Annotated in this window: 56 protein-coding genes, 1 pseudogene and 1 riboswitch (2 of these 58 running past the window's edge); of the genes and pseudogenes, 27 read left to right on the forward strand and 30 right to left on the reverse strand. The window is 70.7% G+C overall.

From position 1 onward, the window contains the following. A protein-coding gene (locus AB0I94_RS30240; RefSeq protein ID WP_363312924.1) for a sensor histidine kinase crosses the window boundary here: on the reverse strand, positions 1–390 show its start. 753 nt of this gene lie to the left of the window's left edge; 390 of the gene's 1143 nt are visible here — the first part of the coding sequence; it begins with the start codon at positions 388–390; the stop codon falls past the left edge of the window. 458 nt (positions 391–848) lie between these two features. Here AB0I94_RS30240 and AB0I94_RS30245 point away from each other — a divergent pair, with 458 nt between their 5' ends. The 4 genes from AB0I94_RS30245 to AB0I94_RS30260 all read left to right on the forward strand — a co-directional run bounded on the left by AB0I94_RS30245 (position 849) and on the right by AB0I94_RS30260 (position 4787). Continuing rightward, positions 849–1406, forward strand: coding sequence for a heme-binding protein (locus tag AB0I94_RS30245; protein ID WP_363312868.1), 558 nt, complete (start codon positions 849–851; stop codon positions 1404–1406). Positions 1407–1522: 116 nt separating this feature from the next. Continuing rightward, entirely contained in the window at positions 1523–2125 is a 603-nt protein-coding gene (locus AB0I94_RS30250) for an ankyrin repeat domain-containing protein (protein ID WP_363312869.1), read from the forward strand. Then, complete coding sequence (locus tag AB0I94_RS30255; protein WP_363312870.1) at positions 2122–3297, forward strand: hypothetical protein; 1176 nt, start codon at positions 2122–2124, stop codon at positions 3295–3297. The genes AB0I94_RS30250 and AB0I94_RS30255 overlap by 4 nt, the downstream gene beginning before the upstream one ends. Before the next feature lie 62 nt (positions 3298–3359). Next, on the forward strand, positions 3360–4787 hold the full coding sequence (locus AB0I94_RS30260) for a M1 family metallopeptidase (RefSeq protein WP_363312871.1): 1428 nt from the start codon (positions 3360–3362) through the stop codon (positions 4785–4787). A gap of 4 nt (positions 4788–4791) precedes the next feature. On the opposite strand, the gene AB0I94_RS30265 is transcribed toward AB0I94_RS30260, so the two are convergent. Both AB0I94_RS30265 and AB0I94_RS30270 read right to left on the reverse strand, forming a co-directional pair. Beyond that, positions 4792–5307: a GNAT family N-acetyltransferase gene (locus tag AB0I94_RS30265; protein ID WP_363312872.1), complete on the reverse strand. Its 516-nt coding sequence runs from the start codon at positions 5305–5307 to the stop codon at positions 4792–4794. A gap of 86 nt (positions 5308–5393) precedes the next feature. Beyond that, positions 5394–5969 (reverse strand): TerD family protein, encoded by a 576-nt coding sequence (locus AB0I94_RS30270; RefSeq protein ID WP_160505777.1) that lies wholly within the window; start codon positions 5967–5969, stop codon positions 5394–5396. A 206-nt stretch (positions 5970–6175) separates the two neighbouring features. Here AB0I94_RS30270 and arfB point away from each other — a divergent pair, with 206 nt between their 5' ends. Further along, positions 6176–6604 (forward strand): alternative ribosome rescue aminoacyl-tRNA hydrolase ArfB, encoded by a 429-nt coding sequence (arfB, locus tag AB0I94_RS30275; protein WP_363312873.1) that lies wholly within the window; start codon positions 6176–6178, stop codon positions 6602–6604. A 66-nt stretch (positions 6605–6670) separates the two neighbouring features. Here arfB and AB0I94_RS30280 read toward each other — a convergent pair whose 3' ends face one another. After that, the gene (locus AB0I94_RS30280) at positions 6671–7195 is read right to left on the reverse strand and encodes a flavin reductase family protein (protein ID WP_363312925.1); all 525 of its coding nucleotides are present in this window, start codon (positions 7193–7195) and stop codon (positions 6671–6673) included. A gap of 420 nt (positions 7196–7615) precedes the next feature. On the opposite strand from AB0I94_RS30280, the gene cdgB reads away from it, so the two are divergent. Together cdgB and AB0I94_RS30290 are read left to right on the forward strand one after the other, a co-directional pair. Further along, positions 7616–9289, forward strand: coding sequence for a diguanylate cyclase CdgB (gene cdgB, locus AB0I94_RS30285; protein ID WP_363312874.1), 1674 nt, complete (start codon positions 7616–7618; stop codon positions 9287–9289). Between the two features lie 75 nt (positions 9290–9364). Beyond that, positions 9365–10354, forward strand: a complete 990-nt coding sequence (locus AB0I94_RS30290) for a carbohydrate-binding protein (protein ID WP_363312875.1) — start codon at positions 9365–9367, stop codon at positions 10352–10354. Positions 10355–10375: 21 nt separating this feature from the next. On the opposite strand, the gene AB0I94_RS30295 is transcribed toward AB0I94_RS30290, so the two are convergent. The 5 genes from AB0I94_RS30295 to AB0I94_RS30315 all read right to left on the reverse strand — a co-directional run bounded on the left by AB0I94_RS30295 (position 10376) and on the right by AB0I94_RS30315 (position 16214). Then, positions 10376–11224 (reverse strand): class II fructose-bisphosphate aldolase, encoded by an 849-nt coding sequence (locus tag AB0I94_RS30295; protein WP_363312876.1) that lies wholly within the window; start codon positions 11222–11224, stop codon positions 10376–10378. A 67-nt stretch (positions 11225–11291) separates the two neighbouring features. Then, positions 11292–12224 (reverse strand): 1-phosphofructokinase family hexose kinase, encoded by a 933-nt coding sequence (locus AB0I94_RS30300; protein WP_363312877.1) that lies wholly within the window; start codon positions 12222–12224, stop codon positions 11292–11294. A gap of 142 nt (positions 12225–12366) precedes the next feature. Then, positions 12367–13533 (reverse strand): N-acetylglucosamine-6-phosphate deacetylase, encoded by a 1167-nt coding sequence (nagA, locus tag AB0I94_RS30305; protein WP_363312878.1) that lies wholly within the window; start codon positions 13531–13533, stop codon positions 12367–12369. Continuing rightward, on the reverse strand, positions 13533–14507 hold the full coding sequence (locus AB0I94_RS30310; protein WP_363312879.1) for an ROK family protein: 975 nt from the start codon (positions 14505–14507) through the stop codon (positions 13533–13535). The genes nagA and AB0I94_RS30310 overlap by 1 nt, the downstream gene beginning before the upstream one ends. 813 nt (positions 14508–15320) lie before the next feature. Continuing rightward, on the reverse strand, positions 15321–16214 hold the full coding sequence (locus AB0I94_RS30315; RefSeq protein WP_363312880.1) for a sugar isomerase: 894 nt from the start codon (positions 16212–16214) through the stop codon (positions 15321–15323). 180 nt (positions 16215–16394) lie between these two features. Here AB0I94_RS30315 and AB0I94_RS30320 point away from each other — a divergent pair, with 180 nt between their 5' ends. From AB0I94_RS30320 to otsB, 3 genes are read left to right on the forward strand one after another with little or no spacing between them, the layout of a single operon-like run. After that, positions 16395–17612, forward strand: coding sequence for an extracellular solute-binding protein (locus AB0I94_RS30320; protein ID WP_363312926.1), 1218 nt, complete (start codon positions 16395–16397; stop codon positions 17610–17612). Between the two features lie 10 nt (positions 17613–17622). Continuing rightward, on the forward strand, positions 17623–17907 hold the full coding sequence (locus tag AB0I94_RS30325) for a DUF3263 domain-containing protein (RefSeq protein WP_363312881.1): 285 nt from the start codon (positions 17623–17625) through the stop codon (positions 17905–17907). A gap of 16 nt (positions 17908–17923) precedes the next feature. Continuing rightward, positions 17924–18775, forward strand: a complete 852-nt coding sequence (otsB, locus tag AB0I94_RS30330) for a trehalose-phosphatase (RefSeq protein WP_363312882.1) — start codon at positions 17924–17926, stop codon at positions 18773–18775. Positions 18776–18823: 48 nt separating this feature from the next. Here the strand turns inward: otsB and AB0I94_RS30335 are convergent, their stop codons facing one another. The 3 genes from AB0I94_RS30335 to AB0I94_RS30345 form a co-directional block, all read right to left on the reverse strand. After that, positions 18824–20224, reverse strand: a complete 1401-nt coding sequence (locus tag AB0I94_RS30335) for a trehalose-6-phosphate synthase (protein ID WP_363312883.1) — start codon at positions 20222–20224, stop codon at positions 18824–18826. A 121-nt stretch (positions 20225–20345) separates the two neighbouring features. Continuing rightward, a complete protein-coding gene (locus AB0I94_RS30340; protein ID WP_363312884.1) occupies positions 20346–20669 on the reverse strand; it encodes a hypothetical protein in 324 nt (107 codons plus the stop codon). A 56-nt stretch (positions 20670–20725) separates the two neighbouring features. Continuing rightward, on the reverse strand, positions 20726–21670 hold the full coding sequence (locus tag AB0I94_RS30345; RefSeq protein ID WP_363312885.1) for a glucosyl-3-phosphoglycerate synthase: 945 nt from the start codon (positions 21668–21670) through the stop codon (positions 20726–20728). 167 nt (positions 21671–21837) lie between these two features. Further along, a riboswitch (SAM riboswitch) is annotated at positions 21838–21972 on the forward strand. Between AB0I94_RS30345 and thrC the strand changes: the two genes are divergently transcribed. The 4 genes from thrC (at position 21966) to groL (ending at position 26313) form a co-directional block, all read left to right on the forward strand. Then, positions 21966–23309: a threonine synthase gene (gene thrC, locus AB0I94_RS30350; RefSeq protein WP_363312886.1), complete on the forward strand. Its 1344-nt coding sequence runs from the start codon at positions 21966–21968 to the stop codon at positions 23307–23309. It overlaps the preceding riboswitch by 7 nt. Before the next feature lie 102 nt (positions 23310–23411). Beyond that, positions 23412–23687 (forward strand): MoaD/ThiS family protein, encoded by a 276-nt coding sequence (locus tag AB0I94_RS30355; RefSeq protein ID WP_363312887.1) that lies wholly within the window; start codon positions 23412–23414, stop codon positions 23685–23687. 424 nt (positions 23688–24111) lie between these two features. After that, positions 24112–24315 carry a cold-shock protein gene (locus tag AB0I94_RS30360; protein ID WP_005315736.1) on the forward strand — a complete coding sequence of 68 codons (204 nt, stop codon included), beginning with the start codon at positions 24112–24114 and terminating at the stop codon, positions 24313–24315. A gap of 372 nt (positions 24316–24687) precedes the next feature. Continuing rightward, entirely contained in the window at positions 24688–26313 is a 1626-nt protein-coding gene (gene groL, locus AB0I94_RS30365; RefSeq protein ID WP_344520848.1) for a chaperonin GroEL, read from the forward strand. A 107-nt stretch (positions 26314–26420) separates the two neighbouring features. Here the strand turns inward: groL and AB0I94_RS30370 are convergent, their stop codons facing one another. The 5 genes from AB0I94_RS30370 to AB0I94_RS30390 form a co-directional block, all read right to left on the reverse strand. Next, a complete protein-coding gene (locus AB0I94_RS30370; RefSeq protein ID WP_363312888.1) occupies positions 26421–27692 on the reverse strand; it encodes a hypothetical protein in 1272 nt (423 codons plus the stop codon). A 354-nt stretch (positions 27693–28046) separates the two neighbouring features. After that, complete coding sequence (locus AB0I94_RS30375) at positions 28047–28724, reverse strand: Uma2 family endonuclease (RefSeq protein ID WP_363312889.1); 678 nt, start codon at positions 28722–28724, stop codon at positions 28047–28049. Further along, positions 28708–29652: a hypothetical protein gene (locus AB0I94_RS30380; RefSeq protein WP_363312890.1), complete on the reverse strand. Its 945-nt coding sequence runs from the start codon at positions 29650–29652 to the stop codon at positions 28708–28710. The genes AB0I94_RS30375 and AB0I94_RS30380 overlap by 17 nt, the downstream gene beginning before the upstream one ends. Positions 29653–29876: 224 nt before the next feature. Further along, complete coding sequence (locus tag AB0I94_RS30385; protein ID WP_363312891.1) at positions 29877–30143, reverse strand: DUF397 domain-containing protein; 267 nt, start codon at positions 30141–30143, stop codon at positions 29877–29879. Continuing rightward, on the reverse strand, positions 30124–30966 hold the full coding sequence (locus tag AB0I94_RS30390) for a helix-turn-helix transcriptional regulator (RefSeq protein WP_363312892.1): 843 nt from the start codon (positions 30964–30966) through the stop codon (positions 30124–30126). The genes AB0I94_RS30385 and AB0I94_RS30390 overlap by 20 nt, the downstream gene beginning before the upstream one ends. Positions 30967–31081: 115 nt before the next feature. On the opposite strand from AB0I94_RS30390, the gene AB0I94_RS30395 reads away from it, so the two are divergent. From AB0I94_RS30395 to AB0I94_RS30410, 4 genes are all read left to right on the forward strand, one after another. Continuing rightward, on the forward strand, positions 31082–31294 hold the full coding sequence (locus tag AB0I94_RS30395) for a hypothetical protein (RefSeq protein ID WP_363312927.1): 213 nt from the start codon (positions 31082–31084) through the stop codon (positions 31292–31294). Further along, a complete protein-coding gene (locus AB0I94_RS30400) occupies positions 31291–31515 on the forward strand; it encodes a hypothetical protein (RefSeq protein ID WP_363312893.1) in 225 nt (74 codons plus the stop codon). The genes AB0I94_RS30395 and AB0I94_RS30400 overlap by 4 nt, the downstream gene beginning before the upstream one ends. 86 nt (positions 31516–31601) lie before the next feature. Beyond that, entirely contained in the window at positions 31602–31826 is a 225-nt protein-coding gene (locus AB0I94_RS30405) for a type II toxin-antitoxin system VapB family antitoxin (RefSeq protein ID WP_160505754.1), read from the forward strand. Next, entirely contained in the window at positions 31823–32254 is a 432-nt protein-coding gene (locus tag AB0I94_RS30410) for a PIN domain-containing protein (RefSeq protein ID WP_363312894.1), read from the forward strand. The genes AB0I94_RS30405 and AB0I94_RS30410 overlap by 4 nt, the downstream gene beginning before the upstream one ends. Here AB0I94_RS30410 and AB0I94_RS30415 read toward each other — a convergent pair. Continuing rightward, positions 32251–33012: a polysaccharide deacetylase family protein gene (locus AB0I94_RS30415; protein ID WP_363312895.1), complete on the reverse strand. Its 762-nt coding sequence runs from the start codon at positions 33010–33012 to the stop codon at positions 32251–32253. The two genes, AB0I94_RS30410 and AB0I94_RS30415, sit on opposite strands and share 4 nt — an antisense overlap. Before the next feature lie 208 nt (positions 33013–33220). On the opposite strand from AB0I94_RS30415, the gene AB0I94_RS30420 reads away from it, so the two are divergent. Beyond that, a complete protein-coding gene (locus AB0I94_RS30420) occupies positions 33221–33799 on the forward strand; it encodes a hypothetical protein (protein ID WP_363312896.1) in 579 nt (192 codons plus the stop codon). A gap of 11 nt (positions 33800–33810) precedes the next feature. On the opposite strand, the gene AB0I94_RS30425 is transcribed toward AB0I94_RS30420, so the two are convergent. The 5 genes from AB0I94_RS30425 to AB0I94_RS30445 form a co-directional block, all read right to left on the reverse strand. After that, complete coding sequence (locus AB0I94_RS30425; RefSeq protein WP_363312897.1) at positions 33811–34146, reverse strand: helix-turn-helix domain-containing protein; 336 nt, start codon at positions 34144–34146, stop codon at positions 33811–33813. Then, positions 34143–34520, reverse strand: a complete 378-nt coding sequence (locus AB0I94_RS30430) for a type II toxin-antitoxin system RelE/ParE family toxin (RefSeq protein WP_363312898.1) — start codon at positions 34518–34520, stop codon at positions 34143–34145. The genes AB0I94_RS30425 and AB0I94_RS30430 overlap by 4 nt, the downstream gene beginning before the upstream one ends. 239 nt (positions 34521–34759) lie before the next feature. Then, positions 34760–36295 carry a PTS transporter subunit EIIC gene (locus AB0I94_RS30435; protein ID WP_363312899.1) on the reverse strand — a complete coding sequence of 512 codons (1536 nt, stop codon included), beginning with the start codon at positions 36293–36295 and terminating at the stop codon, positions 34760–34762. 101 nt (positions 36296–36396) lie between these two features. Next, the gene (gene murQ, locus AB0I94_RS30440; RefSeq protein WP_363312900.1) at positions 36397–37413 is read right to left on the reverse strand and encodes an N-acetylmuramic acid 6-phosphate etherase; all 1017 of its coding nucleotides are present in this window, start codon (positions 37411–37413) and stop codon (positions 36397–36399) included. 436 nt (positions 37414–37849) lie between these two features. Then, complete coding sequence (locus tag AB0I94_RS30445; protein ID WP_363312901.1) at positions 37850–38773, reverse strand: MurR/RpiR family transcriptional regulator; 924 nt, start codon at positions 38771–38773, stop codon at positions 37850–37852. A gap of 134 nt (positions 38774–38907) precedes the next feature. Here AB0I94_RS30445 and AB0I94_RS30450 point away from each other — a divergent pair, with 134 nt between their 5' ends. Beyond that, positions 38908–39264 carry a hypothetical protein gene (locus AB0I94_RS30450; RefSeq protein ID WP_363312902.1) on the forward strand — a complete coding sequence of 119 codons (357 nt, stop codon included), beginning with the start codon at positions 38908–38910 and terminating at the stop codon, positions 39262–39264. Further along, positions 39261–39527 carry a DUF4031 domain-containing protein gene (locus AB0I94_RS30455; protein WP_363312903.1) on the forward strand — a complete coding sequence of 89 codons (267 nt, stop codon included), beginning with the start codon at positions 39261–39263 and terminating at the stop codon, positions 39525–39527. The genes AB0I94_RS30450 and AB0I94_RS30455 overlap by 4 nt, the downstream gene beginning before the upstream one ends. A 70-nt stretch (positions 39528–39597) precedes the next feature. Here AB0I94_RS30455 and AB0I94_RS30460 read toward each other — a convergent pair whose 3' ends face one another. From AB0I94_RS30460 to AB0I94_RS30470, 3 genes are all read right to left on the reverse strand, one after another. Continuing rightward, on the reverse strand, positions 39598–40815 hold the full coding sequence (locus AB0I94_RS30460) for a Cmx/CmrA family chloramphenicol efflux MFS transporter (protein WP_363312904.1): 1218 nt from the start codon (positions 40813–40815) through the stop codon (positions 39598–39600). Positions 40816–40988: 173 nt separating this feature from the next. Further along, positions 40989–42062 carry a GNAT family N-acetyltransferase gene (locus tag AB0I94_RS30465; protein ID WP_363312905.1) on the reverse strand — a complete coding sequence of 358 codons (1074 nt, stop codon included), beginning with the start codon at positions 42060–42062 and terminating at the stop codon, positions 40989–40991. Between the two features lie 20 nt (positions 42063–42082). Continuing rightward, a complete protein-coding gene (locus tag AB0I94_RS30470; protein WP_363312906.1) occupies positions 42083–42739 on the reverse strand; it encodes a hypothetical protein in 657 nt (218 codons plus the stop codon). A 92-nt stretch (positions 42740–42831) separates the two neighbouring features. Here AB0I94_RS30470 and AB0I94_RS30475 point away from each other — a divergent pair, with 92 nt between their 5' ends. Further along, positions 42832–43506, forward strand: coding sequence for a maleylpyruvate isomerase family mycothiol-dependent enzyme (locus AB0I94_RS30475; RefSeq protein WP_363312907.1), 675 nt, complete (start codon positions 42832–42834; stop codon positions 43504–43506). Positions 43507–43723: 217 nt separating this feature from the next. On the opposite strand, the gene AB0I94_RS30480 is transcribed toward AB0I94_RS30475, so the two are convergent. Beyond that, complete coding sequence (locus AB0I94_RS30480; protein WP_363312908.1) at positions 43724–44743, reverse strand: hypothetical protein; 1020 nt, start codon at positions 44741–44743, stop codon at positions 43724–43726. Positions 44744–44938: 195 nt separating this feature from the next. Between AB0I94_RS30480 and AB0I94_RS30485 the strand changes: the two genes are divergently transcribed. The 4 genes from AB0I94_RS30485 to AB0I94_RS30500 all read left to right on the forward strand — a co-directional run bounded on the left by AB0I94_RS30485 (position 44939) and on the right by AB0I94_RS30500 (position 48965). After that, complete coding sequence (locus AB0I94_RS30485; protein ID WP_363312909.1) at positions 44939–45160, forward strand: heavy-metal-associated domain-containing protein; 222 nt, start codon at positions 44939–44941, stop codon at positions 45158–45160. A gap of 71 nt (positions 45161–45231) precedes the next feature. Then, on the forward strand, positions 45232–47502 hold the full coding sequence (locus AB0I94_RS30490; RefSeq protein WP_363312910.1) for a heavy metal translocating P-type ATPase: 2271 nt from the start codon (positions 45232–45234) through the stop codon (positions 47500–47502). A gap of 139 nt (positions 47503–47641) precedes the next feature. Beyond that, positions 47642–48331 carry a copper homeostasis protein CutC gene (locus tag AB0I94_RS30495; RefSeq protein WP_363312911.1) on the forward strand — a complete coding sequence of 230 codons (690 nt, stop codon included), beginning with the start codon at positions 47642–47644 and terminating at the stop codon, positions 48329–48331. A gap of 103 nt (positions 48332–48434) precedes the next feature. Beyond that, on the forward strand, positions 48435–48965 hold the full coding sequence (locus AB0I94_RS30500; RefSeq protein ID WP_363312928.1) for a DUF2165 domain-containing protein: 531 nt from the start codon (positions 48435–48437) through the stop codon (positions 48963–48965). Positions 48966–49005: 40 nt separating this feature from the next. Here AB0I94_RS30500 and AB0I94_RS30505 read toward each other — a convergent pair whose 3' ends face one another. Next, positions 49006–51048, reverse strand: a complete 2043-nt coding sequence (locus tag AB0I94_RS30505; RefSeq protein ID WP_363312912.1) for an ATP-binding domain-containing protein — start codon at positions 51046–51048, stop codon at positions 49006–49008. A gap of 634 nt (positions 51049–51682) precedes the next feature. On the opposite strand from AB0I94_RS30505, the pseudogene AB0I94_RS30510 reads away from it, so the two are divergent. Then, a pseudogene (locus AB0I94_RS30510) lies at positions 51683–52699 on the forward strand (glycosyltransferase 87 family protein); the annotation flags it as partial. On the opposite strand, the gene AB0I94_RS30515 reads toward AB0I94_RS30510, so the two are convergent. Both AB0I94_RS30515 and AB0I94_RS30520 read right to left on the reverse strand, forming a co-directional pair. Beyond that, positions 52683–54362 (reverse strand): DNA repair helicase XPB, encoded by a 1680-nt coding sequence (locus tag AB0I94_RS30515; protein WP_363312913.1) that lies wholly within the window; start codon positions 54360–54362, stop codon positions 52683–52685. The pseudogene AB0I94_RS30510 and the gene AB0I94_RS30515 sit on opposite strands and share 17 nt — an antisense overlap. Positions 54363–54490: 128 nt before the next feature. Next, positions 54491–54880, reverse strand: partial view of a helicase-associated domain-containing protein gene (locus tag AB0I94_RS30520; RefSeq protein WP_363312914.1) — the 3' end only. The gene runs 2133 nt beyond the window's last position; the window shows 390 of its 2523 coding nt (coding positions 2134–2523); its start codon lies off the right edge, out of view; the stop codon is at positions 54491–54493.

A 54880-nucleotide genomic window follows, 5' to 3' on the forward strand; every position in this document is an offset into this window, starting at 1 on the left:
GGCCCAGGCCGGTGGCGCGAGCAGCAGGTTCGGGTCGAAGTGGCCCGCGAGCTGCAACTGCGCGACGACGACGAAGGCGGTCAGGACGGCCACCAGGAACAGCGCGGCGCGCGGCGGCAGCGTCCGCAGCCCCGTGTAGAAGAGCGGCACCGCGCACCAGGCGAAGCTCGGCGCGAGGAGGACGAGCACGACCCAGACCGCCACGACGAGGAACAGCCAGGTGAGGCGGCGGGGCGCGGTGGGGCGGGCGCCGATGACGGGGCCGAGCACGTAGAGGAGGGCGAGGGAGACCGAGAGCGCGATGATCCACGGCGTACGCGGTTCGCCGGGGTGCCGCATCAGGAAGCGGGTCAGCGACGAGCCGAGGAGCAGGAAGAACGCCGTGTGCATGACGGCCCCGAGCCAGCGGCCGTCTGGATCCGGCGTGCGGGGGTCGAGGCCCGGTGTGCGGGGCGTGCGCTGTCGCTGTCCCACTGGGGCCGCCTCCCTCTCTTGTCCGTCTCGCCGTGCTGTCGTGGCGTTGTGCTGCCGTGCTGCCGTGCTGCCGTGCTGCTGTCTCGCCGTACGGGTGCCTCGCCGTGCGGCCGTCTCGTGTCGCCCTCGCGCGGTCGCTGAACTGGGCAAACACCCTCATTGTGACCCGGTGGGGCCACCGGAGGGTCAACCGATCGGTTGACCCTTGTGTCGGCCGAGTCGCGCGCCGCTCCCAGCCGGTACGTCGACGGGTGCGGGCCGGTACCGGCCGGACGATTGGTGACAGGGAAAACAACCTCCCCGAGGACCTCCCCGAGGACCTCCCAAGAACCTCCCAAGAACCTCCCCCAACCCCTTCACCTGAGGAGCACCCCATGCAGAAGCTCTCCCGCCGCACCCGTGTCCTGACCATCGCCGCGACCGCCGCCGTTCTCGGCGCGGGCACCTTCGGCGCCGTCTCCGCCAGTGCCGAGTCCCCGGCCGCGGCCCCGAAGGCCGCCGTCGCCGCCGACGCGGCCGACAAGAACCTCACGCAGTCGACGCACCTGAACGTCGCCGCCGCGACCAAGGCCGCCCAGGCCACCCTCGACGCCGCGAAGAAGGAGAACCAGCGCGTCTCCGTCGCCGTCGTCGACCGCAACGGCAACACCATCGTCGAGCTGCGCGGCGACGGAGCGGGCCCGCAGTCCCCCGAGTCCGCGGTGAAGAAGGCGTACACCGCCGTCTCCTGGAACGCGCCCACCTCCGAGTTGACCAAGCGCCTGGAGCAGGCCCCGAACCTGAAGGACATCCCCGGCACCCTGTTCCTCGCGGGCGGTGCGCCGGTGACCGCCAAGGACGCGCCCATCGCGGGCATCGGTGTCGCGGGCGCCCCGAGCGGCGACCTGGACGAGAAGTTCGCGAAGGCGGGCGTCGCGGCGCTCGGCCGCTGAAGCCCCTGTAGCCCCTGAGGTACTGAAGTCGCTGATCAACCGAGCTGCCCGAGCCGCCGGATCTCATGATGCTGAGGCTGTTCCCGGTCCGTACGACGACGAGGAGGAGGACGAACATGACGAGGACCGCTCAGGACCAGCGGCTGCTCGACGCCGCACGGTCCGGGAAAGCCGACGAAGTGAGAGCCGCCCTCGACGCGGGAGCCCGCGTCGAGGCCCGCGACAGCGAGCTGCGCACCCCCCTGCTGCTCGCCGTCATCGGTGACCGCGTCGAGGCCGCACGGGCCCTGGTGGCCGCCGGCGCCGACGTCGACGCCCAGGACCACCGCGCCGACAGCCCCTGGCTGGCCACCGGCGTCACCGGCAGCGTCGCCATGCTGCACGTCCTGCTTCCCGCGGGCCCCGACCTGAAGCTGCGCAACCGGTTCGGCGGGATCTCCGTGATCCCGGCGGCGGAACGCGGCCACGTCGCGTACGTACGGGAAGTCCTGCGCGTCACCGACATCGACGTCGACCATGTCAACGACCTGGGCTGGACCGCCCTGTTGGAGGCCGTGATCCTCGGCGATGGCGGGCGCGCGCACCAGGAGATCGTGGAGCTGCTGCTCGCCGCGGGCGCGACGCCCGGCCTCGCCGACCGGGACGGCGTCACCCCCCTCGCGCACGCCGAGCGCCGTGGTTTCGCCGAGATCGCCGCGCTGTTGCGGGGTGCCGCGTGAAGGCGCGGGCCTTCGCCACCGGCGGGCCGGCCGTCGTGGCGGCCGTGGTGGCGGCCGTGGTCCTCGCGGGCTGCGGCACCGGCGGGGGCGACGCCGCGACGTCCGGCGCCGAGCCCACCCGCGCGAAGGCCACGGCCACCCTCCCCGCCGAGCAGCGCACCCCGGAAGGCACCCTCCTGGTGGCCGACTTCGGCTCGGACACCGTCACGTTCGTCGACCCCGAGCGCGGGCCCATCGAATCCGTGCGGGTCGGCACGGCCCCCTACGGCCTCGTGGTGGGGAAGGACGGCCGCGCCTGGGTCGCCACCGCCGACGCCGTGGCCGTCGTGGACACCTTCCCGAGCTCCCAAGCGCAAGGGGAGTCCCGCCGACGCGTCGATCGCATCCCCTACGAGACCATCCCCCACGAAACCGACAGCGGTCCCACGACGACCGGCGAGTACCGCGGCGGCGGCATGGGCATCGCACTCTCCCCGGACGGCGAGCGCGCCTATGTGGGCGTCAACGTCCCGGGCGGCGAGGGGACGCTGGAGGTCATCGACACCGCGAAGCGCGAGGTCACGGACACCGTTCCGGTGGGCCGGCGCCCCTTCGACGTGGACGTGTCGAAGGACGGCCGCGAGGTCTACGCGACCAATCACGATTCCTTCGACGTGACGGTCGTACGCGCCGACTCGCTCGAGCCCCGCCGCATCGAAGTCGCCCCCTACGGCACGGAAGGCGGCCTCGGCTCCTGGCTGAAGCCGCACTACACCGCCGTACGCCCCTCGGACGGCAAGCTCCTGCTGCCCTTCGAGGGCGAGAAGCTCGTCGTGCTCGACCCGCGCACCGGCGAGTCCGACATCGAGAAGATGACGGCCGACACCCACCAGCACGGCGCGCACATGACGCGGGACGGCACGCTGTTCGTGGTCGGCACGGGGCCCATCGACCCCTCGTCGGACGAAGGGGCCTCGCTGACCGTGCGCGCGAAGGACGGCGAGGAGAAGGTCTTCCCGCTGGAGGGCCCGCACGAGGACGTCGCGGTCTCCGAGGACGGCGGCACCGCCTACGTCACCGGCGGCTTCACCCGCGACGGATTCTGGAACGGGATCACCGTCATCGACCTGAGGAGCGGGGACGCCCACCGACTCCCGGCGGGCGAACGCCCGTTGGGCATCGCAGTTCTCTAGGGCGGCGCCACGGCGGGCGCGCGCGATGCCGGACCGAACATATGCCGCATATGATCACAGGCGTGCACCCACGATCCACGGCGCTGCGCGGCACGTCGGCCGCCGCCCTCACCGCCCTTGTCCTCACCGCCTGCAGCGGCTCCGGAGTGCACGGCACGCCCGGGGCCGACGGCGTGCGTGACCCGTACTTCCCGCGGCTGGGCAACGGCGGCTACGACACCGCGCACTACGACCTGACCATCGGCTACGACCCCGACGCGCGGCACCTCACCGGCACCGCCGAGATCACGGCACGCGCGACCCAGGACCTCAGCGCCTTCAACCTGGACCTCAAGGGTCTGGAGGTGAAGGGCGTGACCGTCGAGGGGAAGGGCGCCTCCTTCCACCGCGACGGGCAGGAGCTGACGATCCGGCCCGCGGACGACCTCGACAAGGGCGAGACGTTCCGCACGGTCGTCCGCTACTCCGGCAACCCGGAGACCATCACCGACCCGGACGGTTCCGAGGAGGGGTGGCTGCGGACGGAGGAGGGGGCCATCGCGCTGGGCCAGCCCACCGGCTCGATGGCCTGGTTCCCGTCCGACAACCACCCCTCGGACAAGGCCTCGTACGACATACGCGTCACCGTCCCCAAGGGGCTCAAGGCCATCTCCAACGGCGAGTTGACCCGCGAGTCGACCAAGAACGGCCGCACCACCTTCGCCTGGCACAGCGCCGAGCCGATGGCGAGCTATCTCGCGACGGTGGCGATCGGGCCGTACGAGGTGAAGAAGTCCACGACGAAGTCCGGCATCCCGGTGCTCACGGCGGTCGAACCCTCGGAGGCCAGGGCGAGCGCGAAGGCGCTCGCCCGCATCCCCGAGATCATGGAGTGGCAGGAGCTGAACTTCGGCCCCTACCCCTTCTCGTCGACCGGCGCGATCGTCGGACGCGAGGAGGACGCGGGCTACGCCCTGGAGACGCAGACCCGCCCCACCTACCCCGGCGCCCCCGGCACCGACCTCATCGTCCACGAGCTGGCCCACCAGTGGTTCGGGAACTCCGTGACGCCCAAGTCCTGGCGGGACATGTGGCTCAACGAGGGTTTCGCGACGTACGCCGAGTGGCTCTGGCAGGAGGACAACGAGGGCGAAAGCGCGCAGGAGGTCTTCGACCAGATCTACGCGGGCGACTACTTCGAGGCCAAGGAGGACAACGACGCCGTCTGGGCCTTCCCGCCCGCGAAGCCGCCGTCCGCCGCGACCATCTCGGACAGTCCGGTGTACGAGCGGGGCGGCATGGTCATCCACAAGATCCGCCGGGCGGTGGGCGACGACACCTTCTACGACATCGTGCAGGGCTGGGCGAAGGCCCACCGCCACGGCAACGCGGACACCGAGGACTTCACGCGGTACGTGGAGGAGCACGCGGGCAGCGATGCGGCGCGCGAGAAGGTCCGGACGATCTGGGGGCCGTGGCTGTACGGGGACGGGAAGCCGGAGCGGCCGTAAGGCGTCACGCCAGCGGCTTGCGGAGTACGGCGCAGGGGCGGCCCGCTTCCAGGTCGTGCCGGTGGTCGATGACCTCGTAACCGAGCGAGCCCCAGAAGGCGAGCCCCGCTTCGTTCCCCTCCAGGACGGCGAGCCGCACCCCTTCGCGCCCGTCCCCCCGGAACCGCTCCTCGATCTTCCCCACGAACTCCCGCCCGTGCCCCTTGCGCTGCTGCCCGGCGTCCACCATGAGCAGGCCGATCCACGGATCGGTGTCGGCGGGGTCGGGATGGCGGTCCAGTGTGATGCCGATCCCGACGACCCGCCCCTCGGACCGCGCGACGAGCACCTCGGCACCCGGCACGGCCAGTTCGTCCGCGAGCGCCGCGGCGACCTGCTCGGGGCGGATGTCGTGGGGGTCGGGGAAGTCCCCGGAGAGGGCGTGGAAGACGTGGTTCGACGCGTACAGGGCGGTGAGCTCGGTGAGCAGCTCGCCGGGGAGCGCGCCGTCCGGCGCGGGGATGAGCGGTTCGAGGATCATGCGGCGCAGATTAGTCGCGGCCCGGCGACGACGAGGGCCCCCGGCGGAGATTCCGCCGGGGGCCCTCGTGAACGCGCTTATGAACCTCAGACGTTGACGCCGAAGTCCTGCGCGATGCCGACGAGGCCGGACGCGTAGCCCTGGCCGACCGCGCGGAACTTCCACTCCGCGCCGCTGCGGTACAGCTCGCCGAAGACCATGGCGGTCTCGGTGGCGGCGTCCTCGCTCAGGTCATAGCGGGCGATCTCGGTGCCGCCGGCCTGGTTGAGGATGCGGATGAAGGCGTTCCGCACCTGGCCGAAGTTCTGCGAGCGGTTCTCCGCGTCGTAGATCGAGACCGGGAAGACGATCTTGTCGACGTCGGCCGGGAGGCCGGCCAGGTTGACGTTGATCTGCTCGTCGTCGCCCTCGCCCTCGCCCGTGACGTTGTCACCGGTGTGCACGATGGTCTGGTCCGGCGTCGCCTTGTTGTTGAAGAAGACGAAGTGGCCGTCCGAGTAGACCTTGCCCTGCGGGTTCACCGCGATGGCCGAGGCGTCCAGGTCGAAGTCGGTGCCAGTGGTGGTGCGGACGTCCCAGCCGAGGCCCACGGTGACGGCGGTCAGGCCCGGAGCCTCCTTGGTGAGCGAGACGTTGCCACCCTTGGACAGGCTTACTGCCATTGTTGGGAGTCCCTTCCCTCGTTGCGTACGAACGGGCTTCGTACTGGGGACGAAGCTACCGTCACCTCTATGAACGTCGACCGGGGTCCCAGAGGTTCCTGGTCCTTTTACTTTCTTTACTCGTCTCTTGCGTCACTCCCGACGCAAGCGCGGCTCGCCGTAAATGCGGGTGACGTGGACCGGACAGACGCGGGACGATAGGACCCATGTCCGGTCCCTATGTCATCCGCGGCTCCGTCTCCCTGCCCGAGGCCGAGCTCATGTGGCGCTTCTCCAGGTCGTCCGGGCCGGGCGGTCAGCACGTCAACACCAGCGATTCGCAGGTGGAGCTGAGATTCGACCTGGCCAACACGCAGGCGCTGCCTCCGGTGTGGAAGGAGCGCGCCCTGGAGCGGCTCGCCGCCCGGCTCGTCGGCGGCGTCGTCAGCGTGCGGGCCTCCGAGCACCGTTCCCAGTGGCGCAACCGCGAGATGGCGGCCACCCGCCTCGCCTCGCTGCTCGCGGAGGCCACCGCCCCGCCGCCGAGGCCCCGCCGCGCCACGAAGATTCCCCGGGGGATCAACGAACGGCGACTTCGCGAGAAGAAGCAGCGCGGTCAGACCAAGCGCGGCCGTTCGGGGGAGGGCTGGGGCTGATCCCCCGCCCGGTCGGCGCCCCGGAGGGCAAAGACGCACCAGCAAAGACCGTTCAACCGAAAACCATCAGCCGAGCTGTCGGTACTTCCCCTTGAAGTACGTCAGCGGGCCCCCGTCGGCGCTCGGCAGGGCAGCCGAAAGTACGCGCCCGATGACGAGGGTGTGATCACCCGCAGTCACCGTCTGTTCGGTCCGGCACTCCAGCGTCGAGAGCGCGCCCCCGACCAACGGTGCCCCTGACGTCTCTCCCCGGGTGTAAGGGATGTCCTCGAAGAGCAGCCGGTCGCTGATCCTGCCCTTCATGGCGAACCGGCCGGCGATGTGGCGCTGGCTCTCGGAGAGCACCGAGACACCCCACAGCGGCTGCTCGGCCAGCAGGTCGTCCATCCGGGAGCCCTCACGCAGGCTGACCAGCACGAGCGGCGGGTCGAGGGACACGGAAAGGAAAGCCGTCGCGGTCATGCCGACGTCCTCGCCGACCGGTGCCTGGGGGTCGTCCGCGTCCAGTGACGGCTCTCGGGCGGTCACCAGGACCACACCCGCGGCCAGCCGGGACATGGCGGCGCGGAACTCTTCGTTGCTCACCCCCACAGGATGCCCGTCGGCGGACGGGGCGCGGGGGGAGGGCGGGGCGGAGGGAGCGGCGGAAGCGCTCTCCAAAGATGTCTTCAGTACGGGAACCACGGGATCGACGCTAGCCCGGCCGCCCCTGCCGCCACATCGGGCGGTGGGCCGAGACCGGGCCTAGGACCGATGGCCGAGGCGCGCAGCCGAGGCGCCGGCAAGGCGTGAGGAACCGTGTATCGGGCAAGTGGACTGGACCAACGAAGGCTTCCCATCTGTGACTTGAGTCACAGGACCCATATTTTGTTGACCCTGTGTACCGAGTGAGCTGCTCGCTGTGATTCAGTGACGGTGGCAATCAGACACTGAGAGAACTCAGGTACTGAGGAAACACTAAGGGCGCTGCGAATCCTGGAGTTGCTGTCGAGGTCTCGGGGAGAGCGAGCAATGGAGACCGAGTCGGAGCCGTACGTCCGTCTTGCGACCCTGCGGCAGCTGCATCAGGTGGTGGCGGATCTCAACACGGCCCGGAGCCTGGCAGACACGCTGCAGACCGTCGCCGACGGCGTGGTCAACGGCCTTGGCTACGAACTGGCGTGCGTCAATCTCGTACGCCCTGACGGCGACCTCGTGGTCGCCGCCTTCGCGGGCAACACCGCCGCCGAGGCCCTCATCACCGGCCGCGTCGGCTCCCGCGAGGCCTGGGAGAAGCGGCTGGCCATGGGTGAGGCCTGGGGCGCCCTGAGGTTCATCTCGTACACCGAGGGCTGGGTCCTCGACGAGGACGACGTCCCGCAGTGGTACACCGACGGACCCGACCCCCGCTTCGAGGACGAGTGGCACCCGGCCGACCGCCTCTTCGCCCCGATGTACGCGACGGGCGCCGCCGGCGGCGAACTGCTCGGCGTGATCTCCGTGGACCGGCCCCGCAACGGCCGCAGGCCCGGCGCCTGGGGCCGCGAAGCTCTCCAGATGTACGCCTTCCAGGCCGCCATCGCGATCAGCAACGCCCGGCTTCGCGCCAACATGCAGCGCGCCCTGGTCCGCCTGGAGCGTGAGCAGCAGGCGCTGCGAGCCAGCGAGGAGTCCTTCCGCCAGGCCTTCGAGTACGCGCCGTCCGGCATGGCCATCGCCGAGATGGGCGGTGACCAGCACGGCCGCATCCTGCGCACGAACGACGCGCTGTGCCGCCTGCTCGGCCGCCCCGCCTCCGCGATGCGCCGCTACTCCTTCTCCGACCTGGTCCACCCCGAGGACATCGGCACGCTCCTGCGGACCTCCGCCGAGGGCGGCAGGGCCGAGCTGCGCCTGGCACGGCGCGACGGGACCTACGTGTGGGTCTCCCTGCGCAACTCCGTGGTCGCCGACGCCGCCGACGGGCCGCGCTTCCTGCTGACCCACGTCGAGGACATAGAGGAGCGCAAGCGCCGCGAGCTCCAGCTCGCGCACCGCGCGTCCCACGACTCCCTCACCGGCCTGCCCAACTCCGCCGAGCTGCGTTCCCGCCTCAGTGCCCGCCTCTGCCGACGCCCGCACGCGGGCCAGCCGAGCGCGGTGGACTCGCTGGACGCGGCGTACGACGGTGTGTACGACGCGGAAGGCCGGCACAGCTTCGACTACGGCTCGAACAACGCGCACGCCCTTCAGCAGAGCGGCGACGGCTTCGACCACCACGTGCACACCGTCGCGCCCCCCGAGGGGCACGGGGACACGGACGACGGCACCAAGGGCCTCGCCGTGCTCTTCTGCGACCTCGACGGCTTCAAGTCGATCAACGACCGCTTCGGGCACCACACGGGTGACGCGGTTCTCATCGAGGTGGCCAGGCGTTTGACCAGCGGCGTTCGCGACGGGGACACGGTCGCGCGGCTCGGGGGCGACGAATTCGTCGTCCTCGCCGACGGTCTTGGCCGCGCCGACGCGCAGGACCTCGCGGTGCGGCTGCGGAACGCGATCATCCCGCCGATCCGGGTGGACGGCCGGGCGGTGCGGGTCGGTGCCAGTTTCGGCATCGGGTGGGCGCACTGCGGTATGTCGGCAGACGAGGTGTTGCACTCCGCTGACCAGCGGATGTACGTGGAGAAACGGTCCCGTGCCAAGCAGCACAGGCGGGCCGGATGAGGTCTACGCCACCCCTTGGGACCACCGGGAGCGGGTAGGCTCCCCCGGTCAGCGATGTAAGGGAGTGACCTGGGAATGACGCCCGGCAATAACGGCGAGCACACGCCGAACGCGCCAGAGGGCGACGAGGATGTGTTCGGCTATCTGTACGAAGACGGACAGGCAGCCGGCGCCACCCCGCCCAGCGGAGGGGGCGGTTACGGATACCCGGGTACCCGGTCCTCGTACAACCAGGTGCGCGCGGTCGGCGACCGCCGACCCAATTCGTACGGCCCGCAGGCCGCGACCACGTACGGCCAGGTGCCGCAGCAGCAGGCCTACGGCCAGCCGAACACGCACTACGCCGCCCCGGAGACGCAGCCCGGCAAAGCCCCCACGACGCCGCAGTACACCCCGGCGTCCCGCGGCTCGGGCGGTCGCGGCAGCGGCCCCAACACCAAGGGCCTCCTGATCGCCGCGATCGCGGTCGTGGCGGTCGTCGCCATCGGGATCGCCGCCGCGATGACGTTCGGCGGTGGCGGCGACGGCGACGACGAGGGCGGCGAGAAAAAGGCGGGCGGCCAGGCGACGCAGGCCGAATCGGTCAAGCCCAGCGAGAAGCCGACGAAGGAGCCCGCGGACCCGGCGGAACTCCCGAAGACCGACGCGAAGGCGCTGAAGCTGGAGGGCGGCACGACCACGGCCTCCGACATCGAGGGCGCGGAGTCCGAGGGCGGTGTCTACGTAACCGGGTTCGACAAGGTCGGCGCCCAGGTGACGTGGACCGTCAACGGCATCCCCAAGGCCGGCTCGTACAGCCTGCGCGTGAACTACGGCGTCCCCGGCAAGGACTCCAACGCCACCATCCTCGTCAACGGCAAGAAGCAGACCCGTCCCCTGAACATGGGGAACTTCTCGAAAGCGGATGAAGGGGACTGGGAGAAGGGCTGGACCAACACCTGGGCGGTGGTCCAGCTCACCAAGGGCACCAACGCGGTCACGCTCTCCTGCGCCCAGAGCGACCTGTGCGGGACGACCGGGGCCAACATCGACCAGATGTGGCTCGTGGAGGGCGACAAGGGCTAGCCACCGCTCCTGCTCCTGGGGCTACTTCAGCAGCCCCAGGAACCCCGCCACCGTCCCGGCCATCGCCTCGCGAGCCGGGGCGAGGTATTTCCGGGGGTCGACGCCCTTTTCGTGGGCGCCGAGGTACGCGCGCACCTCACGTGTGAACGCCGTGTTGAGGGCCGTGCCGACATTGATCTTCACCATGCCGGATGCGATGGCCTGGCGAATCTCGTGGTCCGGTACGCCACTTGAGCCGTGCAGCACGAGAGGCACGGGCACGGCCGCCGCGAGGGAACCGATCAACTCGTGGTCCAGGGTCGCCGTGCGGGACGTCATCGCGTGGGAGGAGCCGACCGCCACCGCGAGGGCGTCCACCCCTGTGTCCGACACGTAGGACGCCGCCTCCGCGGGGTCGGTCCGTACCCCCGGCGCGTGCGCGTCCAGTGGGGCCTCGCCCTCCTTGCCGCCCACCTTTCCCAGCTCCGCCTCGATCCAGATGCCCCGCTCGTGGCCCCAGCGCACCGCCTCCGCCGTCGCCTTGACGTTCTCGCCGTACGGCATCTTCGACGCGTCGAACATCACCGAGCTGAAGCCCTCGGGGTGCGCGGCCCGCAGGAGCTCCGGGTCCGTGACGTGGTCCAGGTGCAAGGAGAGCGGGGCCGACGAGGTGCGGGCCACCGCCGCTGCCGCTGCCGCGATGGCGGACAGGCTGCCGCCGTGGAACTTCACGGCGTTCTCGGAGATCTGGAGGATCGCGGGGGTGCCCGCCTGCTCGGCGCCCGCGGCGATCGCCTCCGCGTGCTCCAGCGTGATCACGTTGAACGCGGCGACCCCGCGGCCCGCGGCACGCGCGTCGGAGACCAGGTCGCCGGTGGTTACGAGTGGCACGATGAATGTCCCCAATTCCTGGGCCGGCACGGCCCGTTGTGCGTCGCCCACGCGGTGACGCGTGTTCTCACGCCGCGGTGGCCTCCCCGGTCACCACGACCCGCGCGAGCAGGTCTTCGTACGTCGAGGGCACGAACTCGCCCGCCACGGGGGCCGCCACGGTCGCCGCCGACAGGGCCACGGCGCGCGCGAGGCGCTGGGGCCACGGCAGTTCCTCCACCAAGCCGGAGAGCAGACCCGCCACCGCCGAGTCACCGGCGCCGGTCGGGTTGCCGCGTACGCGGGTGGGTGGGGCGGCCTGCCAGGAGCCCTCGGGAGTGACGGCGCGCAGGCCCTCCGCGCCCAGGGACGCCACCACGGCGTGCGCGCCCCTGCGGCGGGCGTCACGGGTCGCCTGGGCGGGCTCGTGGGAGCCGGTCAGCTCGGCCAGTTCGTCGGCGTTCGGCTTGACGATGTCAGGGCGGGCGGCGACGCCACGGCGCAGCGCCTCCCCGCTGGTGTCGAGGAGAACGGGGATCTTCGCGGCGCGTGCGGCCCGTACGAGCGTCGCGTACGCGCCGACCGGGACCCCCGGTGGCAGGCTTCCGCAGAGCGCGACCGCCGCGACGCCCCGGCGCAGCAACTCCTCGTACGACTCCTGGAACGCGGTCCATTCGGCGGGCGACACCGCCGGGCCGGGTTCGTTCAGCTGCGTGGTGTCGCCGGTCGCGGTGTCGACGACGGCCAGCGTGCGGCGGGTGGCGCCGTCCAGCGGAACGAGGGCGTCCGTGATGCGGGGCTCGCGCGTGAGGCGCTCGTGCAGGACGCGGCCCGTGTCGCCGCCCGCGAAGCCGGTCACCGTCACGTCGTGGCCGAGGGCTCCGAGGACGCGGGCGACGTTCAGGCCCTTGCCGCCCGGTCGTTCGATGACCTCGGTGACGCGGTGCGAGGTGTGCGGGACGAGGGCGGGGACGCGGTAGGTGATGTCCAGGGCGGCGTTCAGCGTCACCGTGAGGATCACTTGTCACTCACCCCCGAGTTCGCTGGAGAACGCGCTTGCCGCCCGTCTCTTTCCGGGGCTGATCATGCCAAAGAGAAGGCGGTTGGCCCAGGGGTCAGGGCCAACCGCCTCCTCTTCGTTGTCTCTTCAACGTATGGCGAAATCACCCGAGTTGGGGCTGATTGGGCGCAACCACCCACTCGCCCTTGCGCATGACGCCCTTCAGGTCGAACCGCTCGTCCAGGACCACCAGGTCGGCGTCCTTGCCGGGCTCCAGCGAACCGATCTCGTCGTACATGCCGAGGAGCTTGGCCGGATTGGCGGAGATGGCGCGCACGACGTCCTCGACCGGCAGCCCGTCGACGGTCACCGAGCGCTTGAACGCCCGGTCCAGGGTGAGGGTCGAGCCCGCGATCGAACCGCCCTCGACGAGCCGCGCGACGCTGTCCTTCACCTCGACCTCCAGCGGGCCGAGCATGTACCGGCCGTCGCCGAAGCCCGCCGCGTCCATCGCGTCCGTGATGAGCGCGGTGCGGGCGGCGCCCGCGTGGTGGAAGGCCAGCTCGAACGCGGCGGGGTGCAGGTGCGTCCCGTCGTTGATCAGCTCGACCGTGATCCGCTCGTCCTCCAGGAGCGCGGCGATCGGGCCCGGCGCGCGGTGACCGATGCCCGGCATCGCGTTGTAGAGGTGCGTCGCGACGGTGGCACCCGCGTCGATGGCCCGCACCGTCTGCTCGTACGTCGCGTCCGTGTGCCCGATGGCCGCGATCACGCCGTGTTCGGCGAGGAGGCGTACGGAGTCGAGGCCGCCCGGCAGCTCGGTGGCCAGGGTCAGCATCTTCGCCCGGCCGCGTGCCGCGTCGATCAGCTTGCGGACCTCGGCCGGGTCCGGGTCACGCAGGAGCGCCTCACTGTGCGCGCCCTTGCGGCACGGCGAGATGAACGGCCCCTCGAAGTGGATGCCCGCGATGTCGCCCTGCTCGGCCAGCTCGCTGAGCAGGCCCGCCCGCTGGGCGAGGAAGTCCATCTCGCCGGTGACGGTGGAGGCGACGAGCGTGGTCGTGCCGTGCAGCCGGTGCGTGTGGACGCCCTTGAGTACGTCGTCGACCGTGCCGGAGGTGAAGGAGGCGCCGCCGCCGCCGTGGTTGTGGATGTCCACGAAGCCGGGGACCACCCAGTGGCCCGTGAGGTCGACCGTCTCGGCGCCCGTCTCGGCGCCCGCGGGAATGCTCCCCGCGATACGCGTGCCGTCGACGATCACACGGCCGTGGGGAACGGTCCCGGTGGGCAGGACCACCTGAGCACCGGCGAGGATTTTGCTAGTGGCCATCAGGCGGTTTCCTCCGTGGGATCGGGCGTGGGGTCGGGCCCGGGGTCGGGCTTCGGGCTGACGAGGTCCCATGCGAGCAGGCCCGCCCCCAGGCATCCGGCGGTGTCGCCGAGGGCCGCGGGGACGATGTCGGGCAGCGTCTGGAACTGGACGACGCGCGCCGCGACGGCCGCCCGCAGGGGTGTGAACAAGGTTTCCCCGGCCTCGGCCAGACCGCCACCGATGATCAGGGTGTGCGGGTCCAGGAGGGTGAGGGCCGTGATGAGGCCGTCGGCGAGCGCGTCGACGGCGTTCTGCCAGACGTCGAGCGCCCGCGGGTCGCCCGACTCCACGGCCTTCGCGCAGTCGGCGGCGTCCGCCTCCGGGTCGCCGCTCGCCGCCGCCCACGCCTCGCTGACCGCGGACGCGGAGGCGAGCCGCTCCAGACAGCCACGCTGGCCGCAGCCGCAGAGCGGGCCGCCGGGGCGCACGATGATGTGCCCTATCTCGCCCGCGGAGCCGTGGGCGCCGGGCTCGATGCCGCCGCCGATGCCGATGGCACCGGCGATGCCCGTGCCGAGCGGCACGAACAGGAACCGGTCGGCTCCCTTTCCGGCGCCGATCCGTCCCTCGGCGAGGCCGCCGGTGCGGACGTCGTGGCCGAGGGCCACGGGTACGCCTTCCAGCCTGCGGCTGAGCAGCTCCCGCATGGGTACGTCGCGCCAGCCGAGGTTCGAGGCGTAGACCGCGATGCCGCGCTCGGTGTCGACGATCCCGGGGATCGCGACGCCTGCCGCGGCGGCGGGCTCCCCGAACTCCTCGATCCCGTGGGCGCGCAGGTCGGCGGCGAAGTCGAGGATGGACTCGACGACGGCGTCGGGGCCGCGCTCGCGGCCGGTGGCCCGGCGCGCCTCGTGGAGCAGCGCGCCGTCCGCCCCGACCAGGGCGGCCTTCATTCCGGTGCCGCCCACATCGAGGGCGATGACATGTCTCACGGGGGACAGTCTCGCGCGTCGGCCGCGAGAGGTCTAGTCCACTTCGGGTGTTGCCCCCGGGTAAAGATCCCCTTACGCGGTGGGGTGTCCGTTGTGCCGCGCTGCCGCGGGGGGTGCGCCCTGACTCTCGGCTGTGCCTTACGCCCCCTTCGGGCGGGACGTCACAGGCCCACCGCTTCGCGGCGGATTCTCCCCTCCCGCCCACCCGTTACTCGGCGGACGATCGGGTGGGGGGGGGTGTCCTTTGTGCCGCGCTGCTGCCAGGGGTGCGGCCTCGCTCTTGGTTGTGTCTTGCGCTCGGGTGGAACGTCACAGGCCCGCCGCTTCGCGGCGGATCTTCCCCTCCCGCCCACCCGTTACCCGGCGGGCGATCGTGTGGGTGGGGGCGTCTGTTCGGGCGGGGGCCGCCGCGGGGCAATCGGCTGGGTTGGGCTGTCTGTTCGGAGGGGGCCGCCGCGGGGCAATCGGCTGGGTTGGGCTGTCTGTTCGGAGGGGTACGCCGCGGGGCAATCGGCTCGGTGGGGACGTCTGTTCGGTCCGGGGCCGCCGCGGGGTAATCGGGTGGGTGGGCGGGAGACATCCGCCGCGAAGCGGCGGTTCAGGACCAGCCCCCTCCCACCGGCACCGGCGGTAGAGCCACCGTCCCACCGGGCCCGGCGGTTCAGCACCAGCCCCCCACCGACCCCGGAGGTAGACCCAGCCCCCCACCGGCCCCGGCGGTTCAGGACCAGCCCCCCACCGGCCCGGCGGTAGACCCTCCCCACCGGCCACGGTGATCCAGAAGCTGCCCCGGCCGCCGGGGAAAGCGCCGGCCTAGCTCAAGATGACGCTTCGCGTCAGGTTGCGAGGGTGGTCCGGGTCGAAGCCTCGGGACTCCGCCAGGGCCACGGCGAGGCGCTGGGCCCGGATCAGGTCGGCCAAGGGGTCCGCCTCCTCCCGGGCCACCAACTCGCCGCCCACCCGGGCCACATCACCCGCGAGCCCCTCCGGCAGCACCCCGAACATCCACGCCACCCTGCCGGGCCCCGTGATGGAGATGGGCCCGTGGCGGTACTCCATCGCCGGGTACGACTCCGTCCACGCGCCCGCCGCCTCCCGCATCTTCAGCGCCGCCTCAAGAGCCAGGCCGTACGTCCAGCCCCGCCCGAGGAACGTCCACTGCTCAGCCGCCACAACCGCCGCAGGCAACGGCTCCGTCACCGCGAGCTCCGCGTCGACCGCCGCCTCGGCGACCGACTTCACGCCGGGGACGTCACCGAGCCCGGCCCGCAGGAAGGCGAGCGCGGTCGTGGCGAAGCGGGTCTGCACGACCGACTCCTCGTCCGCCCAGTCAAGGACCGCCACCGAGTCCGCCGCGTCCATCACCGGAGTCTTCGGGTCGGCGGTGAGCGCCGTGGTCGGGATCACGCCCTTCAGCTCGCCGAGGAGTTCGAGGACCTCCGTCGTCGTGCCCGACCGGGTGATCGCGACCACCCGGTCGTACGTCCGCCCGGCGGGGAACTCCGACGAAGCGAACGCGTCCGTCTCGCCCTGCCCGGCGGCCTCGCGCAGCGCCGCGTACGCGATGGCCATGAACCACGACGTCCCGCACCCGGTGACGGCCACCCGCTCGCCCGGCTTCGGCAGTCCGTCGAAGGTGAGGGCGGCCTCGGCCGCCCGGTGCCAGCAGGCGGGCTGAGTTGCGATCTCTGCTGCGGTACGCGACATGCGTCAAGGCTCCTTGCCGGTGGGACGTCATTGGTACGCCGTTGCACAAGCGATACTGAGGTGGTGTAGACCTCGTGTCCATACGCGAGGGAAAATCGCAGTTCACGTAGATCATCGAGGGTGGGAACAGCTGTGCAGCGGCGCGCGACAGGACTGACCGCGGCGATAGCCGTACTGGGCATGGCGGCGGTACTCGCCGGCTGCGGCGGTCCGGGCGACTCCGGCGACGTCACCCTCAAGCTGGTGGCCGCCGACTACGGCGACTCCAAGGACAACAGCTCCCAGAAGTACTGGGACAGGCTCGCCGAGAAGTTCGAGGCCCAGAACCCCGGCATCAAGGTCGACGTCAGCGTCTACTCCTGGACCGACGTGGACCGCAAGGTGAAGGAAATGGTCAAGGCGGGCGACGCCCCCGACATGGCCCAGATCGGCGCGTACGCCGACTACGCCGCGGCGGACAAGCTGTACCGCACGGAGGACCTGGTCTCCATCTCCACCCAGGCCGACTTCATGGCCCCCCTCTCCGAGGCGGGCGAGGTCAAGCGCGTCCAGTACGGCATGCCGTTCGCCTCCTCCACGCGCCTGCTCTTCTACAACGAGAAGATCTTCAAGGACGCCGGTCTCACCCCGCCGCAGAGCTGGACCGAGCTGGCCGCCGCCGCCAAGACGCTCAAGGCGCGCGGCGTGAAGATCCCCTACGCCCTGCCGCTGGGCAAGGAAGAGGCGCAGGCCGAGACGATGCAGTGGCTGCTCAGCGGTGGCGGCGGCTACACCGACAACGTCGGCACGTACGACATCGACTCCGCGCAGAACGTGAGGACCTTCACCTGGCTGAAGGACGAGCTCGTCGGCAAGGGCCTGACCGGCCCCACGCCGCCCGCCAAGCTCGACCGCGCCGAGGCCTTCGCCGCCTTCACGCGCGGCGACGTCGGCATGCTCAACGGCCACCCCACGCTGATGCAGATGGCCGCGAAGAAGGGCGTGAAGTACGGCATGGTGCCGATGCCCGGGGTCAACGGCCACACGCAGGCCACGATGGGCGTCGCCGACTGGATGATGGCCTTCAAGGAGCGCGGCAACCGCGAGGAGGTCGGCAAGTTCCTCGACTTCACCTACAGCACGAAGAACGTCCTGGACTTCTCGCGCGAGTACGACCTGCTGCCGGTCACCAACTCCGCCGCCGAGGAGATGACGGGCAACAAGAACGACAAGGCGCTCGCCGAGTTCCTCGACGAGCTGCCCACCTCGCAGCTGTACCCCGTGGGCAAGACGTCCTGGGCGCAGGTCTCCGTCCAGGTCAAGAAGTACATCGGCAAGACGGTCGACCCGAACGGCAATCCGGCGTCGATCCTCAGCCAGATCCAGTCCAAGGCGGCCACCGAGGAGAACTCGGAATAGCGTGACGGGCATGACCGATGCCACGGACGACGCCCCGGACGACGCCACGGACGACCCGTTCCCCGACACCGGCCTCTCCGAGCGCGACCGCGCGATCCTCGCCCTGGAGCGCCGCGACTGGGTGACCGGTCCCGGCGCCAAGGAGCGGGCCGTGCGCGAGCAGCTCGGCCTGGTGCCGGTCCGCTACTACCAGCTCCTGAACGCCCTGCTCGACGACCCCCGCGCCCTCGCGCACGATCCGGTCACCGTCAACCGGCTTCGGCGGGTCAGGGAGTCACGGCGCAAGGAGCGTTGAGCGTAGGGTCGGGTCCATGGGTGACCTTGAGTACTCTCCCGAGCTGCCCGAGCCCGTGACCCCCGCGGGGCGCGAGGGTCTCGCCGCGCTCCTCGCGCGCCCCGGGAAAGCAGTGATCGCGCTCGACTTCGACGGCACGCTCGCCCCGATCGTGCCCGACCCCGAGCAGGCCCGCGCCCACCCCGGCGCCGTCGCCGCGCTCGCCGCGCTCGCGCCGAAGGTGCGCTCCGTCGCGGTCGTGACCGGGCGCCCGGCGGGCGTGGCGGTGCGGTACGGCGGCCTCGCGGGCGTCCCCGGCCTTGAGCACCTGGTCGTGCTCGGGCATTACGGCGCCGAGCGCTGGGATGCCGTCTCCTCCACCGTGCACGCGGCCGAGCCGCACCCCGGTGTGGCGTCCGTGCGCGCCGAACTGCCCGGCTTCCTGGACACGATCGGGGCCTGGCGCGGCACGTGGATAGAGGAGAAAGGCCGCGCGGTCGCCGTCCACACCCGCCGCGCACGCGACCCGCAGGCCGCCTTCGAAGCTCTGCGCGAGCCGCTCGCCGAGCTGGCGTCCCGCCACGGCCTGATCGTCGAGCCGGGCCGCCTGGTCCTGGAGTTGCGGCCCCCGGGGATGGACAAGGGCGTGGCGCTCGCCGACTACGTACGCGAAGTGGGCGCCGAGACCGTTCTGTACGCCGGCGACGACTTGGGCGACCTGCCCGCGTTCGCGGCCGTGGAGAAGCTCCGCTCGGACCAGGTGCGCGGCCTGCTGGTGTGCAGCGGCAGCGCGGAGGTCGCGGACCTGGCCGAACGGGCCGATCTGGTGGTGGACGGGCCGGGGGGCGTGGTGGAGCTGCTCGGCGCGCTCGCCGCTCAGCTGGGGTGAGTCCGAGGGCGAGCGCGAGGTGAGGGTGAGGCGGACGGAGTTTCGGGTCTAGGCCCTCAGCGCCCGCAGCTGGTCCAGGAACCACTGGGACGGGGGGAGCGCCGTCGCAGCCGCGGCGAGGCGTTTCGTGCGCTCCGCCCGCTCCTCCTGCGGCATCGTCAGCGCCGTGTGCAAGGCGGTGGCTGTGCCCATCACGTCGTACGGGTTCACGACGACCGCGTCCTCGCCCAACTCCTCGTACGCCCCGGCCTCCCGCGACAGGACGAGAACGCACCCCTCGTCCGAGACGACCGGCACCTCCTTCGCGACGAGGTTCATGCCGTCCCGGATGGGGTTCACCAGAGCCACGTCCGCCAAGCGGTACGCCGCGAGCGACCGCGCGAAGTCGTCCTTCACGTGCAGCACGACCGGGGTCCACCCCTCCACGCCGTACGCGGAGTTGATCTCGTCGGCGAGACGCTGCACCTCGGCCGTGTAGTCGCGGTACACCGCCAGGTCCTGCCGTGAGGGGTACGCGAACGCGACATGCACGACCCGCTCCCGCCACTCGGGGTGGGACTCCAGCAGCTCCCGGTAAGCCAGCAGTCCCCGCACGATGTTCTTCGACAGCTCCGTCCGGTCCACCCGGACGATCACCTTCCGGTCGCCGGAGCCCCCGATCTGCTCCCGCAGCGCGACGAGCCGCTCCTCCACGTCCGCCCGCCGCGACCGCTCCCGCAGGAAATCGGCGTCCGCCCCGAGCCCGTGCACCCCGATCCGCGTACCGGACGTACCGCCGAGGACGCGGACGCAGCACTCCGTGAACGCGTCCGCCCAGCGGCCCGTCAGGAAGGCCGCCCGGTCGGCGCCCAGGATGCCGCGCAGCAACTGCTCCGCGACGTCGTCCGGCAGCATCCGGAAGTAGTCCACCGGCGCCCACGGCGTGTGCGAGAAGTGGCCGATGCGCAGGTCGGGGCGGAGCTCACGCAACATCCCCGGCACCAGCGCCAGGTGGTAGTCCTGGACGAGGACCGCGGCGTCCGCGCCCGCACTCTGCGCCAGCGCCTCGGCGAAGGCCCGGTTGTAGGCCTCGTACGACGCCCACTGCGCCCGGAACTCCGGGCCGAAGGCCGGTTCGAGCGGCGTCTGGTAGAGCATGTGGTGGACGAACCACAGCACCGAGTTCGCGATCCCGTTGTACGCGTCGGCGTGCACCCGCGGGTCGATGTCGAGCATCCGCACGCCCGGTTCGCCCACCCCGCGCCGCACGGCCTCCCGGTCGCCGTCGCCCAGCGCGGCGCAGACCCACAGGGCGGTGTCCCCGTCGGAGTCGCCGATCGCGCTGAGCCCGGAGACGAGACCGCCTCCGCCCCGCTTGGCCGACAGCTCCCCGTTCTCCTCCAGGGCGTATGTGACGGGGCCGCGGTTGGACGCGACGAGAATCTGGGCGGCGGCGTGCTCGGAGACCATGTGGCGAACCTAGCCCCTGGCGCGAGGACTCAAACGTACGGCCGGACTCCGGCGTGGCCGGCCGTACACATTCGGCGTCCGTTCAGCCTCGACGGCCAGGGCCCTGGTGACGGCCGGGGCCCTAGTCGCGCCTGCTCCTCACGGCCGCCACCGCCAGCGCGCCCAGTACGCACAGGGAGATCGCCAGGCCCGCGTACAGCATCGTGTCCGACTCGCTGCCCGCCTCGGCCAGTTCCCCCTCACTGCCCTGCCGGTCCACGGCTTCGCCCCGCTGTTGCCGCGGGGCGGGGCGTTCCTGCGCCCACTGGGCGGTGTCGCCGGTGTGGCTGATCCCCGGCCTGGTGTCGGCATTCGCGGCGGCGGGCGCCGCGGACGCACCGAGGGCTCCTGCCGCGAGGGCGGCCGTCACCATGGCCACGGCACCGACGCGTCGCGCGCTTCGCATTACCTCTCTGACCCACATAAGTGGGGAATGTAGACAAAATGCCCGGCTTGGGGCGGTTACGCCACGCGGCGGGCCGTGTACTCCGCGATGCCGCGCATCGGTGGGCGCTCCTCCGTGTCCACCGAATGGGTCCGCGGCTCGAACCCCTGCTCGCCCCGTTCGAACTGCGTGAGCTCGGGCCGTACGAGATGGCCGCGCGCGAGCCGCAACTGGGCCGTCCGGTAGATCGCCGCCGCCATCCGGCCGAGCGCCTGCCCGTCCTGGTGCCGGTGCTTGCGCACACCGACATCGACCTGCGCCAGCGCGTCGAGGCCCACGGTGTGCAGCGCGTCGACGAGCAGCCCCAGCTCCACCCCGTAGCCGACGGGGAACGGCAGCCGCTCCAGGAGGGACCTGCGCGCCGCGTACTCGCCGCCCAACGGCTGGACGAAGCCCGCCAGTTGGGGCCAGTGCATGTTGAGCAGCGGACGCGCCATCAACTCGGTGACCCGGCCGCCCTGCCCCGCGCTCTCTCCCAGGGGGCGGTCGTACATCGCCTTCACGAGGTCCACGTCGGGCTCGGTCAGCAGCGGGCCCACGATCCCGGTGACGAAGTCCGCCGAGAACTCCTTCAGGTCCGCGTCCACGAACGCGACGATGTCACCGCCGGTCACCAGGAGCGAGCGCCACATGACCTCGCCCTTGCCGGGCAGGGCCGGGATGCGCGGCAGGATCACGTCCCGGTGCACGACCCGCGCGCCCGCCTTCCGGGCGACCTCGGCCGTACGGTCGCGCGAACCGGAGTCGATCACCACGAGCTCGTCGACGAGCGAGGTCTTCTCCACCAGCTCGCGGCGTATCTCGGCGACGATCTCGCCGACCGTCCCCTCCTCGTCCAGCGCGGGCAGGACCACACTCACCGAGGCCCCCGACGCCCGCTTCGCGGCGACGAGTGCGCTGAGGGGACGGTCGGCAACGGACCAGGAACGCCTGGTCAGCCAGCGCTCGGCCTCTTCCAGCACGGGTGGCTCCTCCTGTGTGTGGCCTACATGTGATCCATCTCGCGGTTCGGACGACTATCTCAAGGGTCCAGGCCGTCGGTTACAGTCTTGAACAACGCCGATGACCATCGCATGCCGGGGTCGTCGCGCGACAAATGCCCCGGGCCCCTGAAGCCCGGGCGCCATACCGCTCATCCAGAGGGGCAGAGGGATACGGCCCGTTGAAGCCCCGGCAACCATCCCGCCGACCGCGCACGCGAGGTCTCGGTGGGGAAGGTGCCAATTCCGTCTCGCGGCGAGATGCGTCGCGGGGAAGATGAGGAGAAAGGGCCTCGCCTCCATGGCTGCGCAGACTGTCGAAACGATCGACACCACCCCCTCCACCTCGGCTGCTGACCGGGGATCCGTGGATCTCGGCCCCGCATCGGGCCTCTCCTGCCGCGAGTGCGGCGAGCTGTACGCCCTCGGCCCGATCTTCGCCTGCGAGGCCTGTTTCGGCCCGCTCGAAGTCGCGTACGACCTGCCGACCGGTGACCCCGAGGCGCTGAGGAAGCAGATCGAGTCCGGCCCCGACAACATCTGGCGCTACGCCCCGCTGCTGCCCGTCCCGGCGAACGTCGCAGAGAAGCCGAACATCAACCCCGGCTGGACCAAGCTCGTCAAGGCCGACAACCTCGCGCGTGAACTCGGCGTCGAGCAGGGCAAGCTGTTCGTCAAGGACGACTCCGGTAACCCGACGCACTCCTTCAAGGACCGCGTCGTCGCGCAGGCCATCGAGGCGGCGCGCGCGTTCGGCTTCACCACGCTCTCCTGCTCCTCCACCGGCAACCTCGCGGGCGCCGTCGGCGCCGCCGCGGCCCGCGCCGGCTTCCGCTCCTGCGTGTTCATCCCGCACGACCTGGAGCAGGGCAAGGTCGTCATGGCCGCGGTCTACGGCGGCGAACTCGTCGGCATCGAGGGCAACTACGACGACGTGAACCGCTTCTGCTCCGAGCTCATCGGTGACCCGCTGGGCGAGGGCTGGGGCTTCGTCAACGTGAACCTGCGGCCGTACTACGGCGAGGGCTCCAAGACCCTCGCGTACGAGATCTGCGAGCAGCTGGGGTGGGTCCTCCCCGACCAGCTGGTCATTCCGATCGCCTCGGGTTCGCAGCTCACGAAGATCGACAAGGGGCTGAAGGAGCTCATCGCGCTCGGCCTCGTGGAGGACAAGCCCTACAAGATCTTCGGCGCGCAGGCGGAAGGGTGCTCGCCGGTGTCCACCGCCTTCAAGGCCGGCCACGACGTCGTACGCCCCCAGAAGCCGAACACCATCGCCAAGTCGCTGGCCATCGGCAACCCCGCCGACGGGCCGTACGTCCTGGACATCGCGCGCCGCACGGGCGGCGCGGTGGAGGACGTGAACGACGAGCAGGTCGTGGACGCGATCAAGCTGCTCGCCCGGACCGAGGGGATCTTCGCGGAGACCGCCGGTGGTGTGACGGTGGGCGTCACGAAGAAGTTGCTTGAGGCGGGGCTCATCGACCCCGCCTTGACCACGGTGGTCCTGAACACGGGTGACGGTCTCAAGACGCTTGACGCTGTCGCTGAGACTTCGCAGGCCACCGCCACCATTCGCCCCAGCCTTGAGGCGTTCCGCGCCGCGGGGCTCGCCGGTTAACCGCCGTAGGGCCTGAGCCTTCTCTCCGCCTGCGGACCGTCGTGGCTGGTCGCGCAGTTCCCCGCGCCCCTGAAGGGGCCCCACGCACCCCGAGGTGAATCCATGAGCGTAAACGTCCGCATCCCCACCATTCTCCGCACCTACACCGGCGGTGAGTCCGAGGTCGCCGCCGAGGGGGCGACCCTCTCCGAGGTCATCGCCGACCTGGAGGCCAAGCACGCCGGTATCGCGGCGCGTGTCCTGGACGACCAGGGCAAGCTGCGGCGCTTCGTGAACGTCTACGTGAACGACGACGACGTCCGCTTCGAGCAGGGTCTTGAGACGGCCACGCCGGACGGTGCCGGGGTCTCGATCATCCCCGCCGTCGCGGGTGGCTGATCCTTTACAGAAACACCCTGCGTAATGGCGATTGCCCCCTCCGCGAGAGAAACGGAGGGGGCAATTCCATGTGGTTGAGCGCGGTACAGTTGGGAAGCGAGCTTCCCCGTTTGTGCCCAGCGCATATACGAAGTCGCCCTGAGGGCGACAAGAAGTAGCCAATGTGCACTGCCCATTTGCCCTTCCCGTGGCATTTGTCTGGCCCGACTTGCCCTGAACTCCGGCGAATTCTCCGCATATCACCGTTCAGGCGTGCCCAGAATTCTCGTCCGATTGACCTGTTGCAGAGGGCAGTTGGACAGATACATTCAGCCGCGGTCGACGCGTTCCGGCGCACGCCTCCACAACCCATTGGGGGGGTGAGGTCTGACCCGGGTCCGCGAAGTGCGGGTCCGTGCAAGGGCCAGTAATAGGGGAGTTAGGCATGGCTCAGGGCACCGTCAAGTGGTTCAACGCGGAGAAGGGGTACGGCTTCATCGCGGTCGACGGTGGTGCGGATGTTTTCGTCCACTACAGCGCGATTCAGATGGACGGCTACCGCACCCTTGAAGAAGGTCAGCGAGTGGAGTTCGAGATCTCGCAGGGCCAGAAGGGTCCGCAGGCGGACATGGTCAAGCTCGCCGTCTGATCTCGGCGCGATCGGCCAGCGAACTTAGCGAGTGACGAGGGGCCCGCATCCCGACAGGGGTGCGGGTCCCTCGTGTGTCGCCGCACGTCCGCCGCACGTACCGCCCCACGTCCCGCCGTGCGCCCCCGCCGCACACCGCTGGCCGCGCGCCCCCTCGTACGTCGGGTATCCGTGAGAGGCGCTTGCACTCGCAGGGGTCGAGTGCTAATCATTGGGCTTAGCACTCTCCCAGTGAGAGTGACAGAACTTGGATCGGGTCGGTGAGGCCCGCAGGCCGGGTGGGGCAAGGAACCACAAGGTTTGCAGGCCGTCCGTCGCGGGCGCTGGCGCGATCCGGAAGCATGCCACCCCTGTCCGGGAGGACCACTTCACATGGCCAAGATCATCGCGTTCGACGAGGAGGCACGGCGCGGCCTCGAGCGCGGCATGAACCAGCTCGCCGACGCCGTCAAGGTGACCCTGGGCCCCAAGGGTCGCAACGTCGTCCTCGAGAAGAAGTGGGGCGCCCCCACGATCACCAACGATGGTGTTTCCATCGCCAAGGAGATCGAGCTCGAGGACCCGTACGAGAAGATCGGCGCCGAGCTGGTCAAGGAGGTCGCGAAGAAGACGGACGACGTCGCCGGTGACGGCACGACGACCGCGACCGTCCTGGCCCAGGCGCTGGTCCGCGAGGGCCTGCGTAACGTAGCCGCCGGCGCCAACCCGATGGCCCTCAAGCGTGGCATCGAGAAGGCCGTCGAGGCCGTCTCGGGCGCTCTGCTCGAGCAGGCCGTCGACGTGGAGACCAAGGAGCAGATCGCTTCCACGGCCTCCATCTCCGCCGCCGACACCCAGATCGGCGAGCTCATCGCCGAGGCGATGGACAAGGTCGGCAAGGAAGGCGTCATCACCGTCGAGGAGTCGCAGACCTTCGGGCTCGAGCTTGAGCTCACCGAGGGCATGCGCTTCGACAAGGGCTACATCTCGGCGTACTTCGCCACCGACATGGAGCGTATGGAGGCGTCGCTCGACGACCCGTACATCCTGATCGTCAACTCGAAGATCTCGAACGTGAAGGACCTCCTTCCGCTCCTCGAGAAGGTCATGCAGTCCGGCAAGCCGCTGCTGATCATCGCCGAGGACGTCGAGGGCGAGGCCCTGTCGACCCTGGTCGTCAACAAGATCCGTGGCACGTTCAAGTCCGTCGCCGTCAAGGCCCCGGGCTTCGGTGACCGCCGCAAGGCCATGCTCGGCGACATCGCCATCCTCACCGGTGGCACCGTCATCTCCGAGGAGGTCGGCCTCAAGCTGGAGAACGCCGGTCTCGACCTGCTCGGCCGTGCCCGCAAGGTCGTCATCACCAAGGACGAGACCACGATCGTCGACGGCTCCGGTGAGAGCGACCAGGTCCAGGGTCGCGTCAACCAGATCCGCGCCGAGATCGAGAACTCGGACAGCGACTACGACCGCGAGAAGCTGCAGGAGCGCCTGGCGAAGCTCGCCGGCGGTGTTGCGGTCATCAAGGCCGGTGCCGCGACCGAGGTCGAGCTCAAGGAGCGCAAGCACCGCATCGAGGACGCCGTTCGCAACGCGAAGGCGGCCGTCGAAGAGGGCATCGTCGCCGGTGGTGGCGTGGCCCTCATCCAGGCCGCCTCTGTCTTCGAGAAGCTTGAGCTCGAGGGCGACGAGGCCACCGGTGCCGCCGCTGTGAAGCTGGCCCTGGAGGCCCCGCTGAAGCAGATCGCGGTCAACGCCGGCCTCGAGGGTGGCGTCATCGTCGAGAAGGTGCGCAACCTGCCCATCGGCCACGGCCTGAACGCCGCGACCGGTGAGTACGTCGACATGATCGCCGAGGGCATCCTCGACCCGGCGAAGGTCACGCGCTCTGCCCTGCAGAACGCCGCGTCCATCGCCGCGCTGTTCCTCACCACCGAGGCCGTCATCGCCGACAAGCCGGAGAAGGCGGGCGCTGCCCCGGCCGGCGGCGGCATGCCGGGCGGTGACATGGACTTCTGATCGACCTCTGGTTGATCAGCAGTTCATCGCTAACGCGAACCGAGGGCGGCACTCCTTCTCACGAAGGGGTGCCGCCCTCGGGCGTTTTCGCGTCTGCGGGGCGGGCGTTACGGCAGCCGGTCCATGATCCAGACGCAGAGTTCCTCTGTGACCCGGGTGTGGCCCTCGTTGTGGGTGGCGCAGAGGTACTCGTCCAGTTCGCTGTCCTCGGAACTCTCCGGGAACGGGTCGCCCAGTTTCTCCTGGGTGTCGATGTCGCGCAGGGCGACCGCGCTGACGGCGGGTACGAAGCAGTGCTCGCGGATCTCGGCCTCGGAGCCGAGGCCGATGATGGCGGGGATCTTGTTGAGCTCGTCGGCGAGGATGCCGAAGCCCTCCAGGGTGCCGCCGGGCGCGCCGTCGATCTCGGGCATGCCCGAGGTGTGGATCTGCGGCTTGCGCAGGGTCACCACCCGTAGCTGCGCGACGAGCTTCTCCTCGCCCGCGGGCTGCGTGTAGAGGTGGGTGCCGGTGATGGCCAGGCCCTTGCCGCGGAACGCCTGCTCGCCGGGGGCGATGCCGTTGCGCACGCCTGTGCGTACACCGTTGGCGACGCCGATCTTCTTCGGGCGGTTCGGCCAGCCGCCGACCCGCTCAAGCTCGGCGAGGAACTCGATGCGCTCCTTGTCGGTCTCGGGGGTGTCGTCCCACTCGGAGATGTGCTGCCACAGGAGCTGGCGCGCGGCCGGGCTGTTCATCTGGTTCGAGAACGCCGCGTTGAGCCGCCGGATGTAGTGCGCGAACGACTGGAGCGCGATGGGGATCCAGGCGCCGCGGTGCGGGCTGTCGAAGGAGAAGTAGAGCGCGGTCTGGTGGTCGGTCTTCTCGTACTCCATCTTGGCCAGCGCGTACCGCGCGACCAGACCGCCCATGCTGAAGCCGCCGACGGTCAGCGGGTGGTCACCGAGGCGCCGCGCGATCGCTTCCAGGACGGCGGACCTGACGACCTTGGCGTTGTCCAGGATCGAGGCGCTGCGCTCGTCGAAGCCGAGCAGGATGACGTCGTATCCGCGCTGCCGCAGCTCGCTGATGAACGGGTACGGGCCCCGCTCCATGATCTCCCACGAGAAGTCGAGCTCGCTGGGCCCGGAGTTGAAGCCGTCGCCGATGATCACCGGCTTGGCGAGCCCGTGCTTGGAGTTGGCGAGGTACACCCAGGCCATGCCACCGGGCAGGGTCCACTCCTGGTCGGGCGTGGGCGCGGCTGCGGGGGCTTCCCTGGCTTCCCGGGGGCCGGGGGCCAGGGTGATGTGGGCGGCGGCGCCGAAGGCTTCGGCGATCTGCTGTTCGCTGGTCCCGCTGGTCCCGCCGGGCTCGTTGGGGTCGTTGGGCTTGGTCATGAAGGGTCCCCTCCGGTTGTGCGGCTTCGATGACGTACGCGTGGGTGCCGATGACGTTCAGTGTCATCTTCGATACGTCGGGTAGCCGCCGGTAGGGGATCGCGGCTTTCCGCAGGGGGAGCGGGGGCCTTTCGGACACGGGTGAGATGGCCGGTTTGTCCGGTGCTTAAAGGGCTGCGGGCTCTTGCCGGTTCGGGGGCCGGGGCCCCGACCGGGGGTGGCTCGTGCGGGTGCCGCCGGGGGGTCCTTGACCACCGGTGGCGTGTCGGCCATGTCGACGTGCGGCTCGGTCGGCATCGGGGGGCTGAGGCGGCGGAAGTATGTCGCGAAGAGGACCCGGGGGAGGAGGCCGGATCAGTCGGCGTAGTCCTTCAGCTTTTCGGTTTCGAGGGTGATGGCTACGGGGGCGGGGATCCGGATGGTGGAGCCGTAGTGGTAGCGGCGGCGGTTTTGGTAGACGCCGTTCTCGGGGGAGCTGTACACGACGATGGTGTCGTTGTCGCGGTCGATGAGCAGGTAGACGGGGATGCCGACGTACGCGTAGGCGCGGGGCTTCTCCTGGCGGTCTCGGCGGTCGGTGTCGCGGTCGTGGGATGTGACCTCGACGGTCATCAGGACACCGTCGGGAGACGCCCATTCGCCTTCCTGGCCGATGAAGTGGTCCACCGGTGCCAGAGCGCCATCTGCCTTGACCCGCCCCTGGCGGTAGGTCGGAACCCTGAGCCCCTGCTCCGGGTACAGGGCCAGCTCGGGCCGCTGCTGCATGCACTGCCGCAGCAGCCACATGACGATGGCCCCGTGGAGCTGGTCCGGCACGGGCTTGACCTCTAGCTTTCCGTTGATGAGTTCGAGCGTGACCGTCTCGGGGGCCATACGGGCGAGCTCCTCGAAATCCTCGACATCGATCGGGCCGTGCTTGACGGACACCCTGCCGTCGAGAAATTCGAGGGTCACGGTCTCCGGGGCCCGGCGGTCCAGCTCCTCGAATTCCTCGACGGACATCTGCGGGCGTTCATCAGTGCCAGGGGTCATGGTGGTGCCTCCTCCCCTCCATCGTGCCCCGGCTGTGTGTTGTCGGACCGTTGGAGCGCTCATGCGGTGTCCATTCGTGTGGGCCGGTGGCTGCGGCGCGTGCTGCCGCCGCGTGGGTGTGGACGGCTTCGGGTGGCAACGGGGCCGGGCGAGGCGCGGGACCGGATTCGCCCTGGCACGGGCCGCAGACGCCGCCGGGCAGGGCCTCGGGGCGGCCGGGGGTGCCGCATCTTCCACACTCCAGTACGCGGAGTACGGGGCGGGGCGCCGGCTCCGGGGGGAGCTTGGTGGTGAGGCGGCTGCGGACGAGGGCTGCCGGGCTGTGGACCGGGGTGGGGAGCCCTGCGGTCAGGGCGCGGAGGATGTCCGGCTCCGTGGCGCCTCGTGTGAACCACTCGGTGAGTTGGGGTTCGAGGGCGATGCAGTCGGTGTACGAGAGGGAGAGAGCGGGGGCCGTTCGGCCAAGGGCTGCGAGGAGGATGAACGCGCGGCTGCGGGTGGGGCGTCGCGGGCCGCTCGTGTGCGGTTCCGGTACGTCGCCGCGCGTGAAGGCCGCCCACCAGGTGTCGTCCCGCGCGGTGCGCGAAAACCACGTTCGAGTGACCCAGCGGGCGCTGCCGCTTCCGTGCGCGTGTTCCCTGCCGCGCCTCAAGTGGCCTGCCTCCTGGAGCCTGTTGAGGGCGGTGCGGAGGGCGCACTGGCCGTACGGGAGGTGCTTGGCCAGGGTCTTTACGGAGATGTCCGCGCCGTCGGGGAGGCGGTCGAGGCTGGCTGCGATGGCCCCTTCGCGGGGCGGGAGGTGGGTGAAGTCGTCGTTTGTGCGGGGGAGTTGTTCGGGCGCCGAACGTTTTCCGTAGCCCGGATTGGCCATGGGGTGCGGGTCTGCGTGCGCAGGGCGGAAGGCGCCACTAAGCTTGGCGTCAGCCATGGATCGAACTCTTCTCGATCGTGATGGTTAAACCCCCGCAGGTGTTCTCAGCACCGGGCGGGGGTTGTTCGTTATTCGGGCACGCTAGAGCGTCGTCACGTTGCGTGGCAAGTCGAAGCCCGAAAGTGATCGGCTGTGCCAACTCGCGGGGAGGGAGGGTGGGTTGAGGCCCACCCCCCGTTCCTCGGAAAGAGGGCTCGGCGCTTGTGGCTTGAGCCTCGGGGTCAGTTGTCCTTGAGGTTCGCGATGAACTCGGACCAGCTTTGGGCCCGGAACACGAGCTTCGGGCCGGTGGGGTTCTTGGAGTCGCGGACGGGGACGATGTGCGGGTGCCCGTCGGCTACTTCGAGGCAGTTCCCGCCCTCGCCGCCGCTGTACGTGGACTTGCGCCAGCGGGCCATCTCCAGGCAGTTGCCGCCGCTTGCGTCGCTATAACTGGACCTGTGCCACGAGGCGTCGCTCAGGTCGTACTCAGGGCCGTTGCTCTTCATGCGAGTAATCCTCTGCCACGGACTCAATCAGGGCCAGGGAATCTCGCGGTGAGAGGGCGCTGGCCGCGATTAGATCGTGAGCCAGTTCGTACTGGGCGACGGTGGCCGGGTCGTCCTCAAGCCGCCCTGTCCCGAAGCTTTCCAGGTAGGCGAGCGGGGGTGCGTTCTCGCAGCTCATCAGCTTGAGAGAGCCTCCCATTGCCATGTGCCCACCTGCCGCGAACGTCAGTACCTGCACGATGACCCGACGCTTGCGCCCCAGTCCCGCGACGCGGCGCAGGACTTCGGCCATCACGGCAGGTCCCCCCACCTCCCGGCGCAGCACAGCCTCGTCAAGGACAGTCCACAACAGGGGCGTTGTTGGATTGTCGAGCAGATGCGCCCGCTCCAGTCGAGCAGCCACCAACTCGTCGATCTCGGCATCCGTCGCGGTGGGGCGGCCGTCGCAGAACACGGCCCGCGCGTACGCCTCGGTCTGTAGTAGCCCCGGAATCAGCTGCGGCGCGTACTCCTTGATCGCCGTAGCAACCGCCTCCGCCTCAGCCGCCTCCGCGAAGTGATCCGGGTACTTCGACTTGGCCACGGCCTTGCAATTCCGGGCGAAGAAGCCCCCCGTATCCAGCACCTCGTCGAAGTGCGCCGCGTACTCCAGATGCATCCGCCGCGTACCCGCCTCCAGCTGCCCGATGAACGAACCGCTGACGAACAGCGGCGCGCCGAGGGCCTCCTGGCTGATCCCCTTCCGCTCCCGTGCGTGGCGGAGTTCGCAGCCGAGGAGGGCGCGGGGGTTCGATGAGGGGTCGAGGTCCTTGCGGCGGGTCATGGGCGACTCCTCATCCAACAGGCGGGTTTGTTGGGACGTGATTGCTTCTCAGGCTACGCAGCGGCGGACACGCTTAGTGAGGAAAAAGCAACACTCGGTGGCTGAGGCGGAGGTCATGGTGCTGACGGCGGAGGAACGGGTGCGGGCGGTGGAGGAGGCCGTACGGCAGTTGAGAGCCGGGCTCGAAGAAGTCGGCGTCACGCTGCCGTCCCTGCGGATGGACCCGTTGACGGCGGCGGCAGAAGGCGCGTTGCCGCTGGTGGAGTTGGGGCGCTGCAATCTCGACACGGCGTTGCGTCTTGCCGCCGTACTGGAGGGCGCGCGGTGAACGGCGACCCGACCGTCCCGGAGGCCGGGACGTACGCCGTCGACTTCAGGGACGGCAGCGTCGGGCAGGTCATGGGGTGCGAGGGCGGGCTCGTCCATCTCAGGCCGCTCGGCGGAGGACGGGAGTGGCACTGCCCGCCCGAGTCCCTCGGCGAGGCACCGCCGGGTGAGGTGCTGCGGGAGAGGGTGCGGCGGCTCAACCGGGAGAGGCGGTTGCCATGAGCGGATCGCGGAGGCAGGCGACGGCCATGATTTGTACACTCGAAGAGCCAGATTCGGGCCCTCCATGTACAGAACGGGTGATCGGGATGTCGCTGACACACATCGAGATCGACGACGAGGCAGTGGAGACGGCCAAGCGACTTGGCGGCCACAAGACGAAGACGGCTGCGGTGGCGCACGCGCTGGAGGAGTACAACAAGCGGCTGGAGCGGGCGGCGGCTCTGGACAAGTACTTCGAGCTCGCCCAGGACTGGGATCTTGAGGCTGCTGAGGCGGCGCATCGCGCTGAGAAGGAGGCATTCCGTAGGTGAACGGCTACCTCCTGGACTCTTCGGCACTGTGGCGACTGCTGCGCGACAAGGACCTTTACGCGGCGTGGCACCCGGCGCTCATGGATGGCCTGGTGCGTTCCTGCTATCCGCAACGTACGGAATTCAGGTGCTCGGCGCGGAACCTCAGGGAGTACGAGGAGTACAGCTCTATGTTCACGGACATCTACGAGGACGTGTCCGTGCCCAAGGGAGCAGCCCGACGGGTGGAGGGAGTGCAGCTACGCGCCGCTGAGAAGGGTGCGCACCACGCCCTTTCCGCTGTCGACCTGCAGATCTGCGCCACCGCCGCCCACCACGGCCTCATCCTCCTGCACGACGACAACGACTTCGTGACGGCTGAGCGGTTCGCCGTGGAGTTGCGTCAGCGCAATGTGCGAGAGGGCCCCCTGGGGGACCGGAGGGGTTAGCGCACCGGGAAGCCGAAGGTGTAACCCTGCTCCTTGAGTTGGGGGAGGAGCGTGCGCAGGGCTTCGACGGTCTGGGTGCGGTCGCCGCCGGCGTCGTGGAAGAGGAGTGTCGGCCCGTTGGGGAGCTCCCGCTCGACGGTGGCGACGATGGCGTCCGTGCCCGGGCGCTCGAAGTCCTTGGTGTCGACGTTCCAGCCGAGGGGGCGCATGCCCCGGTCGGCGGCGAGCTTGCGGCTGTAGGGGGTGAAGGCGCCGCCGGGGGCGCGGTAGTACATCGGCCGGACGCCGCCGGACGCCTTCGTGATCATGCGTTCGGCGTCGAGGATCTGCTGGGACTGGTAGGCCTGGGTGTCCTTGTCCATGGCGGTGTTGTGGGACACCGTGTGGTCACAGAGGCGGTGCCCGTCCGCGACGACCTTCTTCACGATGTCGGGGTGCGCCTGCGCCTGCGTACCGACCATGCAGAACGTGGCCTTCACGTCGTACTGCCGCAGCAGGTCGAGCATTTGAGGGGTCCACTTGGGGTCGGGGCCGTCGTCGATGGTGATGTTGACGCCGCGCTTCCCCTTCTCCGAGGCGTGCGCGATGGTCTTGGAGACCGGCTTGACGGCGCTGGGCTTCTTCGCTGCCGGTGAGGAGCCCTCCGAGGTACCGGCCTGGGCGCTCCACACCCCTGCGCCGGTGGCGAGCATCGTCACCCCGAGTGCGGCCCCGATCAACTTGCTGTACCAACCCCGCCCGCCGCTGTGCCGCGCCATGTCCGCCCCTTTGCCATCCGGTCCCTCGCCGCGCCCGGTGACTCGCGGCCACCTGGCAGGACGAGGTCCGGCGGCCGGAGGATGCACCGGGGGCGCGTCCGTTACCGATCAAGGACAATTCCGGGGGAGTCCGCGGACAACTCCTCCCGGGAAAGGGACGGCAGTGTCGGGCACGGGAGTTGTCAGTGGCAGGTGAGACCGTCGGGTCATGGCGCTATCGATCCGCTTCGCGCGAGATGCGAGTACGGGGCAGTGGACAGCTGTGGCGGACGACGGAGACAGGACCGTCACGGTGAGAGCGGAGACGTATGACGAGGCCGGTGCTCTCGCGCACGAGGCGTTCGGGCTGACCGCTTACCGGCCCCCTCCTCCATTGCCATCGGGGTGGCAGCGGTTCAAACTCATCCACTGTCCTGTGGGGCGGGGTGATTCCGACGATCCGCGCTATGCGGCAATCGCGGCCGACCCGCCCGAGGGGTGCACCGCCGAGCGCTTCGGCGGATACTTCGGGCTGCGTTGTGAGCGTCCGGGGGCGACCTTGCTGGACGCGGTGGGTGAGCTGTGTGCCGAGATCCGTGCCGAGCATGGGCTTCTCATGACGGACCTGGGCATCGAGAAGCTGTGGGAATGGTCTTCGGACGGTACGGACGGCTGGGGTGCGGAGATCGTGGGCCAGTTGCTCCTGATGGCCGCCGAGCGGGGTCCGGAGCTTGGGTACGACGTGGATGACCTGGTGCGGTTTCTGCGGAAGGCGGCCGGGGGAGCGGTGGACCCGGAAGGCTTGTGATCCGCTGGGGGTCAAGCCGCGGGGAGAGCAGTGAACCTGACCTCTTCGTGGTCGGCGTCCAGGGCGATGTTCAGCGAGGCGTTCATGGCGGTGGCCACGCGGCGCAGGAGGGGGAGGGTGGGAACCGCGTCCGCGCCTTCGATGCGGGAGATCTTGGCCTGGGTGAGGCCCGCGCGCTCGGCTAGCTGGGTCTGGGAGAGGCCCAGCTCCTTGCGGCGGTCGTACACGGCTTTCGCGAAGGCCATCGCGAGGCGGATCTCGGCGCGGTCGGCTTCGGCCTCGGGTGACTCGGCGTATCCCTCGCGGAACTTCCTCTCACGGGCCAGCTTCCAGCGTGTGTGGCTCATTTCGCGTCTCCGTCCTTGGCTCGGTCATACGTCACATGGGCCGGGCCGTGCTCGCTCTCGCACACCTTACGGATCCGTACTGCACGGTCGACCTGATCCTTCTCGTGTATCCGGGTCTTGTGGAAGACCGTGAGAAGCACGATGCGGCGGTCTGGAGCGAACCAGTAGGTGATGCGCGTGTCTTGTCCGTCCAGGGTTGGGCGGAGCTCGTACAGCCCGTCGCGCAGCGGGCGCGCGAACGGCATGGGTGTGGATGCGCCCATGTCGGCGAGCAACTCCGCGTACTCCTCGACCTTGCGGTGATGTCGATCCGTGAGGAGTTCGAGCCAGGCGCGGACGTCCGGCTCCATCTCGATCGTGTACAAGGCTGCCATGCGGGAACCGTATTATGTCGTGGACGACATACTAGCCGCTGTGGCTCAGCTTCGCCGGATCGAGTGACTGGGCCGTTGTCGAAGAGGCCGGCGAGGAGTTCGGCTGTGCTGATGGTGGGGTCGTGCCGGTGGCGCTCGGCCTTGAGCGCGGCGAGTTCGTCGGCCGCTGGACGGGTGGCGACTGAGGGGCGGCGCCTGTCGGGTGCCGCCCCTCACTCATCAACGTACGACCGAGAGCCCTAGACCCTCGCCGGTTCCGTCTCCGGAGCCGTCGGCTCGGCGGTCGTGGCGGAGGAGCCCGCGACGACCTGCTCCGGAGTCGTTGTGTCGACGTTCAGTTCCAGCAGCATCTGCCTGCTGAAGCCGAAGAAGTACGTCGCGAAGAAGCCCACCGCGTAGCCGACCAGGAGGCCGCCGCCGTAGATGGCGATGGTCAGGCCCAGGCCCTTGTTGCCGTCCAGGAGGGGGAACAGGGCCCAGCCCGAAGGGCCGATCGCCGTGGAGCCCACCTTTTCGCCGATCATCGAGAAGAAGCCGACGAACGCGCCGCCCGCCGCGCCGCCCACGCACGCGGTGATGAAGGGACGGCCCAGGGGGAGCGAGACGCCGTAGATGAGGGGTTCGCCGACTCCCAGGAAACCGGCCGGGAGCGCGGACTTGATCGTCGTACGGATCGACGTGTTGTGGCGCAGGCGCTTGTAGACGGCGATCGCGCAGCCGACCTGGCCCGCGCCCGCCATCGCCAGGATGGGGAGCAGGACCGTGAAGCCCTGCTGCTCGATGAGGGTGGTGTGGATGGGGATGAGGGCCTGGTGCAGGCCCAGCATGACGAGGGGGAGGAACAGGCCGCCCAGGACCAGGCCCGCGAACGCGCCCGTGTTGTCCAGGAGCCAGTTCGCCGCCGTGCCGATGCCCGTCGAGACCTCGCCCGCCAGGAACATCAGGCCGAAGATCGTGACCAGGCCGGAGAGCAGGACCGTGACGGTGGGAGTCACGAGGACGTCCAGGGCCTCCGGGACCCAGCGCCTGCACCACTTCTCGACGTAGGTGGCGAGGACGGCCGCGCCCAGGGCGCCGAGTACGCCGCCCTGACCCGGCGACAGCTTCTGGCCGAACGCCTCGATGTTCGCCACGCCCGCGTACACGATGATCGCCGCTACCGCGCCGCCCAGGATCGGCGTACCGCCGAACTCCTTCGCCGTGTTGAAGCCCACGAACACCGCGATCAGCGCCATGAAGCCGGAGGCGATGGCCGCGAGCGCGGGGGTGACGGCCGGCAGCCACTCCAGGTTGATCAGGAGGCCGTTGATGCCCGCGATGATGCCGCAGCCGATAAGAGCCGGGATCAGCGGCACGAAGATGTTCGCGATGCGGCGCAGGAAGAGCTTGAACGGGGTGGCGTTCTTCGCCTTCCTCGCTTCCTTGATCGCCGCTCCCTGCGTCGCCAACTCATCTGCTGTCAGGGTGGGTTCGCATGTGGATTCGGATTCGGATTCCGTCGTCGGGGCCGCGGACCCGGCCTCCGCCACCAAGGCCTCGAACTCCGGCGTGACGCGGGCGACCGTGCCCGGACCGAGCACGATCTGGTACGTGTCGTCCTCGACCACGCCCAGCACGGCGGGCAGCGCCTTCAGGGCCTCGTCGTCGACCAGCGAGCGGTCGGCGAGGCCCAGGCGCAGGCGCGTCATGCAGTGGGCGATGGACGTGACGTTCTGGGCGCCGCCGACGAGGGGGAGGATCGCGGCGGCTGTGGCGCGGTTCTTGTCAGTTGCCATGTGCGGGGTGCCTTGCTGTGCGTGCGGGTGGCGCTGTTCTTCCAGCGGCTGGGGGCGGTCAGGCGGTGCTCAGGGCTCAGGGCTCAGGGCTCAGGTGGTTCTCAGGTGGTGCGGGAGGTCGTACGCGAAGTCGCACGCGAGGTGTCCAGTGCGGCCCTGAGGTGGCCGCCCGATGTCGTGAGCAGGTCGGCGGCCGTGGGGCCGTCCACCCCGCCGAGGATGGTGAGGATGGCGTTCTTCACCTCCCCGTCGGTGGCGGCGAGCGCGGCCTCGATCTCCTCGTCGGAGGCGCCGGTGGCGAGGGAGACGATCCGGCGCGAGCGGGCGCGCAGCTTCTCGTTCGAGGCGCGTACGTCCACCATCAGGTTTCCGTAGGTCTTGCCGAGGCGGATCATCGTGATCGTCGACAGCATGTTGAGGACGAGCTTCTGGGCCGTGCCCGCCTTCAGGCGCGTCGAGCCGGTGAGAAGTTCGGGGCCGACGACGACCTCGATGCCGTGGTCGGCGGCTGCGGCGAGACCGCTGTCCGCGTTGCAGGAGAGCCCGATGGTGAGGGCGCCCTTTCGCTTGGCGTGCTCGACCGCGCCGATCGCGTACGGGGTGCGGCCTGACGCCGAGACGCCGACCACCACGTCGTCCGCGGTGAGCCCGAGCCCGTCCAGGTCCTCGGCCGCGAGTTCCTTGCTGTCCTCCGCGCCCTCGACCGCCGTGACCATGGCGCTCGGGCCGCCCGCGATGAGGCCGACGACCTCGGCCGGGTCGGTGTTGAAGGTGGGCGGGCACTCGGAGGCGTCGAGCACCCCGAGGCGCCCCGCCGTCCCCGCCCCCGCGTAGACGAGCCGCCCGCCGCGGGCCATGCGCTCGGCGGTGCCGTCGATGGCGGCGGCGATCGCCGGGAGCTGCTCGGCGACGGCCGCGGGGACGGTGGCGTCCTCGGCGTTCATGATCTTCGCGATCTCCGAGGTGGGCAGCCGGTCGATCTCGGAGAGCTCGGGCCGGAACGCCTCGGTGGTGAGCGTGTCCAGCTGGGCGCGGAGTTCGCCGTACGTGTCCCCGTCGCCGGAGGAGGGGGACGGAGAGGGGGAGGGGGTGGCGTCGGCCGTGGAGGAGGAGGTCATGGGGTGCGGCTCTTTCATGTGCGGCGGGGGGTGGCGGGTGGTCGCCGGGTGCCTCGGGGGGCGGGGCGGTCTCGGCGGTTGGTCGGTCGGAAGGTCGGCGGTGGGTGTTTCGTGCGGGGTGGGGGATACGGGCCCGCGGTCCTGTACTGGCCGTCGGGCTGTCGGCGGTGGGTGTTTCGTGCGGGGTGGGGGATGTATGCGGGACCGGTCCTGTACTGGCCGGGCGGAAGGTCGGCGGTGGGTGTTTCGTGCGGGGCGGGGGGATACGGGCCCGCGGTCCTGTACTGGCCGGGCGGAAGGTCGGCGGTGGGCGTTTCGTGCGGGGTGGGGGATACGGACCCGCGGTCCTGTACTGGCCGTGCGGGCTGCGGGCTGCGGGCTGCGGGACGCGGGCTGGGGCTGCTGGCCCCTACGTTCGGGTGGGCAGGCGGTGGGGTCAGCGGTTGCTGCCGCGCGGGCTGTGCCGGTGCGCGAGCGCTTCGTACGAGGCGGCGAGTGCGGGGGCGGCCGTCTCGTACGTCCGCTGGGCGACGCCCACGAACAGGCAGTCCACGACGAGCAACTGGCTCGTGCGGGACGACATCGCGGCGGGCCTGAGCTCGCTCTCGCGGGCGGTGGAGGTGGTCAGTATGTGATCCGCGTACTGCGACACCGGGCTGCCGGGCCGCCCGGTGATCGCGATGGTCGTCGCCCCGCGTTCGAAGGCGACCCGCAGCGGCTCGATGACGTCACCGGTCGATCCGGAGTGCGTGATCGCGATCGCCACGTCCTTGGACTTGAGCGTCACGGCGTTCGTGACCGCCAGGTGCGGGTCGGAGTGCGCGAAGGCGATGTGGCCGATGCGCAGCAGCTTCTGGGCCAGGTCCTGGGCGACCAGACCTGAGGCGGCGACGCCGTAGATCTCCGTGCGTGGGGCGACGGCGAGCGCGGCGACCGCGGCGCCGAGCTGGACGGTGTCGAGGCCGCCCGCGGTGTCGGCGAGGGTCTGCTGCTCGTCGTACGCCAGCTTCGCCACGACGTCCGCGATCGGGTCGTCGACGGCGATGTCGGCGGTGACGGCGGGCGCGCGGCCGGACTGTTGCTGGGCGGCGAGTCCGGCGAGAGCGAGCCGCAGGTCGCGGTAGCCGGGGTAGCCGAGGAGGCGGGCGGTGCGGACCACCGTGGCCTCGCTGGTGCCGGTGAGCTCGGCGAGGCCGGTGACCGTGAGGGCCGCGCAGCCCGCGGGGTCGCCGGCGACGGCTTCGGCGACCAGTTGCATGGAGCGGGTCATGGACGGCGCGAGGGTCCGCACCTTGGCCGCGAGGGCCGCCGGGGCGGGGGGCGCAGCGCCCGCGAAAATTTCCTTCACGTCATTGGTCACGCTTGAAAGATATTTTCGGACCCCGGATGGGTCAAGACCCCTTTGGCCCCGGTCCCGGACGGATCTTGGGGCCCTGGCGGTCCTGATTCCGGGGAGAACTTCGGCCGGCCGAGTGTGGGGTGGACAATGGCTGCATGGACACGATCGACCCCTTGGAGCAGGCGCTGCACGCCGCTCGTGCACTCGTCCTCGCCGACCTCGTGGCCCGCGAGGTCGCCCAGGCCGAGGTCGTCTCGCTGGTCGAGGAGTCGGTGGCGCACCGCCGCTGGTGGGTCGAGCAGTGGCCCGAGGGCGTCGAGTACGTCGCGGGGCTCGTGGCCCAGGACGTTCAGGACGCGCTCCTGGAGCGCTACGGCCGCTGGCCGCTGTGTTCCGTCTGCGGCACGGGCGATCCGCACGCCCTGGAAGTGGAGCCCGAGTTGGGCCCCGACCCGCACTGGGTGTGCGGCAAGGCGGGCGTCGTCGTGGCACCGGTGGGCAGGCTGACGTGACGGTCTACATAGACCCGCCGACCTGGCCCGGCCACGGCCGCATGTGGTCGCACCTGGTCAGCGACGTCTCGTACGAGGAACTGCACGCGTTCGCGGCAGGCCTCGGCGCCCCCGCCCGCGCCTTCGAGCGTGACCACTACGACCTGCCCTCGCACCGCTACGAGGACGCGGTGCGCGCGGGCGCGGTCGAGATCGGCTCCAAGGAGCTGGTGCGCAGGCTCACGAAGGCGGGGCTGCGTCGGCCCAAGGGCAGGCCCGCGTAAGCGATCAGGTCGGCTCGGTCGGCTCGGTCGGTTCGGTTGATCCGGTCGATCCGAGCGGGGCGAGCCGCCTCTAGCGGGCCGCGTCGATGGTGACGTCCGCCAGTGTGGTGTCGCCCGCCGAGGCCGAGACCACGCGGCTCGGTGTCCTGCGGTGCAGCCGCAGCGACATCGTCACCGCGCCGATCGCCACCGCCGTCATCGCCGCGCCCGCCCACGCCGTAGAGGCATAGCCCAGGTCCAGGTCGATCACCGTGCCGCCGAGCCAGGGGCCGCCCGTGTTGCCGAGGTTGAACGCCGCCGTCGTGGTCGCGCCTGCGAGGGTGGGGGCGGCGCCCGCGACGTTGAACATGCGGGCGTTGAGGGCCGGGGCGGTGTAGAAGGCGGAGACGCCGAGGAGGAAGGAGAGGGCGATCGCCACGGCCGCCGTGCCGGAGAAGAGCGCGAGGGCGACGAGGAAGACCGTCGAGGCGGTGATGCCGCTGAGCAGGACGCCGAAGAGGTGCGCGTCGGCGACGCGGCCACCGATCGCCGTACCGATGAGGGCGCCGAGCCCGAAGAGGCCGAGGACCGTCGGCACCCACCCCTCGTCGAGCCCCGCGACGTCCGTCAGGAGCGGCGAGAGGTACGAGAACGCGCAGAAGACGCCGCCGGCTGCGAGCGCGGTGATCGTGATGGCGAGCCAGACCTGCCGGTCGCGGTAGATGGTCAACTCCCGCTTCAGGCGCGGCTTCTCGGCCGGGAGCGGGATGCGCGGGATGAGGGTCAGTACGCCGACCAGGGCGACCGCGGAGGCGGCGCCCACGGCCCAGAAGGCCGAACGCCAGCCGAAGTTGTCGCCGAGGAACGCGCCCGCGGGGACGCCCAGCACGTTCGCGATGGAGAGACCGCCGATCATCACGGCCATGGCACGGGCCCGCTGGTTGACCGGCACCATCGCGATGGCGACGGCCGCGCCGACCGCCCAGAACCCGGCGCAGGCGAACGCGCTGACGACGCGGGACGCGAAGAGGATCTCGTACGTGGGCGCGAGGGCCCCGGCGACCTGGCCGAGCCCGAAGACGGTGATGAGGCTGATGAGCGTCGTGCGCCGCGGCAGCCGCAGGGTCGCCACGGCGAGCAGCGGGGCGCCGACGACCATGCCGATGGCGAAGGCGGAGATGAGGAGGCCCGCGCGCGGAATGGAGACGTCCATGTCGTCCGCGATGGGGGGCAGGAGCCCCGAGAGCATGAACTCGCTCGTGCCGAGCGCGAAGACGGCGAGGCCGAGGATGTAGACGGCCAGGGGCATGCTTTTTCCTGGCCTGGGGGCCTTTGGATCAGGGGTCGGCATAACAGTCGCCAACGCTGGGGCGGCTGCTGGCATTCCCTGCGGGGGGCTAAGGGGCTAAGGGGCTATGGGGCTAAGGGGGCTAACGGTGCGGGGGTCCTCGTGATTTCCGCGCTGCCGGGGGGCGAGAGCGGTTACGGGCGGCGCAGGTAGGACCGGGTGTTTTCGCGGTCCGAGGCGCGGATGTAGCCCGCCCTGGTGACCACCGCCTGGGAGGGCGCGTTGTCGTGGTCGATCACGGCGAGGAGGGCCGCGACGCCGGGGCGGGCCAGGGCCCAGGCGGAGAGTGCTCGCAACGCCTCCGTGGCGTAACCCCGGCCTCGCGCGCCGACCGCCAGGTCGTAGCCGACCTCCGCCACGCCTTCCTCGTCCGGCGGGCCGTGGAAGCCCATGCCGCCGACAGCCACCTCGTCCTCCACCCGCACCAGCGCGAACATGCCCCACTCGGGCCGGTGGACCCCGGAGGCGTACGCCTTCGTGACGCCCTCCGCGGCCCTGCGCGTCCCGTCGAAGGGCCCGCCCTCGATCCACGTGAGACCCCCCGTGCCGCCCGCGGCGAGATCCGCCGCAGCCGCGGGCGAGACCTCCCGCAACGTGACCGGGCCGGCCGGGATCGACAGGGCGTTGTGCCAGCGCCACGCGGAGCGGCGCGGGCGCCCCGCCAGGGAACCGCGGCCCGTGGCCCAGAGCAGCGTCGCCCAGTGCTCGTCGGACGTGCGCGCGGGCATGACCTGCGGGAAGAGCCACGCGAGCACCGCCTCGCAGAGCGCGGCAGGCGGCTCCGTGTCCACGCCGAGCGCCTGCCCGATGTCGTGCGTGTGCAGGAGCAGCTCCGCCGTGCCCATCGCCGCGAAGCCTGTCGCGTCCGCGCTCCCGTACGGATACGGGTGGTAGGCCCGCACCCCTGGGGACGTGGTGCGCACCACCGCCGAGAGCAGACCGCTGGTCGACTCGATGACGCTGATCGCGTCCGCGGGGCCCGAACCCTCGTCGAAGGCCACCTCGAAGGGGACCCACGTGTCGGTCGCCCGGCCCGTCAGCTGCCCCGCGTACGCGACGAGAACGCCCGCGATGTGCTCGGCCGTCTCCAGGCAGCTCCAGTCGAGACCCCCCGCCCGCGCGCTCCAGTCGAGCCCCGCCCCCGCGCGCAGCACCTTCGCCGCGTGCGCCGCGGCTTCCTCGACCTGGTCCCCGCCCATGGAAAGCATGCGCCGAGCGTACGGGAGCCTCAGGAGTCGAGCAGCTCCATTTCCGTCGCCAGGTTCGCGCGCGCCGGGCCCTCCCACTCGGCCGCTCCGTACGGCGTGCGGAACAGCCGCGGCAGCGCGAGGAGCTGCCGCAGAACGGCGGCCCGGCCCGCGCGGAAGTCCTCGTCCGGCACGAAGGCGTACTCCTCGCGGACGGCGGCGGCGTACGCGGCGTAGGCGTCGGGGGCGGCGGCCAGGATCGCCAGGTCGGCGTCGCACAGCGTCTCGCCGTTGTGGTCGCCGTCGGCGGGATCGTGGGTGACGGTGAGCCGGACGAGGCGGGCCACCTCGGCGGTCTGCGCCTCGGTCAACCCCGCCTCGGGCAGGGCGCGTTCGGCGAGGCGGGCGCTGCGCTCCTCGTTCTCCGAGCGGTCCGGCGCGTACACCGCGTCGTGGAACCACGCCGCGAGCCGTACGAGGTCGGGCTCCTCGGCGTGCTCTTCCAGTACGTCGATGTGGTCCAGGACCGCCGTGAGGTGGGCGGTGGTGTGATAGCGCCGCTGCGGCTCGTCCCAGCGCGTGAGCAGGTTGTCCGCGTAGGGGGCGGGGTCCGGGGTCTTCCCGCTCGCGCGGAGCAGGGTCGCGTGCCAGCGGGCGCGGAGTTCCTTGTGGTCGTGTTCCTTGTGGTCGTCGGGCATGGGGCGACCCTAAACGCACACGTACCCCCCGGTGGTACAGGAGTCGGGCCGACCCGTTGCCATGTCCGGCAGGGAAGCGGTTGGCTGCCGTCATGACGACGACGAGGACTGACGAGACGTACGACGCCGAGCGCCCCGGGCGCCTCCTGCTCACCGAACGCGATGCCTTGATACCGCTGTTGAGGGACGCCGACGACGCCGCGTACTCCATCCGGACCTGCTGTCCGGGCTGGACGGTGCGCCATGTGCTCGCGCATTGCGGCTCCGCGCTGATGCGGGTGGTCGAGAGCCGCTTCGAGAAGGGCGTGTACTCGCCGGAGAGCAATGACCGTGACATCGCCGAGCGTGCCGACTGGTCCAACTCCCGTGTGGTGGACGAGCTTGAGCGCGGGATGACGGAGGCGGGCCCGTTCATCGCGAAGGCCAAGGGCCTCCTCGACGGGGTCGCGCTCGGCGAGTGGGTCCACGCGGGCGATGTCCGCGAGGCGTGGGGTCTGCCGGGTGCGTACGGCGGCGCGGGGCTACCGGACGCGCTGCTGCTGCTGGCGGAGCGCAGCAGGGTGGTCGAAGCGGTGCCGCTGCACGCGGACATCGACGGCCGGGACGAACCCCTGCTCCTGGGCACGCCCGACGGCACCAACCCCCCGGCCCGCTACATCGGCGACGCCCCCACCCTGATCCGCCTCTACACGGGCCGCCCGCTGACGGGGACGAGATACGAACTGGCGGGAGCCAAGGAACACGAACTCGCCACGATCTTCTCCTGACCAGCAGGGACCGCCCTGAAGGGGCGGGGTTGGGTTTTAGGGGCGCGGGGAACGGCGCGATCAGCCACGACGCACCCGCAGGTGGCGTGCGCCTGCTGTACCTGCGGGTGCGTGGTGTGGAGGTGGCGGAGGCGCGGGGCGGTTTTCAGGGGCGCGGGGAACTGCGCGAGCAACCGCCACGCACCCGCAGTCGACAAACCGCCGCGGCCCGCAGGGCTCAGTGCCCGTGCCCCGAGCCGGCCGGCTCGGGAGCCTCCCCGCCCCCGCCGCCAGCGCTGGCACCGGCGTGGACGGTGAACGCCGCCGTCCGCACCTTCCCCTCGTGCTTGAAGTCGAGGAACAGCCGGTAAGCGCCCCCGCTCGGAGCGGTCGCGGCGAAGGAGACGCCGGGGCCCGGCTTCGTCCTGCCGTCGCCGGGCTCGCCGGTGGGGTGCACGTGGAGGTAGGCGAGGTCCCCCGAGCGCAGGGCGACCAGGTGTCCGTACGAGCCGAGGTAGGGCTGGAGGTCGGTCACGGGCTTGCCGTTCTTCTCCACGTCCAGGGTCACGTCCGCCGCCTTCCCGGGCTTCAACTCGCCCTTGAGGCTGACCTCGTAGCCGTCGACGGTCCCCTTCCTGTTGGGCTCGGGCAGCGCCTTCGGCTCGTGCGCCCCCGCCACCGCGAGGTCCGCGCCCAGCGTCAGGCCCTCCTTCGCGCCCGCGGGCTTGAAGTCGGCGAAGACGCGGTAGCCGCCCGCCTCCGGAAGCTCGACCGGCGTCGACCAGGTGCCGTCCGCCGCTCGGTCCGGGTGCAGGTGGCGGTAGGTCGTCAGGTCACGTGAGGCGACGATGAGGTGCAGCTCCTTGCCGTGCTCCTCCTCGTACGCCGTGACGTTCTCGCCCCGGCCGTCCTTCCCTGCGCCGTCCTTGCCGTGGCCGTCCTTGCCTGCGCCGTCCTTGACGACCGAGAACCGCAGCTCCTCGCGCTTCCCGGCGTCGATGCGGGAGGTCTCCAGGTCCAGGGTGTAGCCGCGCTCGGAGATCTGCAGGCCGCCCGGCACGGTCTCCGCGGCGCCCGCGGCGGCGGAGTCGGAACCCCCCGGCTTTTCCTTCCCGGGTTCGCCCGTGTGCCCGCCGTGCTCGCTCGCGGGCTTCTTCTCCGCGGTCACGGGGTCGACGCCCTGGCCCACTCCGTACGCGGTGCCGAAGGTCGCGGCAACGGCCGCGGCGAAAGCGGTGATCTTCATTCCGGTGTTCATGACGGCTCCAAGAGAAGGGTGGAGTGAGGGCGCGGACCGGGTGGCGACCGCCCTTCATGTCCCGACGGTACCCCCCAGGGGTATAAAGTCAACCCAGGGTCGGCTCTTGCGTTCGATACCCCCCAGGGGTATAAAGGTAGTCGAGTCGAGGGTACCCGCCCCGGGTACCCAGGCCGCAAGGCGCAGGAGGCGCTCATGTCCGCGTACACCACCACCTACAAGGTCGACGGCGTGCACAGCGCGCACTGCAGGGGAGTCGTCAGCGACGTACTCGGCGCACTCGGCGGCGTCACCGCCGTGCACGTCCCCGCCGACGGCACCGGCCACGTCACCGTCACCACCGAGGCCGAGCCCGACGACGCGCGGATCGCGGAGACCGTCGAGGACGCCGGATACGACTACGTCGGCCGCGTCTGACCCGCCCGCACCCTCCCCGCGTAACCCCGCCCCCTCCGTAAGTCCGCCCCCGTCACGAGGAGCCCGCAGACATGTCCACCACACCCGGCACCACCGAGGTGGCAGAAGTAGAACTCGCCATCGGTGGCATGACCTGCGCCTCGTGCGCCGCCCGGATCGAGAAGAAGCTCAACCGCATGGACGGCGTGGAGGCGACCGTCAACTACTCCACCGAGAAGGCCAAGGTCAGCTACCGCGGCGAGTCCATCGCCGTACAAGACCTGATTGCCACCGTCGAAGCCACCGGCTACACCGCGCAGGAGCCCGCCCCGGCCCGTACGGAACCCGACGCGGACGACGATCAGCGGCGGGCGGACGACGAACTGCGGCCGCTGCGCGAGCGGTTGGTCACGGCCGTCCTGCTCTCCCTGCCCGTCGTCGCGATGGCGATGATCCCGGCGCTGCAGTTCGAGTACTGGCAGTGGCTCTCCCTGACGCTGGCGGCGCCGGTCGTGACGTACGCGGCCTGGCCCTTCCACAAGGCCGCGTACACGAACGCGCGGCACGGCGCGGCGACGATGGACACGCTGATCTCGGTCGGCACGTCGGCCGCGTTCCTCTGGTCGCTGTGGGCGCTCTTCTTCGGGACGGCCGGTACGCCCGGCATGACGCACCCCTTCGAGCTGACCATCTCCCGCACGGACGGTGCCGGGAACATCTACCTGGAGGCCGCGGCGGGCGTCACCGCCTTCATCCTGGCCGGGCGGTACTTCGAGGCCCGCTCCAAGCGCAAGGCGGGCGCCGCCCTGAAGGCGCTGCTCCAGCTCGGCGCCAAGGACGTCACCGTCATCCGTGCCGGCGGGCGCGAAGAGACCATCCCCGTGAGGGACCTGGCGGTCGGCGACCGTTTCCTCGTCCGGCCCGGCGAGAAGATCGCCACCGACGGCAAGGTCGTCGAGGGCGCGTCCGCCGTCGACGCCTCCATGCTCACCGGCGAGTCCGTGCCGGTCGAGGTCGCCAAGGGCGACTCCGTCACCGGCGCCACCCTCAACGTCGGCGGACGCCTGGTCGTCGAGGCCACCCGCGTCGGCGGGGACACCCAACTCGCCCGCATGGCCAAGCTGGTGGAGGACGCGCAGAACGGAAAGGCGGCGGCCCAGCGCCTCGCCGACAAGATCTCGGCGGTCTTCGTGCCGGTCGTCATCGCCCTGGCCGTCGCCACCCTCGGCTTCTGGCTCGGCAACGGCTCCGGTCTGACGGCGGCCTTCACCGCCGCGGTCGCCGTGCTGATCATCGCCTGCCCCTGCGCCCTGGGGCTCGCGACGCCGACCGCCCTCATGGTCGGCACCGGACGCGGCGCCCAGCTCGGCATCCTGATCAAGGGCCCGGAGGTCCTGGAGACGACCCGCAAGGTCGACACGATCGTCCTGGACAAGACCGGCACCGTCACCACCGGCAAGATGACCCTGCTCGCCACGCATGTCGCTCAGGGCGCGGCCGAGGACGAAGTCCTGCGTCTCGCGGGGGCGTTGGAGCACTCCTCGGAGCACCCCATCGCCCAGGCGGTGGCCACCGGCGCGACCGAGCGCGTGGGTGAGCTGCCCACTCCCGAGGACTTCGCGAACGTGGCGGGTCTCGGCGTCCAGGGCATCGTCGAGGGCCACGCGGTCCTGGTGGGCCGCGAGGCGCTCCTCGCCGACTGGGCGATCCGCCTGCCGGTGGAGCTGGAGCGGGCGAAGGCGCAGGCCGAGGCGGCGGGGCGGACGGCCATCGCGGTCGCCTGGGACGGCGAGGCGCGGGCGGTCCTCGAAGTGGCGGACGCGGTGAAGGAGACGAGCCCCGAAGCCATCCGCCGCTTCCGCGCCCTGGGCCTCACGCCCATCCTGCTCACCGGAGACAACAAGGCGGTCGCGGCGTCGGTGGCCGCCGAGGTGGGCATCGCGCCCGAGGACGTGATCGCGGAGGTCATGCCGCAGGACAAGGTGGACGTGGTCAAGCGGCTCCAGGCGGAGGGCCGGAGCGTGGCGATGGTCGGCGACGGTGTGAACGACGCGGCGGCCCTCGCCCAGGCCGACCTGGGCCTGGCGATGGGCACGGGCACGGACGCCGCGATCGAGGCGGGCGACCTGACCCTCGTACGGGGGGACCTGCGCGCGGCGGCGGACGCCATCCGCCTCTCCCGCCGCACCCTCGGCACCATCAAATCGAACCTGTTCTGGGCCTTCGCCTACAACGTGGGCGCCCTGCCGCTGGCCGCCGCGGGCCTCCTGAACCCGATGATTGCGGGCGCCGCGATGGCGTTCTCCTCGGTCTTCGTGGTCGGCAACAGCCTGCGGCTGAGGGGGTTCAGGCCGCTCAGCTGAACTCCTGACAAGATCGACGTGTACATGTCTTTACGATCACCCCGGTGCGCTTGGGTCGCACCGGGGTGATCTGCGCGTAGGCTGGGTGATTGGACTAGACCTATGTGGGCGGCGGCCCCGGACCCGAAGGAAGACATCCATGAGCAAGCGTGCAGTCCTGGAGGTGATCGCCCTCGACGCCGAGGACGCCGTCGCCGCCCAGGCCGGAGGCGCGGACCGCCTCGAGCTGGTCACCGACATGGCCGCGGACGGCCTGACCCCGTCCTGCGAGACCTTTGCCGAGATCCGCGCCGCCGTGGACATCTCCCTGCGCGTGATGCTGCGCCTCGCGGACGGCTTCGAAGCGTGCGACGTCGACACCCTCGTACGCCGCGCGCGCGAGCTCAGGAGCGCCGGCGCCGAAGAATTCGTCCTGGGCTTCCTGGACGAGACGGGCGGCCCCGACCTGCCCGCGGTGGAAGCCGTGGTGGGCGCGCTCGACGGCTGCCGCTGGACGTTCCACCGTGCCATCGACCGGGCCCCCGACCGCGACTCCCTGCGCAAGCAGCTCGCGGACCTGCCCGGCCTCGACACCTACCTCACCGCGGGCGCGGCGACGGGCGTCGACGACGGCATGACCACACTGCTCGACGAGGCGGCGCGGTCCGGCGAACAGGGGTACGAGCAGCGGATCCTGATCGGCGGCGGCCTCCGCCTCGACCACCTGCCGCGGCTCAAGGCGGCGGGCGTCGACGCGTTCCACATCGGCGGGGCGTCGCGCCCGGACGGCTGGTCGGCCCCCGTGTCGGCGGACGCGGTCCGCACATGGCGCGAGGCGCTGGACGCCTGATCACCCCACACGCGCGGCTCACCCGCGGGACGCGATACAACTGGGCGGACAGGGAGGGAACTTCATGCCGAAACCAGCAGACACATCGCGTCCCGCGGAGCGCATGCTCGCGGCCGGGGCGCTGCCCGTGGCCGCCACACTGCTCACCGGGACAGTGGCGCTCTACATCACGCTCGTCGCGTTCGGGAACATCACCGACTTCGGAACCAACCAGCAGTTCGTACGCCATGTCCTGGCGATGGACACCACCTTCAAGGACGACGACCTGATGTGGCGCGCGGTGGAATCCACCGCGCTACAGGACGCCGCGTACGTAGGGATCATCGTCTGGGAGACCCTGGCCGCACTGGTCCTCCTCGCGGCGACGGCCCTGTGGGCCGGGGCCCTGCGCCGCCCGCAGGGGCTGCGCCGGGCCCGACGGGCGGGCACGATCGGCCTGCTGATGGTCCTCGTCCTGTTCGGGGCGGGTTTCATCGGGATCGGCGGCGAATGGTTCGCCATGTGGCAGTCGGCGGACTGGAACGGCCTGGACGCCGCCACACGGATCGTGACGCTCGCGGGCCTCGTGCTCGTCGTCACGCACCTGCCGTCCGCCGGCGCCCCGGCGGACGGACCCAGGGGAGGCGCGTCATGACCCGCCGCCCGGGTGGCCTGGGCGGACACGGCTCAGGGCCCTAGCGGGCGAGCTGCTCGGGCAGCGCGGCCGAGTGCACGACGGTGAGCCCCGAGACGGCACGGGTCAGGGCGACGTACAGCCGCCGCAGGCCCGTCCGCTCGTCGGGTTCGCCGTCGACGACGGCCGCGGGCTCGTCCAGGACCACGTAGTCGTACTCCAGGCCCTTGGCGAGGGAGGCGGGCACCAGGGTGAGCCGGGTGTCGGGGGTGGTCTCCTCGCCGGGCGAGAGGTACGTCATCCCGGCGGCGCCGAGTGCTTCGGCGAGCGCGGGGACGCGGGCGTCGGCGGCGATGAGCCCGATGGAACCCTCCCGCCGCAGCGACTCGACGCAGGCTTCGACGGCGGCGGCGTCCAGGTCCGCCACGCGCCGCACCACGAGCGAACCGGCCGACTCACGAACGGACTTCACCTCGGCGAGACCGGGCGCGATGGAGGGAAGCAGCCGGGAGGCGAACGCGATCACCTCCCGCGGCACACGGAACCCGGCGGTGAGCTCCTCCACCACGGCGTCCCCCTTCCCCAGATGCGCCAGGGCCTGCTCCCAACTCTCGGTAGCCCAGGGGGTGGTGCCCTGGGCGAGGTCGCCGAGGACGGTGGCCGACCCGGTGGTGCAGCGCCGCCCGACGGCGCGGTACTGCATGGGGGAGAGGTCCTGCGCCTCATCGAGGACGACATGCCCGAGGGAGTGGGTCCGAGCGACGAGGTCGTTCGCCTCGTCGATCAACACGGCGTCGGCAGCCGACCACTTGGCTGCCTTGAGGCTCCGCGCGGGCTTGGCCCACAGGATGAGCTTCTGCTCGTCCTGATCGAGAATGCCTTCCGCGTGCGCGGCGAGGAAATCGGCGTCGGAGAGCAGCCGCAGCACCAGCTTGGCGGGATCGACGGGCGGCCACACGGCCTTGACCACGGCTTTCACGGCGGCATTGCGTGCCACGGCGTCCTGCACACGGTCGTCAGGGGCTTCGCCGGCCTGCTCCATCCGTACGAGGACGGCGTGGGCGATGCGCTGCGGCAGGGCGTCACGGGCAGCTCCGTACCGGATGTCGCGGGCGAGCAACTCCCCGACGATCTCTTCCAGTTCGTGGGCGGGGACGCGCCACCGCCGGGATCCGCGCACCACGACGACGGGTTCGCCGGGCATGGTCACGTGCGACCGCAGGGCCTTGCGCAGGACGGCGGCCATGCGGGCATCGCCCTTGATGACGGCAGCGGCGGCCTCATCCGTCCCCCGCACCTCCACGTGAGCGACCAGATCATCGACGGTGGCCTGCTTGACCTCCAACTCGCCAAGCGCGGGCAACACTTGCTCGATGTAATGCAGGAAGGACTTGTTCGGCCCGATCACCAGGGTCCCGGTCCTCGCCAGGCGCTCCCGGTGGGCGTAGAGCAGATAGGCGACACGGTGCAGGCCGACGGCGGTCTTGCCGGTGCCGGGTCCGCCCTGCACGCACACGGACCCGGTCAGGTCGCCGCGTACGATCTCGTCCTGCTCGGGCTGGATCGTGGCGACGATGTCGCGCATGGGGCCGACACGGGGCCGCTCGATCTCCTGCTGGAGCAGCTTGCTGGTCCGCTCGGCCTCGTCGGCGTCGCTGAGGTGCTCGTCCTCGTACGCGGTGAGGTCCCCGCCCGTGTAGCCGAACCGCCGCCGCAGGGCGATGTCCATCGGCGCCTTCTTCGAGGCGCGGTAGAAGGGCTGCGAGACCGGGGCGCGCCAGTCGATGACCATGGGGTCACCGTCGGCGTCGTGGACGTGGCGCCGCCCGATGTAGAACTGCTCGCCCTCGGCGCCTTCCGCCTGTGCGGCGCCGGGAGCGTGAAAATAGTCGAGCCGCCCGAAGAAGAGCGGGGTGTGGGAGAGATCGGCGAGGGACTTGATCCGCTCGTCGAGCTGGCTCTGCAGCACGGCGGCGTTGACCCAGTTCGCGGTGACGTCGCGGATGTCCAGCGCTTCGGCGTCCTCGCGCATGGCTCTGAGGGCCGAGCGGGACGCGGCGAGGTGGTTCCGCTCTCGGGACAGTGGGTCGGGGTGGGCGGGCACGGTTGCCTCCGGCAGGGGGTGCGGGGTCTGGGGCCGGCCGGTTGCCGTCCGGGCGGTGGCGGGCGCGAGGCACGCGGGCAGACCGGGCACCTTATGCCGCCCCTGCGGGGCGGGGCCACGGCTTTTCCTCCCGGGGCCTGCTCGCCCGGTTACCCCGCAGCCTTCACCTGGCCGAACAGGCCTTTCCCGCCCACCCGCCCGTTGCCCCGTATCCGACTCTGGACGAACAAGCTTTTCCCGCCCACCCGCCCGTTTGCCCCGCATCCGACTCTGGACGAATTAGCCTTTCCCGCCCACCCGCCCGATCGCCCCGTGGTGTGAGGAGTGGTGGGGGTTCCGCAGTCGGCGGCGAGACGCGAGGGGACGTGTCGGTTTGTCCGCCCGGAGCACGGCTCGCGGCGCTCCGGTGCCGAAGCAGCCCCTCGGCCACCGGACGATAGCGAGGACGGACATACCGGCGCGGCCCCGCCCCACGGCTGGGGGACCGCGAGATCCACTAGGGTCAGCCCTCGTGAGGGAACTCAAGGTGAGCGTCGCGTCACGCTACGTCAAAGCGTCCGCACTCGCCCCCGCCGCCCTGCTCCTCGTTTCCCTCACCGCCCTCACCACCCTCTGCCTCATCCAGCACATCCCCATGGCCGACACCCTCGTCTACCGGGCCGAAGGCGAAGCCGTGGTCAGCGGGAGCGATCTCTACGGGTTCACCGTCACCGAGTGGAACCTCCCGGCCACCTACCCGCCCTTCGCCGCCATCCTGTTCGTACCCACCACCTGGCTCCCCCTCCCCGCCCTCAAGCTCGCCTTCGTCGCCGGAAACATCGCCCTCCTCGCCCTCCTCATCCACCTCTCGTGCCGCCTCGCCGGCCTCCCCACCCGCCTCGCCCCCCTCCTCACCGCCACCGCCCTCGCCCTCTGGCTCGAACCCGTCTTCCAGACGCTCCTCTTCGGGCAGATCAACCTCGCCCTCGCCTGCCTGATCCTCTGGGATCTGACCAGGCCCCCGGGCTCACTCGGCAAGGGCTTCGCCATCGGGATCGCCGCCGGGATCAAGCTCACCCCGGCGGTCTTCATCGCGTACCTCTTCCTCACCGGGCGCGTACGCGAAGGCCTCACCGCCACGGCCGCCCTCACCGGCACCGTCGCGCTCGGCGCGCTCGTGCTGCCCGCCGCCAGCGTCGACTTCTGGACCCGCCGGCTCTTCGAGACCGGCCGGGTGGGCAAGGCGTGGATCGTCGACAACCAGTCGCTTCAGGGGCTCGTCGCGCGCGTCACCCATGACCCCCACCCCGGCCTCGTATGGGCCGTCCCCGCCGCCCTCACCGTCGCCACCGGCCTGTGGCTCGCGAGCCGGACACCCAGCGAACCCCGCGGCGTACTCCTCACCGCCGCCACCGCGCTCCTGGTCTCCCCCATCAGCTGGTCCCACCACTGGATCTGGTGCGTACCGCTCCTGGTCCTGCTCACGGCAGAGGGCCGCCCCCGCCTGACCGCGGCGGTGGCGACCCTCTTCACGGCCCGCACCCTGTGGCTGATCCCGCACCAGGGCGACCTGGACCTGCGACTACCCCAGTGGCAGCAGCCACTCGCGTCGCCCTACCCCCTGCTGGCCCTGGCTCTGGGCGCCGCAGCCGTCCTCAGCTATCGGCGTTATCGGCCTTCTCAGCCTTGTCGACGTCGTCGGCCAGCAGTTCATCCGCGTCCACGATCCGGTACGCGTACCCCTGCTCGGCCAGGAACCGCTGCCGATGCGCCGCGAAGTCCTGGTCGATGGTGTCCCGGGCCACGACGGAGTAGAAGCGGGCCTCATGACCGTCGGCCTTCGGGCGCAGCACACGACCGAGCCGCTGTGCCTCCTCCTGCCGGGAGCCGAACGTCCCCGACACCTGGATCGCGACCGTAGCCTCGGGCAGGTCGATCGAGAAGTTGGCGACCTTCGAGACGACGAGAACGGAGATCTCGCCCTCCCGGAACGCGCCGAACAGCTTCTCGCGCTGAGCGTTCGTCGTCTCGCCCTTGATGACGGGCGCGTCCAGGTGCTCGCCCAGCTCGTCCAACTGGTCGATGTACTGACCGATGACGAGAGTCTGCTCACCGGCGTGCTTCCTCACCAGCGCCTCCGTCACCTTCCGCTTCGTGACGGTGGTGGCGCAGAAGCGGTACTTCTCCTCGGCCTCGGCCGTCGCGTACGCGAGCCGCTCCGCGTCCGTCAGATTGACCCGCACCTCGACACAGTCCGCGGGCGCGATGTACCCCTGCGCCTCGATCTCCTTCCACGGAGCGTCGAACCGCTTGGGGCCGATCAACGAGAAGACGTCCGACTCCCGGCCGTCCTCCCGCACGAGGGTCGCGGTGAGACCGAGGCGGCGCCGCGCCTGGAGGTCGGCGGTGAACTTGAAGACGGGCGCGGGCAGCAGATGCACCTCGTCGTAGATGACGAGCCCCCAGTCCCGGGAGTCGAACAGCTCCAGGTGGGGGTAGATGCCCTTCCGCTTCGTGGTCAGCACCTGATACGTGGCGATGGTGACGGGCCGGATCTCTTTCCGCGTCCCGCTGTACTCACCGATCTCCTCCTCGGTGAGGGAGGTCCGCTTGATCAGCTCGCTCTTCCACTGCCGGGCGGAGACCGTGTTGGTCACCAGGATCAGGGTCGTCGCCTTGGCCTCGGCCATCGCACCGGCCCCGACCAGCGTCTTGCCCGCGCCACAAGGCAGCACGACCACACCACTGCCGCCGTGCCAGAACCCCTCCACCGCCTGCTTCTGGTACGGCCGCAGCGCCCAGCCGTCCTCCGCGAGCTCGATCCGGTGCGCCTCGCCGTCGACGTACCCGGCGAGGTCCTCGGCAGGCCAGCCCAGCTTCAGGAGGGTCTGCTTGATCTGACCGCGCTCGGAGGGATGTACGACGACGGTGTCGCCGTCCAGCCGCTCCCCGACGAGGGGCTGCACCTTCTTGGACCGCAGGATCTCTTCCAGGACCGGCCGGTCGGTGGTGGTCAGGACGAGACCGTGCGTGGGGTGCTTCGACAGGGTGAGACGGCCGTAGCGCGCCATCGTCTCGGCGATGTCCACGAGCAGCGCGTGCGGCACGGGATAGCGGGAGAACTCCACCAACGCGTCCACGACCTGCTCGGCGTCGTGCCCCGCGGCACGGGCGTTCCACAGGCCGAGCGGCGTCACGCGGTAGGTGTGGATGTGCTCGGGAGCACGCTCCAGCTCCGCGAAGGGCGCGATGACACGGCGGCAGGCCTCCGCCTGCTCGTGGTCGACCTCAAGCAGGAGAGTCTTGTCCGACTGGACGATCAGGGGACCATTCACGCGCGCACCCTTTCGGTAAGCCAAACGTCCAGTGTGCCGCATCGCGAAGGATGACAGAGGTGACGTCGGCTACAGCCGGGCGCCGGGGGCCGGGCGCCCGGGGATCACTCCGCGAGCTCCGCCGGGGATCACTCCGCGAGCTCCGCCACGCCCGTGACCCGGTGCAAGGGGTACGTCTTCACCTCGTCCGCCGTGTGGTCGTACGCCGTGACGAAGCCGCCCTCCACCCGGATCGGGGCGATCACCCGCTGGCTCGCCGAGCCCTCCGCGTTGACGTAGCCGATCCACACCGCCTCGCCGGTCAGGACCGCGGCCTGCATCGTGGCAAGGGTCTCCGCGGCCGTGGTGCGGGGCAGCGCACCGGCCTTCCCCGGGGTCGCCTTGCGGGGCGCGGTCGAGGCGAGGTCGCCGGCGCGGATGGCGCGTACGGCCGCGCCGATCAGGGTGGCGTCGGCGAGCGGCGGCCCGTCGTGGACCGGCTCGGGAGCGGTGCGGGGCGGGGAGCGGTGGGCGTGGGC

The organism is Streptomyces sp. NPDC050147 (assembly GCF_040660195.1).
Lineage (GTDB): Bacteria > Actinomycetota > Actinomycetes > Streptomycetales > Streptomycetaceae > Streptomyces.

What these genes read in the sequence shown, in the direction of transcription:
- AB0I94_RS30460 (WP_363312904.1), bottom strand. Translation starts at nt 40,815, where the DNA reads ATGCCCCTGGCCGTCTACATCCTCGGCCTCGCCGTCTTCGCGCTCGGC.
- AB0I94_RS30415 (WP_363312895.1), bottom strand. Translation starts at nt 33,012, where the DNA reads ATGGCGCGGCACAGCGGCGGGCGGGGTTGGTACAGCAAGTTGATCGGG.
- AB0I94_RS30405 (WP_160505754.1), top strand. Translation starts at nt 31,602, where the DNA reads ATGTCGCTGACACACATCGAGATCGACGACGAGGCAGTGGAGACGGCC.
- thrC (WP_363312886.1), top strand. Translation starts at nt 21,966, where the DNA reads ATGAGGAGAAAGGGCCTCGCCTCCATGGCTGCGCAGACTGTCGAAACG.
- AB0I94_RS30470 (WP_363312906.1), bottom strand. Translation starts at nt 42,739, where the DNA reads ATGCCCGACGACCACAAGGAACACGACCACAAGGAACTCCGCGCCCGC.
- AB0I94_RS30270 (WP_160505777.1), bottom strand. Translation starts at nt 5,969, where the DNA reads ATGGCAGTAAGCCTGTCCAAGGGTGGCAACGTCTCGCTCACCAAGGAG.
- AB0I94_RS30480 (WP_363312908.1), bottom strand. Translation starts at nt 44,743, where the DNA reads ATGAACACCGGAATGAAGATCACCGCTTTCGCCGCGGCCGTTGCCGCG.
- AB0I94_RS30375 (WP_363312889.1), bottom strand. Translation starts at nt 28,724, where the DNA reads ATGACCCCTGGCACTGATGAACGCCCGCAGATGTCCGTCGAGGAATTC.
- AB0I94_RS30500 (WP_363312928.1), top strand. Translation starts at nt 48,435, where the DNA reads ATGCTCGCGGCCGGGGCGCTGCCCGTGGCCGCCACACTGCTCACCGGG.
- AB0I94_RS30360 (WP_005315736.1), top strand. Translation starts at nt 24,112, where the DNA reads ATGGCTCAGGGCACCGTCAAGTGGTTCAACGCGGAGAAGGGGTACGGC.
- AB0I94_RS30495 (WP_363312911.1), top strand. Translation starts at nt 47,642, where the DNA reads ATGAGCAAGCGTGCAGTCCTGGAGGTGATCGCCCTCGACGCCGAGGAC.
- groL (WP_344520848.1), top strand. Translation starts at nt 24,688, where the DNA reads ATGGCCAAGATCATCGCGTTCGACGAGGAGGCACGGCGCGGCCTCGAG.
- AB0I94_RS30250 (WP_363312869.1), top strand. Translation starts at nt 1,523, where the DNA reads ATGACGAGGACCGCTCAGGACCAGCGGCTGCTCGACGCCGCACGGTCC.
- AB0I94_RS30335 (WP_363312883.1), bottom strand. Translation starts at nt 20,224, where the DNA reads ATGGTCTCCGAGCACGCCGCCGCCCAGATTCTCGTCGCGTCCAACCGC.
- AB0I94_RS30340 (WP_363312884.1), bottom strand. Translation starts at nt 20,669, where the DNA reads ATGCGAAGCGCGCGACGCGTCGGTGCCGTGGCCATGGTGACGGCCGCC.
- AB0I94_RS30485 (WP_363312909.1), top strand. Translation starts at nt 44,939, where the DNA reads ATGTCCGCGTACACCACCACCTACAAGGTCGACGGCGTGCACAGCGCG.
- AB0I94_RS30390 (WP_363312892.1), bottom strand. Translation starts at nt 30,966, where the DNA reads ATGACCCGCCGCAAGGACCTCGACCCCTCATCGAACCCCCGCGCCCTC.
- AB0I94_RS30380 (WP_363312890.1), bottom strand. Translation starts at nt 29,652, where the DNA reads ATGGCTGACGCCAAGCTTAGTGGCGCCTTCCGCCCTGCGCACGCAGAC.
- AB0I94_RS30425 (WP_363312897.1), bottom strand. Translation starts at nt 34,146, where the DNA reads ATGAGCCACACACGCTGGAAGCTGGCCCGTGAGAGGAAGTTCCGCGAG.
- AB0I94_RS30465 (WP_363312905.1), bottom strand. Translation starts at nt 42,062, where the DNA reads ATGCTTTCCATGGGCGGGGACCAGGTCGAGGAAGCCGCGGCGCACGCG.
- AB0I94_RS30265 (WP_363312872.1), bottom strand. Translation starts at nt 5,307, where the DNA reads ATGATCCTCGAACCGCTCATCCCCGCGCCGGACGGCGCGCTCCCCGGC.
- AB0I94_RS30395 (WP_363312927.1), top strand. Translation starts at nt 31,082, where the DNA reads ATGGTGCTGACGGCGGAGGAACGGGTGCGGGCGGTGGAGGAGGCCGTA.
- AB0I94_RS30245 (WP_363312868.1), top strand. Translation starts at nt 849, where the DNA reads ATGCAGAAGCTCTCCCGCCGCACCCGTGTCCTGACCATCGCCGCGACC.
- AB0I94_RS30355 (WP_363312887.1), top strand. Translation starts at nt 23,412, where the DNA reads ATGAGCGTAAACGTCCGCATCCCCACCATTCTCCGCACCTACACCGGC.
- AB0I94_RS30490 (WP_363312910.1), top strand. Translation starts at nt 45,232, where the DNA reads ATGTCCACCACACCCGGCACCACCGAGGTGGCAGAAGTAGAACTCGCC.
- AB0I94_RS30385 (WP_363312891.1), bottom strand. Translation starts at nt 30,143, where the DNA reads ATGAAGAGCAACGGCCCTGAGTACGACCTGAGCGACGCCTCGTGGCAC.
- otsB (WP_363312882.1), top strand. Translation starts at nt 17,924, where the DNA reads ATGGGTGACCTTGAGTACTCTCCCGAGCTGCCCGAGCCCGTGACCCCC.
- AB0I94_RS30315 (WP_363312880.1), bottom strand. Translation starts at nt 16,214, where the DNA reads ATGTCGCGTACCGCAGCAGAGATCGCAACTCAGCCCGCCTGCTGGCAC.
- arfB (WP_363312873.1), top strand. Translation starts at nt 6,176, where the DNA reads ATGTCCGGTCCCTATGTCATCCGCGGCTCCGTCTCCCTGCCCGAGGCC.
- AB0I94_RS30370 (WP_363312888.1), bottom strand. Translation starts at nt 27,692, where the DNA reads ATGACCAAGCCCAACGACCCCAACGAGCCCGGCGGGACCAGCGGGACC.
- AB0I94_RS30450 (WP_363312902.1), top strand. Translation starts at nt 38,908, where the DNA reads ATGGACACGATCGACCCCTTGGAGCAGGCGCTGCACGCCGCTCGTGCA.
- nagA (WP_363312878.1), bottom strand. Translation starts at nt 13,533, where the DNA reads ATGGCCACTAGCAAAATCCTCGCCGGTGCTCAGGTGGTCCTGCCCACC.
- AB0I94_RS30435 (WP_363312899.1), bottom strand. Translation starts at nt 36,295, where the DNA reads ATGGCAACTGACAAGAACCGCGCCACAGCCGCCGCGATCCTCCCCCTC.
- AB0I94_RS30430 (WP_363312898.1), bottom strand. Translation starts at nt 34,520, where the DNA reads ATGGCAGCCTTGTACACGATCGAGATGGAGCCGGACGTCCGCGCCTGG.
- AB0I94_RS30325 (WP_363312881.1), top strand. Translation starts at nt 17,623, where the DNA reads ATGACCGATGCCACGGACGACGCCCCGGACGACGCCACGGACGACCCG.
- AB0I94_RS30290 (WP_363312875.1), top strand. Translation starts at nt 9,365, where the DNA reads ATGACGCCCGGCAATAACGGCGAGCACACGCCGAACGCGCCAGAGGGC.
- AB0I94_RS30475 (WP_363312907.1), top strand. Translation starts at nt 42,832, where the DNA reads ATGACGACGACGAGGACTGACGAGACGTACGACGCCGAGCGCCCCGGG.
- AB0I94_RS30420 (WP_363312896.1), top strand. Translation starts at nt 33,221, where the DNA reads ATGGCGCTATCGATCCGCTTCGCGCGAGATGCGAGTACGGGGCAGTGG.
- murQ (WP_363312900.1), bottom strand. Translation starts at nt 37,413, where the DNA reads ATGACCTCCTCCTCCACGGCCGACGCCACCCCCTCCCCCTCTCCGTCC.
- AB0I94_RS30320 (WP_363312926.1), top strand. Translation starts at nt 16,395, where the DNA reads ATGGCGGCGGTACTCGCCGGCTGCGGCGGTCCGGGCGACTCCGGCGAC.
- cdgB (WP_363312874.1), top strand. Translation starts at nt 7,616, where the DNA reads ATGGAGACCGAGTCGGAGCCGTACGTCCGTCTTGCGACCCTGCGGCAG.